Genomic DNA, 42,457 nt, shown 5'->3' with positions numbered 1-42,457 from the left:
TGTATATACCCAACAACGTTCAACTTTTCACCCTCCCGTTACGAAAATTAAAATTTATGTAACGCTTTTTAACGAATAGCGAGTATTATACGACCGTCTCAAATAAAAATACAATCCAAAATTTATTCGCCAAGGTAGTAAAAGAACACTCTTTCACGATACCCATTGTTTATCTCCACGAGCTTTGTCATTCTCGTTAGTTTGTTAGCTATTCCCGGTCATAACTATCCCTGCCATGTAAAATGTCATCTCGCCTAATTATCGTATAATTTTCACAACCCATGTATTAAAACATAATGCCTTGATGGTACAACCTTCATGAGTTATGAATTTCATACAGTCTTTTTTTATCATCTTCATCTATTAATTATGAAAAAACCTCGGATGAACTTATAACCATCCAAGGGCAATTTTAACATCAATAATATCCTGTAAATTATAATACAATATCTTGATAACCTACTTCTTCTACCATTTCATCCTCAATTTTTATTCCCATCCCATTGTCAATATCCCAAGAGACATCACAAAGTAAACCTAATCTTCTTTTTCCATTCTTTCTTACTCTTCTTACAATTAATTCAACTGGCTTCACTATTCTTTTTAAATCTGAGATAGAATCAATCTTTGGTGCATATTTATCTGCCTCTGATTCATTACCTAACATCTCTCTATACTCTTCATAGTTCTCAATATAGTAATCGTAAACTTGCTTTTCAGCCTCATGTATTATGTTTTTCATATCTTGATTAAAGTTAATAAATGCTTCTCTCTGCACATTTGAAAAATCTGCATTATCATGTGCATCAACACTTAAAATTATTTCTTTTTCCAAATCAAACATTTTAATAGTTGTTTTTCCTCTCCAAAAATTGTTTATATATTCAAGCTTTCCAAATAAATCATCATTAATCATAGCCATCCTAATTACTCTCCTAACTTAACTTTTATATTATATTCTCCAACTCCACCCAAATGTTTAAAAACGCTATTGATTTTACTTGGCACCAATTGTATTGTTTCCAAGTCATTAAGTTCATGCCAAGTATATTTATTATCTTCTCTCCAATCAGCTATATCTTCTGCTGTCCATTTTTGTTCTGGTGTACTCCACTTTTTAGCCAATTCTTCATCAGCAGTCGAAAAGTTTGATTTTCTATCATTTGTCATATTTTCTAATTTAATTTCACCTTTAGAAAATGGAGAAAAGTCTGGCATTCCGTTTTTATACTCAACTCCATCAACGCCAGCCTCATCAAGATATTTTTTATTTCACCAGTCTTATCGGAGATAAATAACGATTCTGCCCGTTTGTTACTCCATTCACCTTTATTAACTGGGGTAGTTTTTACCCTTTGTTCATAAGAACTATATTTTGGATTTACGTCAAAACCTCTTGTAAAGTCTATCTGCCTATTATTAACAGTACCCTTACCCCCAGAACCTAAACCACTCCCCGCACCATCAACCTTCCCGACACTACTCCTCATCCAATTCGTTAGACCACTCGTCGCATTTTCAAGGGTGTGTGCGTTCTCCGCTGGGATTCTCGCCGTTGTCCCCATTCCATCTAGGACTAATCCATTTTGCGGGATAGCATTCTTCATCGCTGTTAGACCTTTATCTCCTAACCTCGCCACATCATTAAGATCATCAGCTACCTTTACGACTGCATTTGCACCTTGTTCCTTTAGGAAACGTCCGGCACTATGTAGGCGGGCTTCCGCTTGCTTTCCGGCTGTTGCTACCATATCTTGAATCGTACGCATTTGCTGTTGAGCTGTACTCATATGTTGTTGGGTAGCTGAGGTGAGGCGGGTTGTTAGAGTGCTTCGCGTTCCAAGTTGAGCAAGGTCGCTCCCTACGTTAACTGCACGTGTCATCGTGCTAAATCGTTTCACCGCACTGACACCTGGAATAATATCAAGTGGAGCAAGGCCACCTCGCAGGAGGCGTTCCCCAGTATCTATTTCTCGTCCAGATATCAAATCCGTTCCGGAAACGGCATTTCTTAATTCTAAGGTACCATAAGCAACTCCTAATGCCAACCCTGCTGGTGGACAAAGAATGGTAGCCCAATAATCACTACAGTTGCCGTAATGCTCACCCAAAATTCTTTAGTGAGTTGCGTATCCTGAATTGATTTATACTCAAATGCGTTCATATTTACAGCTGCTATTTGGTAGTCTTCATATGTAATGTCTGCATCTTCAACTTGGCCCTGCCATAGCTCATACTCAAGCTTCATTTGTTCTGCATAGAACGTATCTCCAGTGAAAAGGTCTTCTAATCCAATTTCCTTCTTTTCAACGACCGTTTCATACTCATACCCTCTATAGCGTGTCGTTATTGTATCGGTCGCACCAATCCGGTTTTGCGTCGTATAACGAGAAATTGAAGCATCTCTCATTTTTTCAACAAACTGATCGATATCCTTATGAAATGGTTCATCAATCGTTTCATTGACAATTTTACCGACCTTTCCGGAAAATCGTTCTAATAAATGATAATCGTCATACAGCCCGTCGTATTTGTTCTCCTGATTTCGATGTGTAAATGAGATCACACCATCTCTGTCGTATTTTGATATATCAGAGGCTACGTTATCCATGACCTTTGACAAAGCTTTTAAGTCATCAATAGCCCCTTTGCCCCTTTTGCCTAAGCCGATTAGATCTCTTAGTCCACTTCTCATTTGCTCCCATTCTTCTTGTTTATATTTTACATCCATCATCAATCCCCCAACGCTGTTAAGATTTGTTCTGCGATTGCTTGGTCAGTTTCAGCCATTGTTACTAATACGTCCATAACGAGAGTTGACGCTCGCAAATAGTTATCGAAGAGATCATGAAACTTTTCATTAGCCTCTGGATAGACCTCCATCGCCTCCATCGCTTGACCCGATTGATAGAATCGAAGACGACCAAGCTCCTTAATTGCTGGAAGAGCCTCGCTTTCTAACTCCGCAATGATATCTAATAGATCCTTGAAGATGGCTGTGATCACATCTGGATCAACTGTAATACCAACTGACCTTCCTTGGGCGGTAAAATGAGTCATTTATTGAGCCTCCTTATACGGGAATTCGAGTGCATCAAATAATACTTTCATAAAATAATATTGACTTGCATAATAGTATGTTTTGGTTACAGTATCGACCATGATTAACTGATCTTGCTTAGTGAAAATAAGCCATTGTTGATAAAAATTTGGATTTGTTATATCACGTGGTTCTTCTTCGAGATGAAAGATTTCTAGATTCATAAATTGATCATTAGGCTCATATCGTTCAAGCTCAATCCGTTCTTCATCTGATACTCTTTCTTTTAGAAAAGTAATTTCGTTCTCATGTGGTTCTCTCAAAATTATGGGGAGCTTCTCTGATAGCATTTTTAATAGAAATGGTTTTGCCATCACCATTAGTTTATAAGCTAATTGTTCTTCTTCCTCGAGTAGGAACGTCACATCGTCATTTCGTTCTTCTTGAAAAGAAAACAGTGCATTATGAATACGGACAAACTTTTTACTATTGTAATAGGCTTGTAGTGTTTGAATCATAACAGCTCCGCTTTTTGTTAGCTTTCCTTCCTCTGTTAAGACTCCTTTCTCCTTTAAAGCATAATGGGCTTGTTCAAAGGGAGCCTCTCCTTTTAATTGGTAGATTTTTTTATCTGGTAAACCAAAAAGATCGTTACCACCAAATGCTGATGCCAATAAATAAAGTTCAGGAACGCTAAAGAGATCTGTATCAGTTTTGGTGCTCATCATAACCGCTTCACATCCTTAACAGAAGCATGATGGAGAAAATCACGTTTATAGCGATCAATATTATTTAATGCTTTCGTTTGTAACGAAGCTGCTTCTTTTAATTCCGCATGATATTGTTGAATGATATCTAAATAGCTCAGAAAACTATCACGTGCACTCCCCTTCCAATTCGCTGATTGAACAAAGGAATGGAGCTTTTCACATTTTGAATAGGCCCGATTAACCGAGCGCTCGAGGTTTCTCGCCTCTGTTTGTGCTGTTTGTAATGTACGATCTCTAATGATCATATCATTTGACATTGGTTTTCCCTCCTACTTTCGATCAACGTTTTTGATTAGCTGCTTCTTGTTCCTCTCTTATCGCTAGATTACGATAATATAAATATTGTTCATACGCTCGATTGATCGCAAAGACAAGGTCAGCACGTTTTCCTTTTTCTTCATTAATATACCGATTAAGTTCATCATTTAAGCGTCTTCGAGCCGGAGTGAAATCGTTCGATGGAATATTCGATTGCGATAAAAAAGGGACAGAGCTACGATAGCTTGAATACGAGGACTCTACTTCTCTCACTAAGCGATCATGCTCGTCTCTTGCATCCTGTAAGCGCCCATAGAGCTTCAAATAATCGTCTCGTTTTTTTTCTGTATCTGTTCTCAGCAAATTATTAAACCAATTGACCAATTTTAATCCTCCTTGAAAACACCATTCAATACATTCGGCGATTCTGTTTCCATTAGTAGACAGTTTTTCACAAGAATAGATTACCTTAAAGCCCTTTTTTTAACAAATCAATAGCAAATCGAATTCTTAACTTAAAAATAAGTAAAATATTACTTTTGACACTTTTTTTAGTATATTCATAACATTTCACAAACTATCTGATCACGACTTTTTAGTTGTATTTATAAAAAATTCCTTCATCTCAATAATCAGTTTTATTAATAAGGACAAAATGACCATTTTTTGTAAAAATAAAAAAGATGCCACAACAAATTAATTCGTGACATCATTCTCTGTTATCTCGATCCCTTAATATAAGGCTTTCCCGCTGCCTTCGGTGCTTCAGCACGCCCAACAAATCCTGCCAAAGCTAGGATTGTCAAAACATATGGTGCAATATGCAAAAATACGGTGGGCACATTAGCAAACAGTGGTATTTGCTGACCAGTAATGCTAAGTGCATGTGCAAGTCCGAAGAATAATGCCGCTCCTAGTACGCCTAGTGGATGCCATTTACCAAAAATCAATACAGCTAATGACATAAATCCTTGTCCGACAATCGTATTCGCTGAAAAATTCCCTGAAATTGTTACAGCGTACACTCCCCCGCCTAATCCGCCTAATGCCCCACTTAGCATGACGCCAATATATCGCATGCGATTCACATGAATCCCCATCGTATCGGCCGCCATCGGATGCTCTCCAACTGAACGCAATCGTAAACCAAAAGGAGTATGGTAAACAACATAAAGAACGAGAAATACGAGAGCGATCGCGATAATTGACGTCATGTACGTTCTAGAAAAGAACAGCGGGCCAATAATGGGAACATCACTTAGCCATGGAATATCGAAGCGGTACAACCGATTTTGAATGAAATCCGTTTGTCCTTTTTGATAGAAAAGTCGAACGAGAAATACACTTAAGCCAACAGCAAGAAAGTTCAAAGCTACGCCACTGACGACTTGATCAGCTCTAAAATGGATTGAAGCAACTGCATGAAACAAGGAGAAGACTGCACCGAATACGACGGCAATCAACAAGGCCAACCATGTCGACAAAACGCCTATTCCCATTTGCTCAAACGTCAAGGTCATCACAATCGCCGTAAAAGCACCGATCACCATTAAGCCCTCAAGCCCGATATTTACGACACCGGAGCGTTCACTAAATAAACCACCAAGTGCCGTTAGCATTAACGGAGCAGCTGCATAAATGGCTGCTGGGATAATAAGTGCTAATATTTGCATCATATCCAATTAAATCCCCTCCTTTTTTACACGGTTAATAATCCAATGAATGATGTAGCTAGAAGCAACAAAGAAAATGATGAGTGCTATGATAATATCAATTAGCTCAGCAGGAATTCCTGCCTGTGACTGCATCGTTAATGCCCCAATTTGTAATCCACCAAATAATAATGCTGACAACAATACACCAATGGCTGTATTAGCCCCTAATAAAGCAACAGCTATTCCATCAAAGCCTACACCTGTAAAGCCTGATAGAATATTCATATAACCATATGTGCCTAGTCCTTCCATTGCACCAGCAATTCCTGCAAAGCTTCCAGCAATCACCATCGACAAAGTCATATTTCTTTGAACGTTCATCCCTGCATAGCGTGACGCATGATGATTAAATCCAACCGCTCTTAGCTCGAAGCCTTTCGTCGTTCTCCATAAAATAAACCACATAAGTACACACATGAGAATCGCAACGATAATCCCATAATGCAAACGTGAATAATCAGTTAACTCCTTTAAAAAGGTCGATGCCAATGAAGCACTAGGAGCGATCGTGTCTGTTCGCTCGCCTGGGATGATTAAAAAGCTTCGTATTAAGTAATTCACTGTATAAAGTGCAATGTAATTCATCATGATCGTTACAATGACTTCATGGACGTGATAACGAGCTTTTAAAAAACCTGGTATGAATCCCCACAACGCCCCAGCCAATGCTCCAGCTAGTATAGCTAAAGGCAAATGAATAATCACAGGCAGTTCAAACGCTAGCCCGACATAAACAGATGCCAACCATCCAACAATAAGCTGGCCTTCCACTCCGATATTAAACAGTCCTGTTCGATAAGCAAAAGCAACAGATAACCCAGCTAAAATTAACGGTGTCATTGACCGAATTGTTTCACCGATATAATAAGAATCACTAAATATTCCACGTAATAATGCTAGGTAGCCATTGAGCGGATGATAGCCACTAATAGCCATTACGAGAGCTCCTATTACAAGACCTAATAAAACAGCCATGATTGGAACAGATAACGATAACATTCGTGAAGAGGATAGCAATCTAATCATAACTAACTACCTCCTCTTTCTTATTTCGACCACCAGCCATTAAAAATCCGAGCTCACGTTCATTCGTTTTTTTAGCGTCAACTATATCAACAATCTGCCTTCATACATAACAGCAATCCGATCACTCACATTTAATATTTCATCAAGCTCTAATGACATTAAAAGAACCGCTTTTCCTTTATCACGTTCGCTAATTAAACGGCGATGAATAGCTTCAATCGCTCCTACATCTAATCCTCGTGTAGGCTGAGCGGCTATTAGTAAATCAGGAGAACGATCGACCTCACGAGCAATGATCGCCTTCTGCTGATTTCCTCCTGATAACGCACGAGCCTGTGTATACTCACTTGGAGTTCTTACATCGTAATCCTTTATAAGTGCTCGTGCTTTTTGATAAATAACATCATAGTGCAGCACACCTTGCTTTGAGTATGGCTTTCGATAATACGTTTGTAAGACGATATTTTCTCCAATCGAAAAATCTAATACGAGTCCATGCTTATGTCGGTCCTCCGGAATATGACCAACGCCTATTCTGTAATTTTTCGTACAGGTAAATTTGTAATGTCTTGCTCATTTAACGTTATATAACCCGATTCAACCTTCCGCAATCCAGTAATCGCCTCTATAAATTCACTTTGACCGTTCCCCTCAACACCAGCTAGTCCAATAATTTCACCAGCATTTACTTCTAATGAAAGATTGTTAACAACCTTCAAACCACGCGTATTTTGTACTGTAATATTAGATACTGACAAAACGGTTCGCATTGGCTTTGCTGGCATTTTCTCAACAGAAAAGTTCACTTCACGGCCAACCATCATTGCTGCTAGTTCATTAGGAGTCGTGTTGTCTACATTAACTGTTCCGATTCCTTTTCCTCTACGAATGACCGTACATCGGTCACAAATTGCCATAATTTCTTTAAGTTTATGAGTAATGAGAATGATTGACTTTCCTTCTTTTACTAGCATCTTTAAAATGTCCATTAATTCATTGATTTCTTGTGGTGTTAAAACAGCAGTTGGTTCATCTAAAATTAAAATGTCTGTCCCACGATAGAGTGTCTTTAAAATTTCTACTCGCTGCTGCATCCCTACTGAAATCGTTTCAACCTTAGCATATGGATCAACCTTTAAACGATAACGATCTGAAAGCTCTTGCACATCCTTAGCTGCTTGTGCTAAGTTAATCCGCCCCGCTTTTTTTGGTTCGTGACCAAGTACAATATTTTCAGTAACAGTAAACGATTCAATTAGCATGAAATGTTGATGGACCATTCCTATCCCTAAACGATCAGCTACATTCGGGTCTGTTATTAAAACGCGTTCACCTTTTACACGAATTTCACCTTTCTCTGGCTGATACAAGCCAAATAGAACGTTCATTAACGTAGACTTTCCCGCACCGTTTTCCCCTAAAAGAGCATGAATTTCACCTTTTTTTTACTTGAAGTGTTATGTTATCATTCGCCACAATACCTGGAAATTCTTTACGAATCTCATTCATTTCAATCACATAATCATCCACGTAGTTGACCTCCTCTTCAAAGAAAAACGCGGAGCGTCTTTTCTTAAATGCGTTTTCAAGGGTTTGAAATTGGTTGAATGTGGGTGATCTTTCAACCAAACAGGGAACGAGTTTTTGCCAAGCTTACACTATTGATTCTTTTTGTAAGTCACTCCTACGCTGGACTTCTCGAGATTTTCCATCTCTAACGAGTGAAACCAGCTGAATCTGAATCAAATCTCCCTTGTTACGACTTAAAAAAACCGTCCGTCTAAACATTTGAGAACGGACGGCTGCTATCAATAGCTGAAGATAGTTTTTTTAAAGCGACTCTAAATACTCCTCATACTCGTCATCTGTTTCAGGAACGTTTATTTCACCCTCCAATATGTCCTCAATATATTCTTCAATTCCTTCTAAAGCTTCTTCAGACATATTGTCCGTTGTCGGTGCAATTCCAATCGCCTCATCATCTAACCCGTATTCAAGTACTTCTCCTCCAGGAAAGTCACCGTTCATCGCACGTTCAGAAACGAGATATACGGCACGGTCAACCCGTTTAACCATCGAAGTGAGTGTTACAGATTGATCCCCTTCATAAATTCCCTCTTCATGTTGGTCACGGTCAACCCCAATTACCCAAACGTTTTCTCCGTTTCTTACTCGGTTAATCGCTTCATTAAACACTCCGTACCCAGTTGCTCCAGCTGCGTGGTAAATAATGTCTGCCCCTTGGCTATACATCGTATTAGCTATTTGAGCACCAGCTGTATCATCATTAAAGCTCTCAGCATATTGCACAGATATCTCAGCATTAGGGTTCACAGCTTTCACACCAGCTTTAAAACCGTTTTCAAATTTTTTAATTAATTCACTTTCAACACCACCGACAAATCCGACACGATCTGTTTCTGATTGTAATCCAGCTGCCACACCTACTAGAAATGACCCTTCATGCTCCTTAAACGTCACGTTTACGACATTGCTTATCATATTGTCATCATCATCTGTTACAACTGAATCGACGATCGCTAACTGAGCGTCTTCATTTTGTTTTGCAACTGACGCTATCGCATCATTCATTAAGTAGCCGATTCCCCATGATAAGCTTGTCCCTTCGCGAACTAAATTTCGGATATTCGGTTCGAAATCAGCGATATCAGCTGATTGTACGTAGCGATAACCCGCCCCTTGCTCTAAACCATACTCTTCCCCAAACTCTTTTAGCCCTTCCCATGCGGATTGATTAAATGATTTATCATCAATACCTCCAACATCCGTTACCATCCCGACAGTGAAATCTGCTCCCTCTTGCTGTTGTTCACCTATATCGTCACCTGGTATTTCCTCTGCGGTTTCATCTCCTGCTGTTCCACAGCCTGCTATGATCAAGCAACTGAAAGCTGTCATACTAAGTATTCTCATCCATTTATTCATATGTTTAACCCCCTTGACAGTTCATCTCTTAGTTAGAATGTGAGCATAGAGGTAGGAATATACACGTTATTTATCAACGCTTGTGTCTTTTAAAGCAAAAGAAAGAGTGGAAAAGGAACGTGACCTTTTCCACTCTTATCTTAGAAAATATGAATAACTGGCTCCTCATTCGGATTGACAATTACGACGCTCTCAACATTACCTGAGATTGAAGTTACTTCTAGTGAAATCTTATAGCTATTATTGAAATGGTTCTGAATTTGGCTAGCGGCAAATTGGGTTAAAGCAACGATTTCGGCTTTTCCTTGGTATTGTATCGGAACTTCAATTGTTAACTCCTGAATTTGATTATCTAAATATCGTCCCGTACCAACAACACCGACATACGTATCAAAGAATCCTTGAATATCATCGCTAAAGCGTTGAAATTGGTCAGCTTCACTACGTACATCCGTGGAAACCTCTCGTGAAGGGAATAAATAATACATTTCATTAATTCGTTGCCAACGGTCAATACCACTATTAGGATCGGCTTTTGTCGTAGCAATAAACCTTCCTGGAATGGCCGAGTCTCTCGGTTCTTCTTGGAACAGAGCAAAAACAATTGGAATATCTTTAAACGCTCCATCCTCAAAGCTGTCTGAACGCAAACGTTCTAACACACGCTCAGCTAACTCTTGCCCTTCACGCTCTATAACATCATCGGGAATTTCCGTTTCATAAAAGTGGTAAAGCCCCTCATCCGTTTCAACTCGGAAATTGTAAACACTATTTAGCGATAAACCAATTACGATCCCACCTAAGTTAAATTGACCATTTGAATTACTAACTAAATAGTTATGCTCTAAAATATGCGATAACACACGTGGCTATTCTCCTCTTGTTCTTTTAAGTTATCTCCCCACCTAAAGCAGGATTTAATCCTGAAGGGTTATCGTCTTCATCATACCTCATTAGCCATGAATTTAACTGATTACGTTTAATAAATTGACCTTCTCGAAAGTAATAGTCATCTGGGTCGAAATAATCTTGTGCAATTCTCTGTAAGCCTAATTCAAGTTTATCTAAATCTAAACGGTTATACACAACTGCGTTCCCAAAACCTCGTGATTCACCGTGCAAATACGTACCATCATAAAGGACGCTTTGATAATAATTATCTGGTGTCACTAGCTGTGGAACAACTTCAACAACTTGCTCATCATGATGCTCATCTACCTCTTCAGGGATTTCCTCATCATCATTAGGGAATATGGAAAAACACCCCGACAATAAGCTAACTGCGATCCCTAATACAATTACATAATTTAACGTCTTACTCACCACCGCTCCCCCTCTCCTGTCTATTTATTGCAAATTCTCTAGCATTTTTGCTTCATCCCATATTTCAATTTGAAGTTGCTCTGCCTTCTTCCTTTTTGAACCAGCAGCTTCACCTGCTATAACAAGATCCGTTTTTTTACTGACGCTACCTGTTACTTTGCCCCCAAGAGCCTCAATTCTATCTTTTGCTTCCTCTCGTGTTAACTGCTCAAGCTTCCCTGTTAATACAACTGTTTTCCCGGCAAAAGGACTATTGCCCTCTTCCACATTTGTCACTTGCCGTTTGGGCCCATTGTAATTCGTATTAACGCCTAAGCGCTGTAATTCAGTAATTAACGCGAGCACCTCTGGCTTTTGGAAATAGCGGCGAATCGACGCTGCCATCTTCTCACCGATTTCATTCACTGCTACAAGCTCTTCCTCTTCTGCTTGAATTAATCGGTCAATTGATCCAAATTCTATCGCTAATGTTTTCGCTGCCTTTGCTCCAACAAAGCGAATTCCTAGACCGAATAATAGACGCTCTAATGAATTTGCTTTTGACTGTTCGATCGCTTGTAATAAATTATCAACTGACTTTTCCCCCATACGTTCTAGGGCCAATAAAGCATCACGCTCTAGCTTATACAGATCAGCAACATCACGAACAAGATCATGATCAAACAATTGAACAATGATACGCTCACCTAGACCATCAATATTCATCGCGTTCCTCGAGACAAAATGAATAAGACCTTCCTTAATTTGTGCAGGGCATTGTGGGTTAATACAACGGAGTGCCACTTCACCTTCTAAGCGGACAAGCTCACTTCCACAATCAGGACAATGAGTTGGCATTGAAAAATCTCTCTGTGTCCCATCTCGTCTTTCCGGAAGGACATTGACGACTTCTGGAATAATGTCACCCGCTTTTTTAATGACAACATAGTCCCCGAGCTTTAAATCTTTCTCACGAATTAAATCTTCATTGTGTAAGGAAGCACGTTTGACAGTTGTACCCGCAACTGTGACAGGAGTTAAAAGAGCTGTCGGAGTTACGACGCCTGTGCGACCGACACTAAGTTCAATATCTTCGAGCTTCGTGACGACCTCTTCCGCTGGAAATTTAAATGCCGTTGCCCAGCGAGGACTTTTCGCTGTGAAGCCTAGTTTCTCTTGTAAGTCTAATTGGTCGACTTTGATGACAATACCATCAATTTCATAAGGGAGCTCTGCTCGTTTTTCTACCCATTCCTCTGTATAACGAATAACCTCTTCAATTGTTTCACACCGTCTGCTCTCACGGTTGACACGAAAGCCAAGCTCACCTAAATAATCTAGACCCTCACTATGCGTAGAAAATATCTTTCCTTCGACTAAACCGATCGCGTACGTAAACATCGATAAGTTCCGTTTTGCTGCCAGCTTCGGATCAAGCTGCCGCAATGAACCTGCTGCTGCATTACGTGGGTTCGCAAACTTTTCTTCTCCTGCTTGCTCCTTCGCCTCATTTAGCTTCTCAAACGATGGTTTTGGCATATAAGCCTCCCCACGAACTTCAATCGTAATCGGCTCTCTCAAGCGTAATGGAATCGCAGGAATCGTTTTTAAATTTTCGGTAATATCCTCACCAATCGTTCCGTCTCCTCTTGTCGCTCCACGTACGAAACGACCTTGCTCATATTGTAACGAAACCGCTAACCCATCTATTTTTAATTCACACGTATAGCTGACAGAATCACCAACCAACTGTCGTACCCTTCGGTCAAAGTCGTACAAATCGTCGGCTGAAAAGGCATTACCTAAGCTCAACATTGGAATACGATGCTCCACCTTTTCAAAATACGGAAGCACTTCACCACCGACACGTACTGTCGGAGAATCATCTGTACGTAATTCAGGGAATTCAGCCTCAAGCTTAACAAGCTCTTGAAATAATTGGTCATATTCAGCATCAGAAACGAGTGGGCGATCAAGGACATAATAATGATATCCGTACTCTTCTACTAATGACCGCAGCTCTTCAACTCGTTTTTTTGCATCCTGTCGCTCCATGCTCTTCGTCCTCTCTATATTTTCGTTATCGGTGCAAACTTAGCAAATAATCGCTTCACACCAGTTGGGTTAGGAAAGGCAATATCAAGCTCGAGGGCATCCTTTTCCCCTTTAATACTGACCACCGTTCCAATGCCCCATTTTCGATGCTCAGCTTTATCTCCCACCTTCCAAGCAAACTGTTCTCCGCCAGTAGATGCAACGGAAGCTCTTGGTTTTGATTCAGAAATCCTTTTGCTTGGCTTCGCTGTACTCAGCCAGGCTGGCTCTTCTTTCATTTCATGAAGAGGTTCAAGGCAAAGCTCTGGAATTTCTTGAATAAAACGCGATGGAAGATTCGTGTTCGTCCGTCCGTATAATGTTCTGATTCGGGCATTTGTCAAATACAGCTGCTTTTCTGCTCGTGTAATCCCTACATATGCAAGTCTGCGCTCCTCTTCCATTTCATCCTCTTCAAATAATGAACGGCTATGAGGAAATACCCCTTCTTCCATTCCAATTAAAAAGACTAGTGGGAATTCTAATCCTTTAGCTGAATGCAACGTCATTAATGTAACTGCTTCCTTCGTTTTTCCATCCTCATCCTCATCTAGTTGATCAATATCAGCTACTAAGGCGAGATCCGTTAAAAAGTTTATTAGTGATTTATCATCATTACGCTTTTCAAATTCGTTTGTCACCGTTAAAAATTCATCGATATTTTCTAAACGGCTTTGGGCTTCAATGGTTTGTTCATTTTTTAACATGTCCCGATAGCCAGTACGCTCTAGCAATTCCTCAACAAGCTCTGTTACGGACAGATATTCTTGCATTTGGACCCAGTGCCCCACTTGCTCAGCAAAATCCTTTAGTTTATTAGTAGTACGTGCAGGTAATCCAATCTGCTCCACTTCCTGTAATGCAGCAAATAAGGACAGACCTTGATTAACTGCATAATCAGCTACTTTATCAACAGTAGTCGCTCCTATCCCACGCTTCGGAACATTAATAATACGTTGTAGGCTAATATCATCATCAGGATTAGCAATTAAGCGTAAATAAGCTAAGACGTCTTTAATCTCTTTTCGGTCGTAGAATTTCGTTCCCCCAACCATCGAGTACTCGATATTCGACTTCACGAAATATTCCTCAATCACACGTGATTGGGCATTCGTTCTGTATAAGATCGCAATATCAGACTCCTTAATGCCTTTTTCCGTGATCGCCTCTCGAATCGTTTTCACGACAAATTCTGCTTCAGACTGCTCAGAATCAGCTGAAAAATAACCAATCTTATGACCCGCTTCATTATCTGTCCATAGCTTCTTAGGCTTTCGATTTCGATTGTTTTCAATGACGTGGTTGGCTGCTTGTAAAATCGTTTTACTAGAACGATAATTTTGCTCTAGCAAAATGACCGTTGCATCGGGATAATCCTCCTCAAAAGAAAGGATATTAGCTATGTCTGCCCCACGCCAGCGATAGATCGATTGATCCGAATCCCCAACAACACAGATGTTTTATAGCGATCAGCGAGTAGGTTTACTAATACATATTGTGCACGGTTCGTGTCCTGATACTCATCGACATGAATATATTGAAATTTCCGTTGATAAAATTCAAGTACTTCTGGTACAACCTTAAAAAGCTCAATGGTTTTCATGATTAAGTCATCAAAATCAAGTGCATGATTTTTTTGTAATTGCTTTTGATAATCAATATAAACATCAGCAGCCGTTTGTTCAAAGGGGCCCTTCGCAACAGCTGCGTACTGATCCGGCTTCTTCAACTCATTTTTGGCACTACTAATCATCCCAAGAATGCTTCTGGCGTCAAATTTCTTCGGATCGATGTTTTGCTTTTTTTAAAATTTGCTTTATAACTGACAGTTGATCTGTTGAATCCAAAATCGTAAAATTACGATTATATCCAATGCGATCGATATCACGTCGCAATATACGGACACACATTGAATGGAACGTCGACATCCATATGTCTTCAGCAATTGGACCTACTAATCCAGCGACACGCTCTTTCATTTCTCGTGCTGCTTTATTTGTAAATGTAATCGCTAAAACACTCCAAGGAGCAACGGCCTTCTCCCGTATCAAATAGGCAATCCGGTGCGTTAACACACGGGTCTTCCCACTTCCAGCCCCAGCCATTAAAAGCAAAGGACCTTCAGTGTGGGTGACAGCTTGTCTTTGTTCCGGGTTTAAACCAGCGAGCATTTTTTCAATTATGTTTGCTTGCATTTTCCCACCACCAAACAAATGTTCTTATTTTCTAGTTTACCTTGTTCTCTATATCTAATCAATCATTGTTTTACGGCTTTTACGGTTTTTAATGCTGTATTTAAATCGTCATAAATAAGATTCCCGATAACGACAACATCAGCAGCACTTGACATCTCCTCTGCCTGCTCAACCGAGCGAATCCCACCGCCATAAAAGAGCTTCGTCTTATTCAGTACACGTGCAACTTCTCGAACAAGTTCAATATCACCATAAACACCACTATATTCAATATAAAATATCGGCATATGGTAAAGGTTCTCTGCTAATCGCGCATACGCAACAACGTCTTCTGTTGCTAAAGGTGCTTTTGCTTCCGTTAGCTGACCTACTTTTGAATCCTTATTCAAAACACAATATCCTTCAACGACAACCTCATCCCAATTCATAATTGCCCCATATTCCTTAACGGCTTTATGGTGATAGCCTGTGATCCACTTAACATGTGGACTATTTAATACCGATGGAATGAAAAAGTAATCAAAGCCAGGCGTAATGGCTTCTAAATTTGAAACTTCTAGTGCACAAGAAATCGGATATCGTCGTACACGTGCTAATAAGTGTAACGTATTATCTAACGTTACACCATCACTGCCACCAATCATGATTCCATCTGTCCCTGATTCACATACCTTCTCTAACGCCTCATCTGTTATTTCCTTGTTCGGATCGAGCTTAAACACATGACGCCACTCTTGATATTCAAGCACAACATTCAACTCCGTTTCTTCTACATCTAAGCCTTAATTATAACAAAGAAGTAGACCATTGTCGTTAGAAAAACGTACACGTTTCTATTAAGCATCGTAGTGGTACTTCTTTAACTAACCCTCACTCTCATCCTGGTGCCACACACCTGAATGGGCTTTCTCATACGGGAAATCTTTAAAAAAGAAGGATAAAGTCTTAGTTTTGATAACATACTTCATATTCGCTTTTCATTATCCAACTGTTACAAGCTCGTCCTTTTTCATCATATATTTCTTTTCCAACCTCTAACTCCATACTTCTATCAGAATCGGGATATTCTGGCCCTTCGTCATTTCTTATGTAGATAGTATTATGATTTTTCCATTCTAAAGAAAAATTACTTTTCCCATCACTATAATAGATCGTTTTGGCCTCATTATTTTCATTATTCATAATTTCTATCCATATGTGTGCCCCACCAGTTGCACCGCCCCAATGCTTGTAATAGGAGTTAGCCGTATATTGTCCATCGGGAGAGTCAATAGGTTCGTTGTAATAGGTTCCCTCACCAAGATGATCAAACGTAAAGAAGTATCTTTTATACCCAATAACCAATAGTAGGACAATTGAAATTAGTATTAGGACTTTATATCTTTTCTTCAAAAAATCACCCTCTCACTATCAGACACCATTTTTGAAACTTATGATAAGAATAATGATACTCTTAATTTTACTTTGCTTCCACTTATTTAAAATGGAAAAGATACCACCTATAATCAAGATAACAATCACACATACTTTTATTATACTAGTAGTTATAAGACCTAAATTGGTTAGGAAACCACCTATCATAACTAAGCCACCTGTTAACATAAACCGTCGTGACAGAAGATCACTCTTTCCTTCTTTTATATCATTTGAATCCATCTTTACATATTCTCTAATAACCATAATGCTTGGTACTCCCCACATAATTATGAAAACCATTAGTGAATCAGGATCCATAATCAACCCTCCCTTGTACTATGCCTTTCAACATGTCAATGTCAATAACATTTTAAATGATCAAATATCAGCTAATTCTATCCAATTGTAAGACATATATATAACATTTTCACGTACAATCCTAGATAAAAAGAAGAAGCCAACAAGGCTTAGTTTCACCTTACTGGCTTCCTTATTCTCATTTTTATAACTCATCAAATCCATTATCACTTGATACTTTTGCATATTGTCGTGACTTTTGTTCAAAGAAATCACTCTTAGCCATATTCACGTCTTCATATGCTTTTATCCAACGCATCGTGTTTGTACGGTGCTCCGGATAAATATGGTCATATCCTAATTGCTTTACACGTTTATTTGCAATGAATTTCAAATAAGATACCATCTCTTCTGGATCAATTCCTTCAAGACGATCACCAATAATGTAACGGAACCAACTGATCTCAAGCTCTGTTGCCTTTTTGAAAGCATCTTCAACAAATTGCTTCATTTCATCCGTATCAAGCTCAGGATTTTCCTTAAGCAGCTCTTTATAGATATTTGTAAATAAGTGAACGTGAAGCTGCTCATCGCGGTTAATATAATTGATCATCGTTGACGTTGAGACCATTTTTTGATGACGTGCTAAATTGTAGAAGAAGGCAAAGCCTGAGTAGAAATTAAGACCTTCTAATATGACGTCATAAACGATCGATTTCGCCAATGATTCGGCTGTCGGATTATTGACAAACTCTTCATAGCCTTCTACGATAAATTCATTTCGCTCTCTTAATACTTCATCCTTCTTCCAATATTCGTAGATCTCATCTTGTACGGCCTTTGGCACGAGACTTGATAAGACATAAGAGTAGCTTTGATTATGCACCACTTCTTGGAATGATAAGACACTCATTAATGCAGCCATACTGGAATCCGTTAAATAATCTGCTACGCGTAACGTATAGTCAGTTTGAATACTATCCAAAAACGCAAGCAAGCCAATTATTTTCTTGAATGCCTCTTGTTCATCATCTGTTAAGGTTGGGAACTGCTTCGCATCATGCGTCATATTGATCTCAAAAGGCGTCCAAAAGTTTGCTAGCATATTTTTATATAATGGATACGCCCATGAGAAACGGACATCGTCCCAGTTTAATACATTTGAACTTTCACCATTGATAATCCCTGTTGATGCATTTGGGGCATGAATATCATATAATTTCCGCTGCTTCATTGTTTCATTAGCCATTTTGCTCTCTCCTCTCTTTAGCTAGAACAACTCTCACAATCTTCAACCGTTGAAGAAGTTGAACGAACATAATAGGTTGTCTTTAACCCTTCCTGCCATGCAAGCAAATGCAATTCAAGTAACTCTTTCGCTCGGACGTTGTTCGGTACGTAAATATTAAAGGAAATTCCTTGGTCAACGTGACGCTGTCTTCGACCGTTTTGACGGATACTCCATTTTTGATCAATTAAATGTGCTGCTTTATAAAGCCATGTTGTTTCTGAATTTAATTCTGGTGCGACAACTGGAATACGGTAATTTTTCTTTTCTTCCATATAAAGCTTTGAGAAAATCGGGTCAATCGATGCTGTCGAGCCCGCAATAAGAGCTGTTGTCGCATTCGGTGCTACAGCTAACAAATAACCGTTACGAATGCCGTGCTCTTTCACTTCTGCCTTTAACGTGTGCCAATCGTCTGTACCATAGTCACGCTTTTCGAAATAAGCACCTGTATCCCAATCAGACCCTTTAAATTTCGGATACGCACCCTTTTCTTTCGCTAATGCGACACTTGCCTTAATTGCGGCATAATTTATCTTTTCATACACACGTTCAACTTCTTGAACAGCTTCCTCTGATTCCCACTTAATACCATTACGTGCTAAATGATGGTGCCAGCCATATGTGCCTCCGCCAATTGCTCGGTACGTTTTATTCGTTAATTCTGCTTGCTTCACATCAAGCTTATTAATATCAATGACATTATCAAGCATACGAATTTGAATCGTAATAACACGATCTAACACATTATCTTTCAATACGTTGGCAATCGATAATGAACTTAAGTTACAAACGACATAGTCTCCTGGCTTTTTCGTAATTTGAATCGTACCATCTTCAAGAGTTTCTTCTGTCACAACAGTTGAACTCATGTTTTGCATAATTTCCGTACATAAATTCGATCCGTATATCATACCATTATGAGAGTTAGGATTTAAACGGTTGGCTGTATCACGATAGAACATATAAGGTGTTCCTGTTTCAAGCTGTGAGATCATAATGCGTTTCATAATTTCAATTGCAGGAACCTCTTCTCTTGATAAAGAGGGATGATTAACACATTGTGTATAACGCTCACGGAACGAACCTGCACCCTTTTCTTCATCATAATGATCCTCTAAGGAGAAACCCATTACTTCTCTAACTTCATGTGGGTCAAATAAATACCAGCTTTCACGGTTATCAACGGCCTCCATGAATACATCCGGTACGGATACAGCTGTAAATAAATCGTGTGTTCGTTGACGCTCATCACCATTATTTAATTTCGCATCTAGAAAAGAAAAAATATCTTTATGCCATACATCTAAATAAACAGCAATCGCTCCTTGTCGTTGACCTAACTGATCCACACTTACTGCCACGTTGTTCAGTTGCTTCATCCATGGGATAACTCCTGAGGATACACCTTTAAATCCACGAATGCTTGATCCTTTTGCACGGATCTTACCAAGGTAAACACCAAGCCACCGCCGTTCTTACTAACAGTCGCAGCATCTGTACAACTATCAAAGATCGAACGTAAGTCATCCTCTACTGTATCAATAAAACAGCTCGAAAGCTGACCACCTTTTTTCCCTGCGTTTGCAAGTGTAGGAGTTGCAACGGTCATATAGAGATGTGACAATGCCCAATAGCTTTCCTTCACAAGTTCAACTCGCTTTTCCACAGGCTCATGAACCATTAACATCATAGAGATAACCATCCATCTCTCTTGTGGAAGCTCTAATAATGTACCATCAAAATGGCGAGCTAAATATCGGTCAGCTAACGTTTTAATCCCGATATACGTAAATCGCTCGTCCTCATTCGGTTGCATCGCTTCTTCTAAAAGCTGCAGCTCGTCATTCGAATAAGCTTTTAAGCGTTCATCGTAAATTCCTTGCTCAATTAATTCTTGTATTAGTGCAGGAAATTGAGTATATTCTTTGTCTATTTTCCTTGATTGCTGTACTTGTTCATATAATCCTTTTAAGTAACATCTTGCTGCTACATATGTCCATTCTGGTTGATCCATGTCCAGCTCGTTCAATGCACTTAGTGCACGTGTATCCCACGTATCGGTATCCTTCCACTTTTGAACCCATTTTTCAATGTTCAACTGTGAGAATTCAGCTTCTAATGCTTCCTCAATTGATTTCTTATCAAGTGTTTGATTCATTACACGACACTCTCCCTTTAATGACACGATATAAATTAAGAAAAACGCGGTGCGCCTTTTCTTAAAAGGGAACAAAACAACATTGCGGGTGCAAAAGAGCCCTTTCTTCTATTTGAGAAAGGGCGCGAAACGGCATATGTATTCATAAGATCATCGATAGTATGTATAAACTGCCGTCCCACTTCTTGCACCCCGAAGATAGCTGACTTTGGAATATACGGCAGGTCTCCTGACTCGTGCTTCACTCTACTCTGGCCCTTCCCATGTAAAAGTACACAGTGGATCTTCCATTTCGTCACACTTACAGTTGCGGGGGCAGCTCTGGACTTACACCAGATTCCCTTTTTAAGTATGATACACCGTCATTCCGCAAAAAATCAATATATAGTTGTTTTGAACTCTTCTCATTACGATATATAGTATATGGTACAGAATACCACATGTTATTGCAAGCATATTTTTTTGAACATTTTCGTCAAAATTCCCGAACATGAGCAAGTACGCCTGTTTCGTTAGATGAAGCTTTTTTCTTAGTCATCCTGACACTATTATTTATCGTCATTAACCCCAACATCAATATGAGTAAATGAACGGACATCAAATAACCCTAAATCGGTTAATTTAAGCTCTGGTATAACAGGTAATGCTAAAAATGATAATGTTAGAAATGGGTTCCACTTTTGCTTAAAACCAATATTCTCTAATGCTTTTTCTAGCGTATGTAATGATTCATACACAGATGAATATGACTCAAGTGACATTAATCCTGCCAATGGTAATGATACATCAGCAAGTACCTTCCCTTCAGAGGCGACCGCAATCCCCCCTTTGCTATTTGCAATATGTGTAATTGCCTTATAAAGACTTTCATCATCTGTACCACAGGCAACGATATTATGAGAATCATGGGCTACTGAGGCCACGATCGCCCCATTTTCTATCGGGAAGCCTTTTACAATCCCAACTCCAACATGACCTAACTTATGATGCCTTTCTGCTACGACTAGTTTTAATTGATTTTGTTCAACTGAAGGTACAAACAATCCATTTTTAACCGTGACGTCCTCAATTAATGCCTTCGTTACAATAGACCCCGGCTTCACAGCTATCACGTTTGCCTTTTGTATGTCACCTAACGTTAATTGCAGCGATTCCTTTTTCAAATCGAGCTGGACACTATCTAGTAAATAAGCCGGTGGTGTCACATAATCACGTAACGGATTGATCAGTTTCCCATTTTCGGCAACACATGTTCCTTTTACATATACAGAACGAACCGATAATGAATGTAAATCATCTATTAGGAGAAAGCTTGCTTCGTAGCCTGGTGCAATTGCTCCTTTATCCTCTAATCTAAAACACTCTGCTGCGTTAAGGCTTGCCATTTGAATCGCTTGGAGCGGGTCAACACCTAAACGAATTGCCTTGCGGATAGAAGCATCAATACTGCCTTCATCTACTAAATCATCTAAATGCTTATCATCAGTTGCAAACACACACCTTCTCGCATTAGATGGTGTCAATATTGGCAAGAGTGCCTCAATATCCTTTGCTGCGGTTCCTTCCCTCATTAACACATACATCCCACGTCGAATTCGTTCCAACGCTTCTTTTGCTGTTACTGCTTCATGATCATTTCCAATTCCCGCTACTCTGTACGCATTAAGCCCTACCGTATCTAATCCTGCTGCATGACCGTCAATTGGCTTATGGCGCTTCTTTGCAGCCTTAATTTTTGCGAGCATCTCCTCATTAGCGGAAAAGACAGATGGATAGTCCATCACCTCCGCTAGTCCATACGCTTCAGTTCCTTCAAATAACTCCTCTACTTCATTAGCTGTAAGTGTTGCCCCACTATTTTCAAAAGAGGTTGCTGGAACAGATGATGGGACCATCATTTTCACATCAAGTGGAAGTCCCTTAGCAGCCTCAATCATATAACGAACAGCTTCTATTCCACCAACGTTGGCTATTTCATGAGGATCAGCCATAACAGCGGTCACACCTTTTGGAACAACAATACGGGTAAATTCCTCCGGTGGAACCATTGCCGATTCAATATGTACATGCCCGTCAATAAATGTTGGAGAGATGTACGCACCATTGCATCGATCACTTCAATCCCATCATACTGACCAATACCAACGATGAATCCGTCTGTAATCGCCACATCCGCTTCATATACCGTCAATGTAAAGACGTCAATAATCTTACCATTTCTAATGACGATTTCTGCTTTCTCAGCCTTTGTAGCGGCCTTTAGCCTTGCTTCGATCTTTCCACACATTTCGTACACCTCTTTTTAACTCAATCATATTCCCTGAGCAACATCGTATCGTAAATAGTCTTTAAAAGAAAGTTTATTGTTTTCGATAGCTTTCTAAAAATATAACACCAAGCATATGAATAAATCATCGGAAAAGACTTTGCAAAGCTCTTCTCATTTATATTCTTCCGCAAAAAAAATCACAGGTAGAATTCACCTGTAATTCTCTTCCACTTTATGCTTCCGTTTTTTCATCCTCTTCCTTTACACGGTCTAGTGTCATTTTGTAACCGTCGTTGCCATAGTTGAGACAACGCTTCACACGAGAAATTGTTGCAGTGCTCGCACCCGTTTCTGTTTCAATTTTATGATACGTATACCCATTTTGCAGCATACGAGCAACCTCGAGGCGTTGAGCTAATGATTGAATTTCATTGATTGTGCATAAATCATCAAAAAATTGATAGCATTCTTCAAGGTCCTGCAATGACAGGATTGCTTTAAACAATTGGTCAAGTTCTTTTCCTCTTAGCTTATTAATTTGCATAGTCCTCACATCCTTCTGCCTTCAGTGCTTCTATTCGTAATGAACATCTTGTTCCATCCCCATTGGAACGACATTAACCCACGTTTGTCCAGGTACAAGAGGAACAATGTTCCCGTCTTTGATTGGTCTAATAATTCCATCATGATTTTCCCATTCAATTGATTGTACTTTTCCTTGCTGGAATAAAAGAGCTTGTCCACCAGAGGTTAAATCAATTGTTCGACGTCCTTGCTCATCGATCACTTGGTGGGCTGTTTCCACGACAAATAGATTATTAATTAGCTTTAACTCGCCCGTTTCGTAATCAACCGTTTGTAATTCACCATTTGCCCGAGTGTATGCCAGCAAATTTTGATCATATTGATAATTCACTTGATTTCCACTCGAATACTGAATAACAATTTGTGCTGCATCTCCACCTGATATATCATACTCTTCATCTAAATGGAAAAATTCATACTGCGGGTACGCTCCTGAGCGCTCATATCCTTCCTGCTCAATCCCTTGCAAGATATGTTCAGCCGTAATATAAGAATTATGAGGAGCGACCCGATCCGATGATCGTTGAAATAAAGAACCATCGTATTTCATACCGCTTATATAATCAAGCTCTCGATTAACGGTCAAGCGTTGTTCTGCTTCTGGACTCCAACCGTGTGTAACAAAAATGCTATTATACCCTTTTAAAAGGTCAATATGATACGCTCGCGAACTACGAACAGGACCTACGCGCTCGGGAAGAGCACTGTGATACAATGCGACAAAGCGTGTAATATCGCCTTCAGCCAACATCTCATAAACAATATCAGCCTCGATGAGCCTGTTTGTGGACGAGCATGTGGGTCATTATTGACCGTCACTCCGATTACACGGTTTTCAATTTCATTCTCTGCTGTCAAACCCGTTAATGGTACGCAGAAAGAGGTACAGGTTCTAACTCGACTTCTTCCACTGGCTCTACTTGCTCTAATTGTTCTTTATCTGCGGGCATTGCTTCCTTAGGGTCTGAACATGCTGTTAGTAGCATCCCGCCAATCAATAGTAACGTTATGAACTTAATAACTCTCATCCGTTTGCACAACCTTTTTTCACTTTAACTTAATAACGCATTTCGCCATATATAGTTTAACGCATTATGGCAGGAAAAAGTAATGTTTTCTTCTTCACATCGTAAATTCCTTGCTGGGTAACGCGAATATACGGTAAGTGAGTCGATGAGAAAAATAACATGCTATAAATCGGATCCTCATGCTTGTAGCCACGCTCACGTAATTGGCTAACAAATTCTTCTTCCTCAACTATCAATTCTTCCATCGGCTTTCTTGAAAGCATTCCAAAAATTTCAAGCGGAATACGACCAATCACTGATCCGTCTTCGACCAATGTTAAGCCTCCACCTTGCTCTTTTAACGCATAGAATGCTTTAACCATATCTGATATACATTTACCAATAAGTATAATATCACCTGTCACCGTAAAAGAGCTAGCAAAACCCTTTACATGAGTTGCAAATCCTTTTATCATTGTTGTAATTTGCCACTTTCCATGTCGGTCAATCATCACGAAGAAACTTTCATCATGATTCACACTTAACGATTCATGAGAGGCTTCAACTGATATACGATATGGCTTCAAAATAACTGAGTTTACCATTTCAATACCCATCGGCATTGAAAAATGCAGCTCATCTTCCTCTAAATCCCAATCCATTTTAAATGGTTCAGTTTCGTATTTATCCCATGAAAATTGATCAAAATGAAATAAGTGGTTTTTGATCCTTTAGTACCCATTGACCCTTTGCTATCACGGATATAGGAGTAGGCTGAGACTCATCCTTAATAATATTTAGATGTGCAATACGTCCAGGTGCAATCATTCCAAGCTTATGGTCAAGCTGATAATATACTGCTGGATTATAGCTAGCCATCATATAGGCATCAATTGGTTGAACTCCGTTATCAATCGCAATTTTAATTAGCTTATCCATTAATCCATCTTTATAAAATGAAGGAGGTGAACCATCCGTTGTCATTAAACAGCGATCGTAGCGTTCAATACCAAGCTCTTGCATTTCTTGTAAAATTCTCGCCAAATCTGGTCGAATCGATGAGTGCTTAATGATGTTACATATCCTAAATCAAGACGCCGAAGTACTTCCTCCCCAGTCATTGCCTCATGATCAGAAGTTACGCCCAATAAGGCTAATTGTGACAATGTTTTCTTTGATGCTCCAGGTAAGTGCCCTTCAATTCTTTTGCGTAAATGTGTCGTCTCCTGCATCCAATGTAAAATCGCATCATCACCTTCTAACACTTTTGGCCATGACGTTAGTTCTCCACCTTGTATCACAAGTGGATGATCTAGCCACTCCTTCATCTTTGAATTTGAAAAAGCGTCATCATTTAATAACTCTGTTTGTGCATCATAACGTGCCCACCAATACATAGACACGGGTAATTCATCAAGTTCCTCAATAAAGGTAAGCGCTTTCTTTTTTTGAAGATGCAAAAAAAGAATCATATTATCGTTAAGCAATGTCGTTGTTCCCGTCATCGCTGCATATTTTGCAAACGTATGGGGATTATACAATTGAAAAGGGTGTGCATGATGCTCTATATAGCCAGGAACAACTTTAACATTTTGGCAGTCAACAACTTCTGTATCGTAAACCATTGTAGGTAACTCATCACCAACATATACAATGCGATCATCAGAAATCCAAATGTTAGCTTGGATCCAATTGCGTCTTGCTACATTTAAATAAGTAGCATTCTTAAGTACAAGTGAAGGTGATCGTTCACCTCGCACGACTTCAAGCTGTTGACGCATTCGTTTCTTCGTCCATCGATATAAACGTTCTGGCATCGTCATCACTACTTTCATTTCATATAAGTCTTTAGCATAACTTTAACACATCTTCACGAAGCAAATCATAAAAAGTTGTTAAAAATCTTCACGAACTTTTTGTGAATATAATGTAAAGGAGGTATGATCATGAAACAGAATATTTCTACCGTAAATGCACTATGTAGAATTACAATGGGGCTAACCGTTGTTGCTTGGTCTACAGCTAAGCTAACGAAAAAACAATCTTCTTCATTTCCGCTTTTTGCCACGATTGCAGGGGCAATGAAAGTAGCAGAAGGAATCACAAAATTTTGTCCGTTAGTTTACTTGGCCGAACAGAATCAACAAAATAACCAAAATAACTCGACAAATCAAAACCAAGAGAACTCTCAAGTGACATCGGAGCATTCAGCACAGTAGGCATTACGACTTATCATATTGATTATACTGTATGGACTTGCTTTCTCCTTTTTACAATTTGCTTACAGATTGACGTTTTACTGTAACAGAAATGTAAGTAATAGACAAAAAGCAACCACTTACGTTTGAACTTTGCAAGTGGTTGCTTTTGTCTCAATCTTAAATAAAATGAAGAAGGAGTTATATCATCATGTTTGATTTTACTGAATTTGCACTTGATACGTTATTTGTCTATGCAATGGTTATCGGAACAATTGTAGCCATTATTTATTTTTTGATGAGGAACCGAGGCGCGAAATAGCTTTATAACCGATATCCGTACGATAAAACAAACCATTCTTACTAATGAGTTCAGCCTGCTCATACACTCGCTGCTGTGCATCTTGAAGATTTGCCTTTCTAGATGCTACAAGGAAGACACGTCCTCCGTTTGTTTTCCACTTACCAGCTTCCTTTTTTGTTCCAGCATGGAAGACAAGTATGTCTGAATCAAGCTGATCTAAGCCTTCAATAACCGTTCCTTTCGGATAAGAGCCAGGATAGCCTTCGCTCGCAAACACAACTCCGATAACAGCATCATCTGACCAATTTAGCGTAGGTTTTTTCCCGTCTAACAGATCGATACATACTTGAACAAGGTCTGAATCTAGTCGCGGTAAAATCACTTGTGTTTCGGGATCACCGAAGCGAACATTGAATTCTATTACTTTCGGACCTGCTTCTGTCATCATTAAGCCAGCATATAAAAATCCTGTAAATGGCGTACCTTCAGAAACTAGAGCATCGGCAGCAGGCTGTAACACTTTTTCGACTGCCTCTTGAACGTCTGCTTCTGTAAACTGCGGTACAGGTGAATAAGAACCCATTCCACCAGTGTTCGGTCCTTTATCTCCATTAAATGCCCGCTTATGATCTTGAGCACCGACCATTGGAATGACTGTTTGATGGTGGACAAAAGCCATTAATGAAAGCTCCTCACCCTCAAGATATTCCTCAATGACAACCTGTGAACTAGCTTCTCCAAATGCTCCGTCATTTAACATCGAATCTAATGCTTGAATCGCATCTTCTTCTGTCATTGCAACCGTTACACCTTTTCCAGCTGCTAAACCGTCCGCCTTAATGACAATAGGAGCACCTTGTTCCTTCACATAAGCAACAGCCTGTTCATAATTCGTAAATACTTCATAGCCACCTGTAGGGATGTTGTATTTCTTCATAATTGACTTTGCATATGATTTACTTCCTTCAAGTAAGGCTGCTTCCTTTTTCGGACCAAAGACACGTAATCCAGCCTCCTCAAAACGATCAACGACACCTGCTAAAAGGGGAACCTCTGGACCAACTATTGTAAGCTCCACTCCCTTATCTTTTGCGAACGAGACAAGTCCTTCGTGATCACTTTCTGCAATTGCCACAGGTGTTGCTACATCTACCATTCCATCATTACCAGGGGCAACGAAGACTTCTGTTACTTGCTTGCTTTTGGCGACTTTCCATGCTAGAGCATGTTCGCGCCCGCCACTACCAATAATTAGAACGTTCACTGCTTATGCACTTCCTTTATTTATCTTAATGTTTAAAATGACGTACACCTGTCATAACCATAGCAATGCCGTATTTATTCGCCATATCAATTGATTCTTGATCCTTTATAGAACCACCAGGTTGAATCACAGCCGTTACTCCAGCCTTACCAGCAAGCTCCACTGTATCACCCATCGGGAAGAAAGCATCTGAACCCATTACAGCCCCTTTTATTCTTTCACTAGCTTGAGCAATTGCAATATCAGCTGCACCGACACGGTTCATTTGACCAGCTCCAACACCAACTGTCATTTGACCATTCGTAAGGACAATGGCATTTGATTTTACATGTTTGACAACTTTCCATGCTAGCTTCAACGCTTCCCACTCTTCTTCTGTTGGCTGGCGCTCTGTCACTACTTCGATCGTAGCATCTTCAAACCCATACGTATCCTCATCCTGAACGAGCAAACCACCATGAATGGACGTTAACATAGCCTCAGGATTCGCTTGCTTCTTCACATCAACCGTCAGTAAACGTAGGTTTTTCTTCGCCGTTAAGATTTCAATGGCTTCGTTTGTAAACGAAGGAGCAATAATAATCTCTAAGAAAATCTCTTTCATCTTTATTGCTGTTGCTTCATCGATTTCCCGATTTGCTGCTACAATGCCCCCAAAAATGGAAACTGGATCAGCTTCGTAAGCCCGGTCGTATGCTTCCTCAACTGTTCCCCCCGTACCAACTCCACATGGATTCATATGCTTCACTGCTACAACAGCTGGTTCTGTAAATTCCTTTACGATCGCCAAAGCAGCATCAGCATCATGAATATTATTATATGAAAGCTCTTTCCCATGGAGCTGTTTCGCACTCGCAATCGATGCGTCATCTGCTAATGGCTTTTTATAAAACGTAGCTTGTTGATGCGGGTTTTCTCCATATCGTAAGCCTTGTTTACGTTCATATGTAACCGTAAACGTTTCTGGCTCGGTTTCTTCTACTTCCTTCGTTAAATATTCAGCTATTAACGCATCATATGCTGCCGTATGGCGGAATACCTTTGCTGCTAGACGACGCTTTGTTTCAATAGATACAACCTTGTTTGTGTTAAGCTCAGAAAGAACCGTGTCATAGTCAGCTGGATCAACAACAACCGTTACGTGTTGATGGTTTTTCGCAGCTGCTCGTAGCATACTGGGCCCACCGATATCAATATTTTCAATCGCATCAGCAAACGTACAATTAGGCTTCGCAATCGTTTCTTTAAACGGATATAAATTCACTACTACTAGGTCAATTGGTGTGATATTATGCTCTTGCAGCTGCTTTTGGTGCTCTTCTCTTTCTCTCATTGCTAAAAGTCCGCTATGAATATTTGGATGCAATGTTTTAACACGTCCATCTAAAATTTCCGGAAAGTTTGTCACTTCAGAAATTCCAATAACAGGTACTCCTGCATCTTGCAGTGTTTTTTTCGTACCGCCTGTTGAAACTACTTCAAATCCTTGCTCGTTAAGCTTTTGAACAAATTCTACAATTCCTTCTTTATTTGAAACGCTCACTAACGCACGCTTAGACATCACTACTCCACCCTTTCAAGTTCATTTCAGAATAACGCGATCGCATTTTTCCTATAAGTATCGTACTCAAGCCGTTACAATGTTTTGAGCTTGTCTTAAACAAGCATGTAACGAGCTTTTCTGCAAACTATGACTTACCTTTTTCCATAAAAATAGTTTGCAACGTTTCTGGATACAATTTATGTTCAATCGCTTGGACCTTCTCACGTAACGTATCAATCGTATCATTATCATCTATGCGAACCGCTTCTTGTGCAATAATCGGACCTGTATCCATGCCTGCATCAACATAATGTATGGTTACACCTGTTATTTTAACTTTTGCCGCAAATGCTTGACCAATAGCATCTAACCCTGGAAATGAAGGAAGCAATGAAGGATGAATGTTCACCATTCGTCCTTCATATGCTTCCAATAATGTCTTACCGACAAGTCGCATGTAACCAGCAAGTACGAGGAAAGAGATTTGAAATTCCTTTAAAGTTGCAACAATTTCGCGTTCAAACGCTTCTTTCCCATCAAAATCTTTAGGAGAAAAAGCAAATACATCTATTCCATACGATTTGGCACGTTCTACAACCTTCGCACTAGGCTTATCCGTCACAACAAGAGCAACCTCAGCATCTAGCATTCCTTTTTTTGTTGCTTGAATAATAGCTTCTGCATTACTACCACTGCCTGAAGCGAACACAGCTATCCTCATTCGCTAATGCCCCCGATCGTAACACCTTCACCTTTGACGACCTTTCCGATAAGATAGGCATCTTCGCCTTGCTCATTAAACAGCGAAATCGCACGCTTTGCTTGTTCTTCGGGGACTACAATGGCCATGCCAATTCCCATGTTAAACGTCGAGAAAAGCTCTTTATCCGTTAACTTCCCATACGATTGAAGTGCATGGAAAATAGACAATACTGGCCATGAACCGTGATCAATATGAATACCCAATCCATGAGGAAGCATTCTCGGTAAATTCTCATAAAAGCCCCCGCCAGTAATATGGGCCATTCCTCGCACATCAACTTCGTTTAAACAAGCTAGCAATGGTTTTACATATATTTTTGTCGGTGTTAATAATTCTTCTCCTAATGATTTATCTAATCCGTCTACTGTATCTTCCAACGTAAACCCGTGATCTTGTAGAAAGATCTTTCGAACGAGAGAAAACCCATTACTATGAACTCCGCTTGAAGCAAGACCAATAACGACGTTTCCTTCTTCTATTTGGTTACCAGTAATCATTTTCTTTTTTTCGACCGCACCAACTGCAAACCCGGCAATATCATAGTCATCTTCACTATACATACCCGGCATTTCCGCTGTTTCGCCACCGACTAAGGCACAGCCTGCCTGCTCACAGCCATCAGCTACTCCTTTTACAATCGCTTCTAACCGTTTGGGTACCGCTTTTCCACAAGCAATATAGTCGAGAAAATAAAGCGGTTCTGCTCCTTGAACAACTATGTCATTGACACACATTGCTACTGCATCAATTCCGATTGTGTCATGCTTATCCATCATAAAAGCAAGCATAAGCTTCGTTCCAACACCATCTGTACCAGAAACAAGTACTGGCTCCTCTAAGTTTAATGAGGAAAGGTCAAACATTCCTCCAAACCCACCAAGTCCGCCCATTACTCCGTGACGCTTCGTCCGATTAACATGGCTTTTCATTCGCTCTACTGCTTCATAGCCAGCCTCTAGGCTGACACCTGCTTTTTTATACGCTTCAGACATCCATTCAGGCTCCCTTCTCTACTATACCTTTGCATAAGGATGTAATGTATCTGGATAAATCTCCGTTGGATAATTCCCTGTAAAACAAGCTAAGCATTGACCACAATTCGGTACTTCATCCGAACGTCCAATCCCTTTCATTAATCCTTCTGTTGATAAGAATGCTAATGAATCTGCTCCCATCATTTCACGCATTTCCTCTATAGAATGATTGGCTGCAATCAGTTCGCCTGATGTCGATGTATCAATGCCATAGAAGCAAGGATGCTTAATCGGAGGTGCACTAATGCGAACATGTACCTCTGTAGCACCTGCTTCACGTAGCATATTCACGATCCGTTTGCTCGTCGTTCCCCGAACAATCGAATCATCGATCATAACAACACGTTTCCCTTCAACTACTCCTCGAACTGGAGAGAGTTTCATTTTTACACCTTGTTCACGTAATTCCTGTGAAGGTTGTATAAATGTTCGTCCAACATAACGGTTTTTGATCATTCCTAGCTCATACGGTATGCCTGATTGCTCAGCATAGCCAATCGCTGCTGAAATACTTGAGTCGGGCACACCTGTGACAACATCAGCTTCAACCGGTGACTCTGTCGCAAGCTGTTTCCCTAAATTCTTTCGAGAAGTATGAACATTAATTTCATCTAGGTTGCTGTCTGGACGAGCGAAGTATATATACTCCATACTACAAATTGACCGATTAGATGACCCTGAAAAACGTTGTGAGCGCAAGCCATTTTCATCAATAACAATGAGCTCTCCAGGCTCCACTTCACGTACGTACTGGGCACCAATTATATCAAATGCACATGTTTCAGATGCAACGACATATGCATCGCCAAGACGACCGAGAGAAAGAGGTCGTAAGCCATTCGGATCTAGAGCGATCATTAATTGCTCTTCATTCATGACTGCTAACGCATATGCTCCTTTTAACATCGTTAACGCATTTTTGAATTGCTCTTCAAGAGTTGCAAAACCACTTCGCTTAATTAAATGGGCAACTACTTCAGTATCAGATGTCGATTGGAAAATACTGCCTTGCCCTTCGAGCTGATGCTTCATACTTGTTGCATTGACAAGATTTCCATTATGGGCGATTGCGATACTCCCCGTTTGTGAACGGAACATTAGAGGCTGCACATTGGCAAAGCCTCCACCTCCCGCTGTTGCATATCGTACATGTCCAATTGCTGACTGGCCACTTAATTCATCGAAATCATTTGGGCTGAATACATCATTGACAAGTCCTAGACCTTTATGAATTTTTAATTGTTCACCATCTGATACGACGATGCCGGCTCCTTCTTGACCGCGATGCTGTAAACTATGAAGACCATAATAGGTTAGCTGAGCTGCATCTTTATGTCCCCAAATCGCAAACACACCACATTCTTCATTTAAGCCTTTGATTTCAGCAAACATGGAATGGCTCCTTTCCAAGCCTCTACGATTTCTTCTTGTGATGACTCAAGTATTACTTGTTCGTTCTCATCTTTGATCGCTAATATAGCTTTATCTGTAACAACCCCAAGCTTCTTAGCTTGAACAGCCGTTTCAAATTCCGCTGCTTTTTCAGGGCGTACTGTCACGACAATACGGGATTGCGATTCAGCAAACAGTGCAGTTGTAACATCACCTACAACAGTAACGTCAGCACCTAATGATCCTGAAGTCATACATTCTGCAAGTGCAATACCTAATCCACCCTCAGCGACATCATGTGCAGATTGAACAAGACCGTTTTGAATTGCTGCAAGTAATTGCTCTTGACGCTGTCTTTCCTCTTCCAAATCAAGTGCAGGTGCTTTACCAGATAATTTACCATCAACTAACTTTTGCAGCTCACTACCGCCAAACTCAGGTTTTGTTTCACCCAATAGATAAATAATATCTCCTGCCTGCTTGAAAGCTTGTGTCGTAATATGATCAACATCCTCAACAAGACCGACCATCCCAATAACAGGTGTTGGATAAATAGCTACTCCATTTGATTCATTGTATAAAGATACGTTACCACCGATAACTGGTGTATTTAGCACTCGACATGCTTCACTCATACCATCTGTCGATTTTTCTAACTGCCAGAAAATTTCCGGCTTTTCCGGGCTTCCATAGTTTAAACCGTCTGTTAAACCTAGTGGCTTCGCACCTGAGCAGACGATATTTCGAGCTGCTTCTGCAACAGCAATTTGCCCTCCGACTTCTGGATCAAGATAAATATAGCGAGAGTTACAATCGGTTGTCATTGCCAGTGCTTTTCTTGTACCACGTACACGTAAAACAGCAGCATCCGAACCTGGCTCAACAACAGTATTTGTTTGTACCATGTAATCATATTGATCGTAAACCCACTCTTTACTTGCAATTGTAGGCTGCTTTAGAAGAGTTAAGAACGTTTCTTTTATATCATTAACAGCTGGTACTTTATTTTCTAGCTGTTGAAACTTTTTATAATACTCAGCTTCTTTAGAAGGTTTATGATAAACAGGTGCTTCTTCCGCTAGTGCGTCAACCGGTAAATCTGCTACAACTTCCCCTTTATGAAGTAAACGTAATCGTTTGTCATCCGTTACATGACCAACCTCAGCTGATAACAGACCCCAGCGATCAAAAATATCTTTAATTTCTTGTTCGCGTCCTTTTTTAACAACAATTAGCATACGCTCCTGTGATTCTGAAAGCATCATTTCATATGGAGTCATGCCTTTTTCTCGTTGTGGAATTAAGTCTAAGTTCATTTCAATTCCTGAGCCTGCTTTACTTGCCATCTCTGCCGAAGATGACGTTAAACCAGCAGCACCCATATCTTGAATACCGACTAATGCATCATTTTGGATAAGCTCTAAACATGCTTCAAGTAATAGCTTTTCCATGAACGGATCACCTACTTGAACCGCTGGACGCTTCTCATCGGCATCTTCCCCAAGCTCTTCTGAAGCAAAGGTTGCACCATGAATTCCGTCACGACCAGTGCTAGCACCTACGTACATGACCGTATTGCCGACACCCTTTGCTTGTCCTTTTTGAATATCCTTATGATCAATTAACCCTACGCACATTGCGTTTACGAGTGGATTCGCTTCATAGCATGGGTCAAATTGAATTTCTCCACCAACGGTTGGAACGCCCATGCAGTTACCGTAACCAGCAATTCCAGCAACCACTTCCTCAAATAAATATTTCACACGCTCTGATTCGAGCTCACCAAAACGCAATGAGTTTAATAGGGCGATAGGTCGTGCTCCCATTGAAAAGACATCACGCAATATTCCTCCAACACCTGTTGCTGCTCCTTGAAATGGCTCTATCGCAGATGGGTGATTGTGGCTTTCCACTTTGAACACAACCGCTTGACCATCACCAATATCGATAATTCCAGCACCTTCTCCTGGTCCTTGTAGTACTTGCTCCCCTTCAGTTGGGAATTTCTTTAAGACAACCTTTGAGTTTTATAGCTACAATGCTCTGACCACATAACTGAGAAAATACCTGTTTCCGTATAGTTTGGCACGCGGCCAAGAATGTCCTCAACCATTGCAAATTCTTCATCCGTAAGCCCCATTGCACGATATAGCTTTTCCTCTTTCACACGCTCAGCTGTTGGTTCAAGAAGTAGTGACATGAGATTCCCTCCAATTTTTCACAATCGATTGAAAAAGTTTTAATCCATCTTCACGGCCAAGTAATGCTTCGACCGCACGTTCAGGGTGTGGCATCATTCCTAATACATTTCCGCCCTCATTAACAATACCGGCAATATTTGCTTTTGAGCCATTAATCGGCTCCTCATAACGGAAGACAATTTGCTTTTGCTCCTCAAGCTTCGCTAGTGTCTCCTCGTCACATTCATAGTTCCCTTCACCGTGCGCAACAGGGATATTAATGATCTGACCTTGCTCATAATTGCTCGTGAATTTCGTCTTGGCATTTTCAACAATTAGGTTTGTCGGGCGACAAATAAATTTCAAACCATCATTTCGCTTCATTGCACCTGGCAATAGTCCAACCTCAAGTAGTACTTGGAATCCGTTACATACGCCTAACACTGGCTTACCCGCCTCAGCAAAGGCAACAACCTCGTCCATAATCGGTGCAAATCGAGCAATCGCCCCTGAACGAAGATAATCACCATAGGAAAAGCCCCCAGGTAATAAGACACCATCGAAACCTGAAAGCGACGTCTCATCATAACGTACATATTCCACTTCTTCACCAATACCATCACGAATTGCGTGAAACATATCAGAATCACAGTTAGATCCTGGGAAGACAATCACAGCAAATTTCATGAAGAAACACCCTCCTCAATTTCATAGCGATAGTCTTCAATAACTGTGTTAGCAAGTAGCTTTGAACACATTTCATCAATACGCACTTCAACATCAGCCATATCGTTTAATGTTAGTTCCATATATTTACCGATTCGAACTTCCTCTACTTCCTTATAGCCTTTCGTGTGAAGAGCACGCTTTACTGCTCCTCCTTGTGGATCTAATACACTTTCTCTTAACGTAACGTATACTTTTACTTTGTACATGATGCGCCTCCTAAGCGTGATAAGATTTCTTCATAGCCTTCTTGTAAACTACCAATGTTTCTTCTAAACAAATCTTTATCAAATCGTTGATTCGTATCTTTATCCCATAAGCGACATGTATCCGGAGAAATTTCATCAGCAAGCAAAATGTCCCCTTCCTTCGTTCGCCCAAACTCAAGCTTAAAATCTACTAAACGAACATTTAACGTATTAAAAAGCGAGATTAGATGTTCATTAACTTCCTTACCTTTTTCACGAAGAATCTGTAAGTCTTCCGGTGCCGCAACTTGTAATATGGCAATATGATCTTCTGTTACGAGCGGGTCTCCTAAATCATCATCCTTATAGTAAAATTCGACAATTGGTGTCTCAAGCTGCGTCCCTTCCTCAATTCCTAAACGCTTTGATAAGCTTCCAGCCACAACATTTCGTACGACTACTTCTAGTGGAATAATTTCCACTTCTTTTACGAGCTGCTCTGTTTCTGATAAACGTTTAATGAAATGACTTTCTACTCCGTTTTTTTGTAAGTAATCAAAAATTAACGTCGTAATTTCATTGTTTAACCGTGCTTTACCAGCTAGTGTTTCCTTCTTTTCACCGTTAAAAGCTGTTGCTGAATCTTTGTACTCAATCCAGAGCTCATTTGGCTTGTCCGTTTTGTAGATTTTCTTTGCTTTTCCTTCATAAAGCAAGGCGCCTTTTCCCATGAGATCGAACCTCCGATATATTAGTCTTCTAACCCTACTCTTCTAAAGATTGTATCAACATGTTTCATATGGTGTTCATAGTTAAAGCATTCTTCAATCTCTTCTGGTGAGAGGACATTTGTAATGCGCTCTTCTGCCTCTACTAATTCACGGAATTGTACACCCTTCTCCCAAGCTTCCATTGCTTTCGGTTGAACAAGATCATACGCTTCCTCACGAACCATTCCTTTGTTAATCAATGTAAGCAATACACGCTGTGAATAAATTAATCCATACGTCCGTGTCATATTACGCTTCATATTTTCAGGGAACACCGTAAGATTCTTAACAATATTTCCGAAACGATTAAGCATATAATTCAAGGCAATGGTTGCATCTGGTAAAATAATACGCTCAGCCGATGAATGAGAAATATCACGTTCATGCCATAGCGGAACATTTTCATAAGCTGTCAGCATGTGCCCACGAATGACACGGGCAAGGCCTGTCATGTTCTCTGAACCAATTGGGTTACGCTTATGTGGCATTGCTGATGAACCTTTTTGTCCTTTTGCAAAAAACTCTTCTACTTCACGTGTTTCACTCTTCTGTAAACCACGAATCTCAACAGCGAACTTCTCAATCGAAGTCGCAATTAAAGCTAATGCTGCTAAATATTCCGCATGACGATCACGCTGTAGCGTTTGAGTTGAAATCGGAGCAGGCTCTAAGCCTAGCTTTTTACACACAAAAGCTTCAATTGCTGGATCAATATTAGCAAACGTACCGACAGCTCCTGAAAGCTTACCAACTCGAACGCCTTCTGCTGCATGCTTAAAGCGCTCAAGGTTCCGTTTCATTTCTTCATACCAAAGTGCAAGCTTTAAACCAAATGTAGTTGGTTCAGCATGAACACCGTGTGTACGTCCCATCATAATTGTAAATTTATGCTCAAGTGCTTTGTTTTTTAATATCTCAATAAAACGTTCGATATCAGCTAGCAAAATCTCATTCGCTTGCTTTAGTAAATAGGACAGAGCAGTATCAACGACATCTGTTGATGTTAAACCGTAATGAACCCACTTTCGTTCTTCTCCTAATGTTTCTGAGACAGCACGTGTAAATGCAACTACATCATGACGAGTTTCCTGTTCAATTTCTAGGATTCGTTTTACATCAAAGCTAGCATTTTTTCTAATCTTCTGGACATCTTCCTTTGGGATTTCTCCAAGCTCAGCCCATGCTTCACAGGCAACAATCTCAACTTCCAACCAAGCTTGATAACGATTTTCTTCTGTCCAAATAGACCCCATTTCAGGTCGTGTATAACGTTCAATCATAAGTACATAGCCTCCACTTTTTTATTATCTGAAAAACGCTTTAGCGTCTTTGCTTAGTTCATTAGACGTTCGAGTTTCTTTTCCGCTTCTTCTAAGCTTTTAGCTGTTACAGTTAAATGACCCATTTTCCGCTTAGCCTTTACTTCGCTTTTTCCATATAAATGGAGCTTCACGTCATGTAGATTCAATAATTGGTTCATAATAGGTTCTACATGTTCTCCAAGAATATTTTCCATAATAACGGTTCTAAGTAAATCAGTAGAACCAAGTGGTAATCCACATACCGCTCGAACATGCTGTTCAAACTGTGATGTGACACATGCCTCTATGGAATAGTGACCTGAATTATGAGGTCTAGGTGCTAATTCATTGACATATAATCTGCCATCCTCAAGCATGAAAAGTTCCACCGCTAACGTTCCAACCACATCTAATTCCGTTACAAGTGTTAAAGCGATTCGTTTCGCCTCTTCAATCACTTCATCTTTGACGCGTGCTGGTACGTAAGAACGGTGTAGAATGTTCTCCTTATGTTCATTTTCAGCAACGGGGAAAACAGCTGTTTCACCATTTCTTGATCGTGTTACAATGACAGACAACTCAAGCTGAAACGGAATCCATGCTTCGAGTACACATTCTGATTGCTCTAACAGTTCCTTTGCTGCTTCAGCTAATTGACTTATATCTTTTACAACACGTTGACCTTTCCCATCGTAGCCGCCGCGACATGTTTTTAACACGGCCGGAAAGCCTATTTCGTTAGCAGCATTTTCTACATCTTCAATAGAATGTACTGCATAAAAAGGGGCGACAGGAATCCCTACTGACTGGATCGTTTCCTTTTCTAATAAACGGTGTTGAGTGAAACGCAATACGTTAGCTCCTTGAGGGAAATCTGCTTCCTCTGTAAGCCATGTTGCTGTTTCGCTATCTATATTTTCAAATTCATACGTAATGACATCAGAAATCTTTGCTAGCTCTTTTGCCGCTTGCCGATCATCGTATGCCGCTTCAATGACATAATCAGCAACTTGTCCACAAGGAGAATCAGGACTAGGCTCCAATACGGCAATACGGTAGCCCATTTGCTTAGCAGCAATCGCCATCATTCGTCCAAGCTGTCCGCCACCGATAATTCCAATCGTTTGACCCGGTTTAATTATGCGACTCATAGTTCCTCACTGCTTTCTAGTACTTGTTGTCTCGTCTTCTCACGTCGTTCTTCTAATCGCTCTTTCACGCCTGGTTGAAAAGCTCCTAATATTTGTGCTGCAAGTAACCCGGCATTTGTAGCACCAGCTTTTCCAATCGCTACTGTCGCTACTGGAACACCGCCAGGCATTTGGACAATCGAAAGCAATGAATCAAGCCCTTGTAATGCTCTTGATTGTACAGGCACACCAATAACAGGCAATGTCGTTTTTGCCGCAACCATACCTGGAAGATGAGCTGCTCCTCCAGCACCTGCAATAATTACTTTTATTCCTCGTTCTCTCGCCTGTTCTGCATAATCAAACATTAAATCCGGTGTCCTATGAGCAGAAACAACCTTTTTTTCATAAATAACACCTAACTCATCCAATACGTCACATGCTGATTTCATCGTATCCCAATCTGATGTACTTCCCATAATGACGCCCACTTCTGGATTCACGATTTGATCGCCCCTCTCCCATTCTGAGATGATTAATAAGAACCACGCTTAAGCGTCTCTTCATGATTTCTTACAAAATTTGCTAATGATAATCTTTTAAAAAAAGCGTAGAAATAGCTTACTTTTACTCACGTATTCGAGAGAAAGGAAGCAACTTCTACGCCTTCATAGTTCCAAAGTGCAATGACCTTCCCTCATAGTCCAGTTATTTACGGTAACTGGGTAGAAACTTTTGGACCATATTTCCAATGATATATGAGGTTTATTTCGTTTTTTTTCAATCATCTAGCTACAATCTTACAAGGAACTGATCATTATGTCAATAAAATGTCGAACAATAAGAAAACAACTTACTCACATTGTTCGTTTTCTGTTAAAATCCCTTCAAAGATAATTTGTTGACGAATAGGAACATATTCTTTTGTCGATCGATCTGTTCGCTCTTCAAAAAGCGGCTTTTCAATTCTTCGCATCGGCTGGTAGCCTTCATTCTTCATCCGCTCTAAGCATTGATCAATGGTTTCTCCATCTTTCACTTCAAATTTCTTCTTTCTCATTTTAGCCAATAACCGTCCATTCCTTCCTCATTTAAATGACTTTTAAGTTTTTACTAGCTTAGCACTAATTCGTGTCATTGGAAAGATTCGTTAGCTTCCTTTTGCAGGAGTGATCTAGGGAGTATAAAGGGAGATGTAAGAAGAATTACGAGTGGCGTCGCCTCTACTTGTTACAGCAGTTTTTAAAAGAAAGACACTTTCAGACATACGTAAATCCTTTGTATCATCTGAAAAATACGATAGCGTATTTTCCCTAGTCATCTATTATAGGAAGAAATCGCTTCTTATTTGAAAAAGCGTTCTCATAATTTGTAACACCTCGTAATGCTTGTTCTTCTTCTCTGATTCGTACAGAGAGGATCCATCCATTTAATATTGTAAAAAGAATCATAGTAACATAAGCCTGAAATAGTAGTGGTAGCATCATGATCTCAATGACAACGACTAGATAATTCGGATGCCGAATAAATCGATATGGACCTTTCACCTTTACTTTTGCACCCGGCAATACGATGATTCGCGTATTCCAAAAACGTCCCAATGAAGATAAAGCCCATCCTCGGCATATTTGTGCTACAAGAAATAGACTGAGTGGGATAAGCGACCACATATAAAATTGTGGGGGAGTGAGGCTAACCTCGAGTAATAGTGAGCAAAAGAATAGCATATGTAGCATAACCATATAACGATAATGTGACTTTCCCACTTCATAGCCACCCTGCTTCTTCATCCATTGTTCATTTTTCTTCGCTATGATGACTTCTATTAAACGTTGCAGGATCACAATTAGAATAAGTCCATATACAATCATCGCTCACTGGCCCCTCTCCATTCAATTAGGACGAGTTCTGAACTAAACCCTGGTCCTAATGAAGCCATCAAGCCATATTCTCCATCTTCATGCACCTTCATCATAACCCTTTCAAGTACATATAAAACAGTCGGTGATGACATATTTCCATGCTCCTTTAGTACAGCCTTCGATTCGAGTAATAAACGCTCATTGATATGTAAACAATCGATATAGGAATCCAATACTTTCTTTCCTCCTGGATGGGCAATAAACTCCGAAAGCTCGTCAATATCAATCCCAGCCTTCGTTAAAAAAGAAAGAACATTAGGCTGTAGCCATTGTCTAATAATCGTTGGAATACTTCTAGAAAAGACAACATGTAAACCAGAATTCTTCACATCCCAGCCCATTACATCCTCTGAATCCGGCATTATTGTTGATTCCGTTCCAATAATATATGGTCTTGTATTCTTTTTGAGCGAATCAAGCAATTCAGATTGATCGCCACAAATTAACGCACATGCTACGCCATCAGCGAATAAAGACGTTCCGACCAAGTTACTTTTCGATCGATCATGACGCTGAAATGTTAAACTACACAACTCCACACAAACGACAAGTACATTTTGCTCTGGAAAAGCACGACAATATTCATAGCCTCTACTTACTCCAGACGTACCACCAGCACACCCTAATCCCCATAATGGTATTCTTTTTGTGTGTGGTGAAAATGGCAAACGATTCATGATCCGTGCATCAAGGCTTGGCGTAGCATCCCTGTACTTGACACACAAATAATTGCATCAATGCTGCTATAATCAATTGCTTTTTTTAATAATAGGTTTTCATTTAAACATTTTTTAATTGCTTCAACAGAATAATTTGTTGCTAATTCAATGTACAAATCATTTCGTTCTTCTAATGAATGCTCTTTATGATACCACTCGATCGGCATCGCAAACTGGCGTTTTCAATTTGGCCATTTTGAAAAACAGTCAATAATCGTTCGATATCTTGATAATTGTCCTGAAACAACTCACGTGCAAAATCTGTCGTCGTTTCTTGATCGATCGTATTCGGCGGTTCAAAACGACTAACAGATGCGATAAATGGCATATTCCCACCTCATCAACAATAATTAAAGGTAGTATGTCCTGTTTACCAGAAAAATACTCTTGTATAATGAAAACAAATAAATTAGAAAAAACATATATGAAACATAGAAAATGAAACTCTCACATTATTTCCGCTTTTAGAACTACCTAAACTAATTAAATCTGGAAATGGATTTTTGAGTTTAATAAAAAACTTCTTAATACGATACTAGTATATATCGGGGTTTCGGTATATTTTTATATCAAACGACAGAAAAGTTTGATATTGTTTAATGGTTTTTCTCTAACTACTCTTTAAATAACGCTCTTCAGCTACCTTTTTACTAC

Annotated in this window: 37 protein-coding genes, 7 pseudogenes and 2 riboswitches; of the genes and pseudogenes, 2 read left to right on the top strand and 42 right to left on the bottom strand. The window is 39.8% G+C overall.

From position 1 onward, the window contains the following. Nucleotides 1-436 precede the first annotated feature (436 nt). From JCM19034_RS19110 to JCM19034_RS24325, 27 genes and pseudogenes are all read right to left on the bottom strand, one after another. A complete protein-coding gene (locus JCM19034_RS19110; protein WP_062052310.1) occupies nt 437-922 on the bottom strand; it encodes a hypothetical protein in 486 nt (161 codons plus the stop codon). A 5-nt stretch (nt 923-927) separates the two neighbouring features. Further along, nucleotides 928-1,218 (bottom strand): HNH endonuclease, encoded by a 291-nt coding sequence (locus JCM19034_RS23655; protein ID WP_051988961.1) that lies wholly within the window; start codon nt 1,216-1,218, stop codon nt 928-930. Next, entirely contained in the window at nt 1,176-2,048 is an 873-nt protein-coding gene (locus JCM19034_RS23650; RefSeq protein WP_062052308.1) for a hypothetical protein, read from the bottom strand. Before JCM19034_RS23650 ends, JCM19034_RS23655 begins: the two co-directional genes overlap by 43 nt. Beyond that, nucleotides 2,039-2,731: a hypothetical protein gene (locus JCM19034_RS19095; protein WP_062052306.1), complete on the bottom strand. Its 693-nt coding sequence runs from the start codon at nt 2,729-2,731 to the stop codon at nt 2,039-2,041. Before JCM19034_RS19095 ends, JCM19034_RS23650 begins: the two co-directional genes overlap by 10 nt. Before the next feature lie 2 nt (nt 2,732-2,733). After that, a complete protein-coding gene (locus JCM19034_RS19090) occupies nt 2,734-3,060 on the bottom strand; it encodes a hypothetical protein (protein WP_062052304.1) in 327 nt (108 codons plus the stop codon). Next, nucleotides 3,061-3,768, bottom strand: a complete 708-nt coding sequence (locus JCM19034_RS19085) for a DUF5081 family protein (protein ID WP_062052302.1) — start codon at nt 3,766-3,768, stop codon at nt 3,061-3,063. Further along, nucleotides 3,765-4,067, bottom strand: a complete 303-nt coding sequence (locus JCM19034_RS19080; RefSeq protein ID WP_062052300.1) for a hypothetical protein — start codon at nt 4,065-4,067, stop codon at nt 3,765-3,767. The genes JCM19034_RS19085 and JCM19034_RS19080 overlap by 4 nt, the downstream gene beginning before the upstream one ends. A 22-nt stretch (nt 4,068-4,089) precedes the next feature. Continuing rightward, nucleotides 4,090-4,452 (bottom strand): hypothetical protein, encoded by a 363-nt coding sequence (locus JCM19034_RS19075; protein WP_062052298.1) that lies wholly within the window; start codon nt 4,450-4,452, stop codon nt 4,090-4,092. Nucleotides 4,453-4,787: 335 nt separating this feature from the next. Next, complete coding sequence (locus JCM19034_RS19070) at nt 4,788-5,741, bottom strand: ABC transporter permease (protein ID WP_370622246.1); 954 nt, start codon at nt 5,739-5,741, stop codon at nt 4,788-4,790. A gap of 9 nt (nt 5,742-5,750) precedes the next feature. Next, nucleotides 5,751-6,809 carry an ABC transporter permease gene (locus tag JCM19034_RS19065; RefSeq protein ID WP_062052294.1) on the bottom strand — a complete coding sequence of 353 codons (1,059 nt, stop codon included), beginning with the start codon at nt 6,807-6,809 and terminating at the stop codon, nt 5,751-5,753. Next, nucleotides 6,802-8,318: pseudogene (locus JCM19034_RS19060) on the bottom strand (ABC transporter ATP-binding protein). Before JCM19034_RS19060 ends, JCM19034_RS19065 begins: the two are co-directional and overlap by 8 nt. Nucleotides 8,319-8,639: 321 nt before the next feature. Beyond that, entirely contained in the window at nt 8,640-9,755 is a 1,116-nt protein-coding gene (locus JCM19034_RS19055) for a BMP family protein (protein WP_062052285.1), read from the bottom strand. A 140-nt stretch (nt 9,756-9,895) separates the two neighbouring features. Then, nucleotides 9,896-10,618 carry a CamS family sex pheromone protein gene (locus JCM19034_RS19050; protein WP_269431734.1) on the bottom strand — a complete coding sequence of 241 codons (723 nt, stop codon included), beginning with the start codon at nt 10,616-10,618 and terminating at the stop codon, nt 9,896-9,898. A gap of 25 nt (nt 10,619-10,643) precedes the next feature. Then, a complete protein-coding gene (locus tag JCM19034_RS24330; RefSeq protein ID WP_269431733.1) occupies nt 10,644-11,078 on the bottom strand; it encodes a CamS family sex pheromone protein in 435 nt (144 codons plus the stop codon). A 24-nt stretch (nt 11,079-11,102) separates the two neighbouring features. Further along, entirely contained in the window at nt 11,103-13,112 is a 2,010-nt protein-coding gene (ligA, locus tag JCM19034_RS19045) for an NAD-dependent DNA ligase LigA (RefSeq protein WP_062052283.1), read from the bottom strand. Between the two features lie 14 nt (nt 13,113-13,126). Further along, entirely contained in the window at nt 13,127-14,503 is a 1,377-nt protein-coding gene (locus tag JCM19034_RS25385) for a 3'-5' exonuclease (protein ID WP_370622245.1), read from the bottom strand. A gap of 75 nt (nt 14,504-14,578) precedes the next feature. Continuing rightward, nucleotides 14,579-15,256: pseudogene (locus tag JCM19034_RS25380) on the bottom strand (UvrD-helicase domain-containing protein); the annotation flags it as partial. 152 nt (nt 15,257-15,408) lie between these two features. After that, entirely contained in the window at nt 15,409-16,095 is a 687-nt protein-coding gene (locus JCM19034_RS19035; RefSeq protein ID WP_062052312.1) for a heptaprenylglyceryl phosphate synthase, read from the bottom strand. A 196-nt stretch (nt 16,096-16,291) separates the two neighbouring features. Continuing rightward, on the bottom strand, nt 16,292-16,738 hold the full coding sequence (locus JCM19034_RS19030) for a DUF5412 family protein (protein WP_062052281.1): 447 nt from the start codon (nt 16,736-16,738) through the stop codon (nt 16,292-16,294). An 18-nt stretch (nt 16,739-16,756) separates the two neighbouring features. Continuing rightward, entirely contained in the window at nt 16,757-17,080 is a 324-nt protein-coding gene (locus tag JCM19034_RS19025) for a hypothetical protein (protein ID WP_062052279.1), read from the bottom strand. A 184-nt stretch (nt 17,081-17,264) separates the two neighbouring features. Next, nucleotides 17,265-18,308 carry a ribonucleotide-diphosphate reductase subunit beta gene (locus JCM19034_RS19020; protein ID WP_062052277.1) on the bottom strand — a complete coding sequence of 348 codons (1,044 nt, stop codon included), beginning with the start codon at nt 18,306-18,308 and terminating at the stop codon, nt 17,265-17,267. 17 nt (nt 18,309-18,325) lie between these two features. Further along, a pseudogene (locus tag JCM19034_RS19015) lies at nt 18,326-20,508 on the bottom strand (ribonucleoside-diphosphate reductase subunit alpha). 201 nt (nt 20,509-20,709) lie between these two features. Next, nucleotides 20,710-20,887: riboswitch (cobalamin riboswitch) on the bottom strand. A gap of 169 nt (nt 20,888-21,056) precedes the next feature. Continuing rightward, a pseudogene (gene ade / locus JCM19034_RS19010) lies at nt 21,057-22,795 on the bottom strand (adenine deaminase). Nucleotides 22,796-23,009: 214 nt separating this feature from the next. Then, a complete protein-coding gene (locus tag JCM19034_RS19005) occupies nt 23,010-23,321 on the bottom strand; it encodes a YerC/YecD family TrpR-related protein (protein WP_062052275.1) in 312 nt (103 codons plus the stop codon). 30 nt (nt 23,322-23,351) lie between these two features. Continuing rightward, entirely contained in the window at nt 23,352-24,113 is a 762-nt protein-coding gene (locus JCM19034_RS19000) for a DUF3048 domain-containing protein (RefSeq protein ID WP_062052273.1), read from the bottom strand. 112 nt (nt 24,114-24,225) lie between these two features. Further along, nucleotides 24,226-24,390: a hypothetical protein gene (locus JCM19034_RS23645; RefSeq protein WP_231687049.1), complete on the bottom strand. Its 165-nt coding sequence runs from the start codon at nt 24,388-24,390 to the stop codon at nt 24,226-24,228. A 56-nt stretch (nt 24,391-24,446) separates the two neighbouring features. Next, nucleotides 24,447-26,186 (bottom strand): annotated as a pseudogene (locus JCM19034_RS24325) (adenine deaminase C-terminal domain-containing protein). A 129-nt stretch (nt 26,187-26,315) separates the two neighbouring features. Here JCM19034_RS24325 and JCM19034_RS18990 point away from each other — a divergent pair. Together JCM19034_RS18990 and JCM19034_RS25375 are read left to right on the top strand one after the other, a co-directional pair. Then, complete coding sequence (locus JCM19034_RS18990; RefSeq protein WP_231687047.1) at nt 26,316-26,588, top strand: DUF2892 domain-containing protein; 273 nt, start codon at nt 26,316-26,318, stop codon at nt 26,586-26,588. A 190-nt stretch (nt 26,589-26,778) separates the two neighbouring features. Next, on the top strand, nt 26,779-26,889 hold the full coding sequence (locus JCM19034_RS25375) for an EYxxD motif small membrane protein (RefSeq protein ID WP_370622244.1): 111 nt from the start codon (nt 26,779-26,781) through the stop codon (nt 26,887-26,889). Here the strand turns inward: JCM19034_RS25375 and purD are convergent. The 15 genes and pseudogenes from purD to JCM19034_RS18915 form a co-directional block, all read right to left on the bottom strand. Next, nucleotides 26,852-28,135 (bottom strand): phosphoribosylamine--glycine ligase, encoded by a 1,284-nt coding sequence (gene purD, locus JCM19034_RS18985; protein WP_062052269.1) that lies wholly within the window; start codon nt 28,133-28,135, stop codon nt 26,852-26,854. The genes JCM19034_RS25375 and purD overlap by 38 nt on opposite strands. A 25-nt stretch (nt 28,136-28,160) precedes the next feature. Beyond that, nucleotides 28,161-29,696, bottom strand: a complete 1,536-nt coding sequence (gene purH / locus JCM19034_RS18980; protein ID WP_062052267.1) for a bifunctional phosphoribosylaminoimidazolecarboxamide formyltransferase/IMP cyclohydrolase — start codon at nt 29,694-29,696, stop codon at nt 28,161-28,163. Nucleotides 29,697-29,823: 127 nt separating this feature from the next. Next, nucleotides 29,824-30,399: a phosphoribosylglycinamide formyltransferase gene (purN, locus tag JCM19034_RS18975; protein WP_062052266.1), complete on the bottom strand. Its 576-nt coding sequence runs from the start codon at nt 30,397-30,399 to the stop codon at nt 29,824-29,826. After that, on the bottom strand, nt 30,396-31,433 hold the full coding sequence (purM, locus tag JCM19034_RS18970; protein ID WP_062052264.1) for a phosphoribosylformylglycinamidine cyclo-ligase: 1,038 nt from the start codon (nt 31,431-31,433) through the stop codon (nt 30,396-30,398). Before purM ends, purN begins: the two co-directional genes overlap by 4 nt. 21 nt (nt 31,434-31,454) lie before the next feature. After that, the gene (gene purF / locus JCM19034_RS18965) at nt 31,455-32,867 is read right to left on the bottom strand and encodes an amidophosphoribosyltransferase (protein ID WP_062052262.1); all 1,413 of its coding nucleotides are present in this window, start codon (nt 32,865-32,867) and stop codon (nt 31,455-31,457) included. Next, nucleotides 32,843-35,067: pseudogene (purL, locus tag JCM19034_RS18960) on the bottom strand (phosphoribosylformylglycinamidine synthase subunit PurL). The gene purF and the pseudogene purL overlap by 25 nt, the downstream one beginning before the upstream one ends. Further along, nucleotides 35,051-35,734 carry a phosphoribosylformylglycinamidine synthase subunit PurQ gene (purQ, locus tag JCM19034_RS18955; RefSeq protein WP_062052259.1) on the bottom strand — a complete coding sequence of 228 codons (684 nt, stop codon included), beginning with the start codon at nt 35,732-35,734 and terminating at the stop codon, nt 35,051-35,053. Before purQ ends, purL begins: the two are co-directional and overlap by 17 nt. Beyond that, nucleotides 35,731-35,982, bottom strand: a complete 252-nt coding sequence (purS, locus tag JCM19034_RS18950) for a phosphoribosylformylglycinamidine synthase subunit PurS (protein WP_062052258.1) — start codon at nt 35,980-35,982, stop codon at nt 35,731-35,733. Before purS ends, purQ begins: the two co-directional genes overlap by 4 nt. Continuing rightward, the gene (gene purC / locus JCM19034_RS18945) at nt 35,970-36,692 is read right to left on the bottom strand and encodes a phosphoribosylaminoimidazolesuccinocarboxamide synthase (RefSeq protein WP_062052256.1); all 723 of its coding nucleotides are present in this window, start codon (nt 36,690-36,692) and stop codon (nt 35,970-35,972) included. The genes purS and purC overlap by 13 nt, the downstream gene beginning before the upstream one ends. Before the next feature lie 20 nt (nt 36,693-36,712). Then, nucleotides 36,713-38,011, bottom strand: a complete 1,299-nt coding sequence (purB, locus tag JCM19034_RS18940; RefSeq protein WP_062052254.1) for an adenylosuccinate lyase — start codon at nt 38,009-38,011, stop codon at nt 36,713-36,715. A 53-nt stretch (nt 38,012-38,064) separates the two neighbouring features. Then, nucleotides 38,065-39,183: a 5-(carboxyamino)imidazole ribonucleotide synthase gene (gene purK / locus JCM19034_RS18935; protein ID WP_062052252.1), complete on the bottom strand. Its 1,119-nt coding sequence runs from the start codon at nt 39,181-39,183 to the stop codon at nt 38,065-38,067. Further along, nucleotides 39,180-39,665 carry a 5-(carboxyamino)imidazole ribonucleotide mutase gene (gene purE, locus JCM19034_RS18930; protein WP_062052250.1) on the bottom strand — a complete coding sequence of 162 codons (486 nt, stop codon included), beginning with the start codon at nt 39,663-39,665 and terminating at the stop codon, nt 39,180-39,182. The genes purK and purE overlap by 4 nt, the downstream gene beginning before the upstream one ends. A gap of 177 nt (nt 39,666-39,842) precedes the next feature. Continuing rightward, nucleotides 39,843-39,944: riboswitch (purine riboswitch) on the bottom strand. A 71-nt stretch (nt 39,945-40,015) separates the two neighbouring features. Then, on the bottom strand, nt 40,016-40,222 hold the full coding sequence (locus JCM19034_RS18925) for an NETI motif-containing protein (RefSeq protein ID WP_197276457.1): 207 nt from the start codon (nt 40,220-40,222) through the stop codon (nt 40,016-40,018). 253 nt (nt 40,223-40,475) lie between these two features. Continuing rightward, nucleotides 40,476-41,033, bottom strand: a complete 558-nt coding sequence (locus tag JCM19034_RS18920) for an isoprenylcysteine carboxyl methyltransferase family protein (protein WP_062052246.1) — start codon at nt 41,031-41,033, stop codon at nt 40,476-40,478. Next, a pseudogene (locus JCM19034_RS18915) lies at nt 41,030-42,131 on the bottom strand (type III polyketide synthase). Before JCM19034_RS18915 ends, JCM19034_RS18920 begins: the two are co-directional and overlap by 4 nt. Nucleotides 42,132-42,457: the final 326 nt, after the last annotated feature.

The organism is Bacillus sp. JCM 19034 (assembly GCF_001310635.1).
Taxonomy (GTDB): Bacteria; Bacillota; Bacilli; order Bacillales; family Bacillaceae_D; genus Halalkalibacter.
Note: the sequence above shows the minus strand (reverse complement) of the source record. Positions and strands in the feature narration are given on the sequence as shown.

Bases quoted from the DNA above. Each gene is read 5' to 3' on its own strand.
- JCM19034_RS19110 (WP_062052310.1), bottom strand. From the start codon at position 922: ATGGCTATGATTAATGATGATTTATTTGGAAAGCTTGAATATATAAAC.
- JCM19034_RS23655 (WP_051988961.1), bottom strand. From the start codon at position 1,218: ATGCCAGACTTTTCTCCATTTTCTAAAGGTGAAATTAAATTAGAAAAT.
- JCM19034_RS19095 (WP_062052306.1), bottom strand. From the start codon at position 2,731: ATGGATGTAAAATATAAACAAGAAGAATGGGAGCAAATGAGAAGTGGA.
- JCM19034_RS19090 (WP_062052304.1), bottom strand. From the start codon at position 3,060: ATGACTCATTTTACCGCCCAAGGAAGGTCAGTTGGTATTACAGTTGAT.
- JCM19034_RS19085 (WP_062052302.1), bottom strand. From the start codon at position 3,768: ATGATGAGCACCAAAACTGATACAGATCTCTTTAGCGTTCCTGAACTT.
- JCM19034_RS19080 (WP_062052300.1), bottom strand. From the start codon at position 4,067: ATGTCAAATGATATGATCATTAGAGATCGTACATTACAAACAGCACAA.
- JCM19034_RS19070 (WP_370622246.1), bottom strand. From the start codon at position 5,741: ATGCAAATATTAGCACTTATTATCCCAGCAGCCATTTATGCAGCTGCT.
- JCM19034_RS19065 (WP_062052294.1), bottom strand. From the start codon at position 6,809: ATGATTAGATTGCTATCCTCTTCACGAATGTTATCGTTATCTGTTCCA.
- JCM19034_RS19055 (WP_062052285.1), bottom strand. From the start codon at position 9,755: ATGAATAAATGGATGAGAATACTTAGTATGACAGCTTTCAGTTGCTTG.
- ligA (WP_062052283.1), bottom strand. From the start codon at position 13,112: ATGGAGCGACAGGATGCAAAAAAACGAGTTGAAGAGCTGCGGTCATTA.
- JCM19034_RS19025 (WP_062052279.1), bottom strand. From the start codon at position 17,080: ATGGATCCTGATTCACTAATGGTTTTCATAATTATGTGGGGAGTACCA.
- JCM19034_RS19020 (WP_062052277.1), bottom strand. From the start codon at position 18,308: ATGGCTAATGAAACAATGAAGCAGCGGAAATTATATGATATTCATGCC.
- JCM19034_RS19005 (WP_062052275.1), bottom strand. From the start codon at position 23,321: ATGCAAATTAATAAGCTAAGAGGAAAAGAACTTGACCAATTGTTTAAA.
- JCM19034_RS19000 (WP_062052273.1), bottom strand. From the start codon at position 24,113: ATGTTGGCTGAAGGCGATATTACACGCTTTGTCGCATTGTATCACAGT.
- JCM19034_RS23645 (WP_231687049.1), bottom strand. From the start codon at position 24,390: ATGAGAGTTATTAAGTTCATAACGTTACTATTGATTGGCGGGATGCTA.
- JCM19034_RS18990 (WP_231687047.1), top strand. From the start codon at position 26,316: ATGAAACAGAATATTTCTACCGTAAATGCACTATGTAGAATTACAATG.
- JCM19034_RS25375 (WP_370622244.1), top strand. From the start codon at position 26,779: ATGTTTGATTTTACTGAATTTGCACTTGATACGTTATTTGTCTATGCA.
- purH (WP_062052267.1), bottom strand. From the start codon at position 29,696: ATGTCTAAGCGTGCGTTAGTGAGCGTTTCAAATAAAGAAGGAATTGTA.
- purN (WP_062052266.1), bottom strand. From the start codon at position 30,399: ATGAGGATAGCTGTGTTCGCTTCAGGCAGTGGTAGTAATGCAGAAGCT.
- purM (WP_062052264.1), bottom strand. From the start codon at position 31,433: ATGTCTGAAGCGTATAAAAAAGCAGGTGTCAGCCTAGAGGCTGGCTAT.
- purF (WP_062052262.1), bottom strand. From the start codon at position 32,867: ATGTTTGCTGAAATCAAAGGCTTAAATGAAGAATGTGGTGTGTTTGCG.
- purQ (WP_062052259.1), bottom strand. From the start codon at position 35,734: ATGAAATTTGCTGTGATTGTCTTCCCAGGATCTAACTGTGATTCTGAT.
- purS (WP_062052258.1), bottom strand. From the start codon at position 35,982: ATGTACAAAGTAAAAGTATACGTTACGTTAAGAGAAAGTGTATTAGAT.
- purC (WP_062052256.1), bottom strand. From the start codon at position 36,692: ATGGGAAAAGGCGCCTTGCTTTATGAAGGAAAAGCAAAGAAAATCTAC.
- purB (WP_062052254.1), bottom strand. From the start codon at position 38,011: ATGATTGAACGTTATACACGACCTGAAATGGGGTCTATTTGGACAGAA.
- purK (WP_062052252.1), bottom strand. From the start codon at position 39,183: ATGAGTCGCATAATTAAACCGGGTCAAACGATTGGAATTATCGGTGGC.
- JCM19034_RS18925 (WP_197276457.1), bottom strand. From the start codon at position 40,222: ATGAGAAAGAAGAAATTTGAAGTGAAAGATGGAGAAACCATTGATCAA.
- JCM19034_RS18920 (WP_062052246.1), bottom strand. From the start codon at position 41,033: ATGATTGTATATGGACTTATTCTAATTGTGATCCTGCAACGTTTAATA.